Raw genomic sequence first — 57,671 nt, forward strand, 5'->3', positions numbered from 1 at the left:
AGCGCCTCAAGCGCTGTTGCGCCGAGGTCTGAAAAGCTGGTCCTTAATCCGAGATTAACGCTTGTTTTAAGGGCCTTGCCGTAAATCAGCAAAGGCACGTATTCTCTTGAATGGTCTGTGCTCGGTGTCGTCGGGTCGCATCCGTGGTCAGCGGTGATGAATAAAATATCCCTTTCCGTAAGCATTTCAAATATCTCAGGCAGTTTTCTGTCAAAGTCCTTTAGAGCCTTTGCATAACCCTGAGGGTCATTTCTGTGCCCGTAAATCGTGTCAAAGTCCACAAGCGTCACCCATACAAGCCCTTTCCCAAGATTATTAAAATATGTGATGGTTTTTGATAAGGCATCATCATTGCCTGACACCAACACTGATTTTGTAAAACCCTTGCCTGCAAAAATATCTTTAACCTTGCCTATGCTTACTACTTCAAGCCCGTTTTCAGAAATATATTCAAGCGCTGTTTTTTCATGCGGAGGCAGACTGAAGTCTTTTCTCCGCGGAGTTCTCTGGAATGAGCCTGCTTTGCCGATAAACGGTCTTGCAATAACCCGCCCCACATTATGAGGCGGCTTGAGGATGTTTCGTGCGATTTCACACATTTTACATAATTCTTCCACTGGAATTACTTCCTCATGCGCTGCTATCTGAAACACGCTGTCGGCAGAGGTATAAACAATTGGCTTGCCTGTCCTGATATGTTCTTCACCGAGTTCTTTGATAATCTCTGTGCCTGACGCAGTCTTGTTGCCGAGGGTTTTTCTGCCGATAGCATTTTCAAAGGCATTTATAACTTCAGGCGGAAAACCGTGAGGGAAGGTAGGGAAGGGCTTATCAACGACAACTCCCATCATTTCCCAATGCCCTGACGTGGTATCTTTTCCTTTTGACGCCTCAGCCATTTTTCCAAAGGAGCCTTTAAGCTGAGCAGGTTTGCCGATTCCCCTGAAATCTCCTAAATAACCAAGCCCGAGGGATTCCAGATTAGGCAGGGTCAGTCCGCCGAATGCATCTGCCGTATTTTTAAGAGTATTACTGCCCCTGTCGCCGTATTCACCGGCATCAGGCAGTTCGCCGATTCCAAGCCCGTCAAGGACGATTAATAAAATGCGTTTTATCATAGTTGCAATAATAGAATAGCATATCTGATTTTAACTATCTTAACCTAAATAATGCCCCGGCTTCTATAATTTCCAGTGTAATAAAGACAGGAATTCCTTAATTTTCCACCTGCCTGCGGTAGGTAGGTTTTGATTTTTGTTTTTTTAATTTTAAACATTCTCCGTGTGCTCTGTGGTGCATTGCATTATTCAGGAGTTAGGAATTACTTAGAAATTTTGCAACATGTTACATGTGTGTAATTTGACAAGAATGTAATATTTACATTTTAATAATATCTTCCAACTCCCTGCACACCTTACTTTATAGATATTCTTTTTTTGTCAAAAAATTTCTGTAAATTTACTTAACGTCAAATTTTTTGAAAACAAAAAATTGCTTTATTAAAAAATCTTTTTTTTCAATGAGTATGTTTTTCCGTTTAAATTTCTGTTTATTTTTATTACAATTGCATAGTTAGCTGACTGCTGCAAACATCTTTGATTAAACCAAAAATTTCTATTTTTTTATAAACCTCGCAAGGTTCTTGCTTGTTTATAGGTAAGAGCAGTTTTTTGGGCAATAGTATCTTTTTAAAACCCCCCCATAGAGGGAGACAAATCTATGCAGTACAGTGAGGATGCGAATCTTAACGACAGATGTGAACCCCATAAAGAATGCGAATCCCTGAAAAGGGCGCTGAAGAAGGAGTTTGGATTAACACAGATACTGGGAAGGAGCAAGGCTACAGAGGAACTCCGTGAAAAGATAAGCAGGATATCCTCCTGTGATGTCACTGTCTTGATATCAGGTGAGAGCGGGACAGGGAAAGAGCTGGCGGCCAGGGCTATCCACTATTTGAGCAGTAGGTCCAGAAAGCCCTTCACCCCTGTTAACTGCGGCGCTATTCCGGAAAGCCTCTTTGAGAATGAACTCTTTGGTCATGTGAAGGGAGCCTTTACAGATGCGCGTCTTGAGCAGTTTGGACTTGTAAAGGAGGCTGAGGGCGGCACCCTATTTCTGGATGAGATAGGCGCACTCAGCCCATATATTCAGGTAAAATTCCTACGTCTGTTACAGGAAAGAGAGTATAAACCTCTTGGAGACTCCAGACCCCATAAAGCAGATATTAGAATAATTTCTGCCACAAACAAAGACCTTGCAGTCCTCGTCAAAGAGGACACATTCAGGGAAGACCTCTACTATAGATTGAATATCGTCTCTCTTTATATTCCTTCTCTCCGGGATAGAAAAGAAGATATTCCGCTCCTGATTGAGCACTTTATAACTAAATACTGCAGGCAATACAACAAACCCATTAAAGAGGTATCACCAGATGCTATGGAAGTTTTTATCGCTTATTCCTGGCCAGGGAACATCAGAGAACTGGAGAATAAAATCCAGCAGCTTATTGTAATGTCTCTATTCCCTGTGATAAGCGCCGGCGACATCCAGCTTTCAACAAGCAAATCAACTACTGAAAAAGAACTTGGATATTTCATGGCCGCCAAAAAAAGCGCCATTGATATTTTTGAAAAGACTTATCTCACCCAACTCCTCACAGACCACATGGGCAATATGGTCTGCGCTGCCCAAAGATCTGGGAAGAGCCGCACAGCCCTCTGGAATCTCCTCAAAAAACACAATCTCTCCCCAAGGCAGTTCTCTGACTTTGCGTCATAAAAAAGTGACGCAAGAGTCATAAAAAGTTTATTCTCTCCATTAACCGCTCCAAAATTATCTTTATAAATCAACGCGCTGCAGAAGCGCGCAGTTTGGCATATTTGTTGCTAAAAGTGATAATGGTTACTGATGCATGTAAATCTAATCTCCGATGACGCTTGTTAATTTGTCATTCCGACTTGTTCGGAATCCTTACTTTAAAGAGAGATGGTCGAAGCGACCATGACAGAAAGAAGTCGGAAGGACTCCCGACAAGCGGGAGTGACAGATGAGGATAATACTTCGCTTGCGAGAATGACGAACTGTGCGGAGGACATTTTTTATGCAGGAAGCAATAGCCCAATGAAACAGGAAGATATCTCAAAAAAGATTGCGGACTATCTCCGAAGGAATCCTGATGCTGGAGATACCCTTGAGGGGGTTGCCAGGTGGTGGGTTCAATGCGAATGTATAGAGGAATCTGTGGAAAAGGTAGCGGCTGTTCTGGAGATTTTAGTCCAAAAAGGGGCGGTTAAAAAACAGGATGCCGGAGACGGCAGACCTCTTTATAAGTTCTGTAAAGGGGAATAGTGAGATTCAAAACCTTCTCACGTCATTGTTACTTTTTGGGGTGAACTCACATGGAACTAAATGGGGGTGATGCAATTATGTCTTAGTAAGTGTTATGCCTTGATGCTATCGGGGAGAAAAGGGGGGATATTCGAAGTATCATTCAACTCACCAATAAAAAATAATAATTAAGGGAGACTTTAAGATGAAGAGATTACGATTATTTGTTTTTCTAATGATAATGCTATTGTCTGTTTCTGCAAATGCTGCTCTTATTGACAATGGGAATGGCACAGTAACACAGATAAAGAGTGACGGCTCAATGCTCATGTGGCTTAAGGATGCTAACTATGCCGGGACTACAGGATATGTTTCCTATAATGACTATTATGATACCTATAGTACTGGTGGCAGCATGACTTGGGGCAATGCCATGTATTGGGCTGATACTTTGTCTTTTGCAGGGTATGACGACTGGCGGCTGCCAGCCTCCCCCCCGGGCGAGATGGAAGATTTGTATTATAACGAAGGGGTGACAGCTTCAACGCCGGGACCCTTTACTAACTTGTATGACCCAGACCCGACTCACGGCGTCAGCTACTGGTATAGTAGGGAGTCTGAGACCTGTCCCGGATGCGGCGCGTATTTTTTCATGTTCAACGGCGGCGTGGTGATGGAGGACTGGAAGTACCACGAGCGCAAAGCTTGGGCAGTGCGCACCGTAGTCCCTGAACCGATAAGTTCAATTCTCTTTGTTACTGGCGGAGCAACTTTTGGAATTAGAGGCTTTTTTAGAAAAAGGAAGCAAAGAACTTAAACTTTAAAACCATAAAGGAGGTAAAAAAATATGCGGACAGGAAAATGGTTCTTGGTCCTTTTTTTAACCGTCACCTTAGCTGTAATGGGAACTGCTGCCAACTTATTAGCTTATGACCTGTATGCGACTGATTCTGGTAGCGACGAATTTTATGGTATAAATTCAAGCAATGCCTCATCAACCTGGCTATTTCATTTGCCCGAAGGCTGTTGAATGCAGGGATTAGCATGGGTCGGTTCGACCCTATATGGTGGCAGCGGGTCAACGGGCAATTTATATGCAATTGATCCGGGTAGTAGTTTGAGTTATATTGGCAGCGGCAGCTACGGTATCGGGGCTTTAGCATATGACGGAAGCACTTTGTATGGAGGTGGAGGTGCATTCTTTACAGTAAATCCCAGTAACGGCTCTCAAACTCTTATTAAATCAGGGGTGTATATTGAAGCAATGGAGTATTATAATGGGACCCTTTACGGAGGAAACGGGTCAGGTCAATTTTTCACGATAGACACATCTACAGGCAATATAAGTAACATTGGTCCCGGCACATACGGAATTAACGGTCTGGCAGTGAGTAATGGTATAATGTATGGCGCTAACAGCACTGCGCTTTTTAGTATTGACTTGACTACCGGAACTCAAACTTATATTGGTGATACTGGAATTGGCTTTGTGGGTGCGTTGGCTGGTCCAATGGCACCCGAACCCATAAGCTCCATCCTTTTTCTCACCGGCAGTGCAGTACTGGCAGGCAGAGGCTATCTAAAAAAGAGGGGATTTAAGAAAGGTAAAGTTAAAGGTTAAACAGTGAAGGACGGCTGTTACCCTGATGATTCAGAGTGACAGGCGTTTTTGTTATGTTATAGTGTTTTGCCCGACATTTTCAGAACAACTATTAATTAAGTATACTTTTTCAGGAAGATTTTGCCCACTCACATCCGCGAAGACCGTAAATTTTCAACACAGTTAAAACTCGATTCCCCTTCGTGCCTTTATGCCGTTATTGTACGGGTGCTTAATCATGCGCATCTCGGTTACATAATCTGCAATTTTTATTAATCCCTCCGGCGCCTTTCTGCCTGTAAATACGAGTTCAAGTCCGGCAGGTTTTTCTTTAATAATTGCTCTGACATCATCCATATCTGCAAGCCTGCCGCTGAGGAGATTATTAAACTCATCCAGAATAATCATGTCATAAGCATTGCTTTTTATTTCTCTTATTGTCAGCGCTATTGCTTTTTTTACGGCTTTTTTAAGCTCAGCCGGTTTTATTTGAGGGCTGAATATCGGAGATACCTGACCTTTAAACCGTACAACTTTTATTTTTAATTTTTTTGCAGCAATGATTTCCCCTGAGTCAGTTCCCCTGCCTTTGAGGAATTGCAGTATCAGGACTTTTTTCCCGCGTCCAACCGCCCTGACTGCAAGACCCATAGCGGCAGTAGTCTTGCCCTTGCCTTCACCTGTGTAAACGTGTATTAAGCCTTTAGACATTTCAAAATAGTTGATAGTGAATAGTATTTAGTGAATAGTAAAACTCTGGATTCCTGCCTCCGCAGGAATGACCTCACTGTTCACTGACAACTGTTCACTGTTTTTAAAGAGCGGGCGACGGGATTTGAACCCGCGACCTTCAGCTTGGGAAGCTGACACTCTACCACTGAGTTACACCCGCGTTAAAGACAGTTATTAGTGAATAGTATTTAGTGAACAGTTGTTAGTAAAGAACTATTCACTGTTTACTGTCGTTATAATTGTATTATTCTTTGCAGTATTATTTCAAGCACTGCATTTCTGTTATAATAAAAACCATGTTTAATATTTTGACAAAAATAATGGGCACTAAGAACGAGCGTGAAATTAAGAGGCTCTCCTCTATCGCAGAGACCATAAATTCTTTTGAATCATCAATTTCCTCCCTTGACGACAGCGGGCTTAAGGCTAAGACAGATGAGTTCCGCAGGAGGCTGGAGTCAGGGGAAAGCCTTGATGATATTCTGCCTGAGGCGTTTGCAGTTGTAAGAGAGGTTTCGCACAGGATTTCGGGCATGCGGCATTTTGACGTCCAGCTTATCGGGGGCATAGTACTGCATGAAGGCAGGATAGCAGAGATGAAGACAGGAGAAGGAAAAACGCTGGTTGCAACGCTTTCTGTCTATCTTAATGCACTGGATGGTCACGGTGTTCATGTTGTCACTGTCAACGATTATCTTGCCAAGAGAGATGTGCAGTGGATGGGTTCTATTTATCACTTTCTCGGACTTTCAGTAGGCACAATCCAGCATGATGCGTCTTTTTTGTTTGACCCTTCCTATCATCAGCCTGACAGGAGGTTATCCGGTTTAAGGCCTGTGACAAGGAAAGAGGCATATCTGGCCGATATTACCTATGGCACAAATAATGAATTCGGATTTGATTATCTCAGGGACAACATGAGGTATGACATAAATGATTATGTCCAGAGAGAGCTGAACTATGCGATTGTTGACGAGGTTGACAGCATCCTTATTGACGAGGCCAGGACTCCGCTTATCATCTCAGGACCTTCTGAGGAGTCAACGGACAAATACTATAAAATTGATAAGATAATACCTAAACTCTCAAGAGAGACCGATTACATCATAGACGAAAAACTGAAAACAGTTACCCTGACAGAGGAAGGCAATATAAAGGTTGAGAGGCTTTTGGGCGCGGGCAATTTGTATGACCCTTCCAACATAGAGCTGGTCCATCATGTCAATCAGGCATTAAGGGCGCATACCCTTTTCAGGCTGGATGTGGATTATGTTATCAAGGACAATGAGGTGATAATAGTTGATGAATTTACAGGACGCCTTATGCCGGGCAGACGCTGGTCAGACGGGCTTCATCAGGCGATTGAGGCAAAGGAAGGCGTAAAGATAGCCAGTGAAAACCAGACTCTCGCAACCATTACATTTCAGAACTATTTCAGGATGTACAAAAAACTTGCCGGAATGACGGGCACTGCCGAGACTGAGGCTGAAGAGTTTGCAAAGATTTATAACCTTGACGTGCTGGTTGCGCCGACTAATAAACCGATGATAAGGGTTGATAATCCTGATTCCGTTTATAAATCCGAGCGCGGTAAATTTAATGCGGTCATTAATGAGATTGCCGACTGCCACAAGAGGGGACAGCCTGTGCTGGTAGGCACCATATCAATAGAAAAATCAGAGGTGCTCAGCGCGATGCTCAGAAAAAAAGGAGTACCGCATTCAGTCCTGAACGCAAAGTATCATGAGAGAGAGGCTGAGATTGTTGCGCAGGCTGGACGGAGCCGGTCTGTGACAATAGCAACCAACATGGCCGGAAGGGGCACGGATATTGTGCTCGGAGGCAATCCTGAAGGCCTTGCAAGAGACATCCTCGGTGATAAAAAAGATTTTACAAACGAGGAATATGAGGCGGCGCTGAATAAGGCAAAAGAACTCTGCATGAAGGATAGGGAAAAAGTTTTATCTCTGGGCGGGCTTCATATCCTCGGCACAGAGAGGCACGAATCAAGAAGGATTGACAATCAGCTCAGGGGGCGTTCAGGCCGGCAGGGGGACCCGGGCACGTCAAGGTTTTATCTTTCACTTGAAGATGACCTGATGAGAATCTTCGGCTCAGAAAGAATTGCGGGGCTTATGGGAAGGCTCGGGATGGATGAATCCCAGCCTATTGAGCACAGGATGATTTCAAAGGCCATAGAAAATGCGCAGAAAAAAGTTGAAGCGCATAATTTTGACATCAGAAAACACCTTATTGAATATGATGATGTGATGAATAAGCAGAGGACTGAAATTTATTCTTTCAGGCGCGACATACTCGCAGGCGAAGGCTTGAAGGATAAGATTATTGAAATGTCGGAAAATGTTTTAAATGAGTTTTTAAATGCCTATTGTCCTGATGATAAGCACCCTGAGGAGTGGGATATGAAGGGGCTTAAAGAAACCCTTTACGGATACTTTTCCATAACGACGAATGCAGAGGCGCAGACGTCTGATGAGCTTTATGAAAAACTCGTTCAGGGCATAAAACTTGCATATGAGAACAAAGAAAAAGAAATCAGCGCAGATATGTTCAGGCAGTTGGAAAGATACATACTCCTTCAGGTGGTTGACTCGCAGTGGAAAGACCATCTCCTGGGAATGGATCATTTAAAGGAGGGCATAGGTCTGAGGGGTTATGCCCAGAGAGACCCGCTTGTGGAGTACAAAAAAGAGGCGTTTGAAGTCTTTGCAGGAATGAGCGACAGGGTCGCATCTGAGGTTGTAAACAGGCTGTTTAAGGTTCAGATTGCAAGAGAAGAAAACGTGGAGAGAAAGATGGTCTTGAAACCGGCAAGGGTGCAATACGGCAGGGGAGAAGGCGGTGAAAAGCCCCAGACTGTTGTCAAGGACAGGAAAATCGGCAGGAATGACCCGTGCATCTGCGGCAGCGGTAAGAAGTACAAAAAATGCTGCGGGGTAAATGCGTAGTGGCAGGGTTAAAACAGTAAAGAAAGCTATTCAACAAGGCAGGTAGTTTTTCTGTCATTCCCGCCTGCGCAGGAATGACGTATAGTGGTAATTTATTAAATTTTTAGCGGACACTACTGTTTAAGAATATTTTTTCCCGGTAACGGCAGATTATTGACAAATAAAATAGTAGCATATATCATATATATGACAGGAGGTATTTATGAAAAGGACTACTATATTTGCGGATGCTGATTTGCTCAATGAAATCAAAGAGGTCTCAAAAGAAGAAAACAGGAGCGTGGCGGAGATTATAAGAGAGGCGATGCTGAGTTACATTAAACGAAAGAGATTTAAGAAGAAAAGGGTGTCTTTTGTTGGTATTGGAGACAGCGGCAGGAAAGACATAGCAGGACGGCATGAGGAATTGCTTTGGAAAAAAGCTATAAAATAGATACTGCTGTTTGCGATACAGGCATTATTTATGCGCTTGCAGATAAAAAAGATTCCTGGCATAAACAAACTGTTGATTTTGTAAGCTCTTATAAAGGCAGATTGATTATTCCTTCTACGGTAATACCCGAGGCCTGTTATCTCTTAAACACATATTTAGGCTCATTTGCTGAAATAGAATTTATTAATTCATTAATCAACAAGGAACTCAGTATTGAACATTTCAGCGTTGTTGATTTAAATTGCTGCATTGAGTTATTAAAAAAATACGAAGATTTTAATATTGGATTTGTGGATGCCTCTATAATAGCAATTTCCGAGAGGTTGAATGTCTGTAAAATAGTGACAACTGACAGAAAACACTTTTCTGTGATAAAGCCCAAGCATTGCGGCGCCTTTAGTTTGCTGCCGTGATTGAAATGCATTTAACAAATAAAACTTTTTATTGACTCCTAATTAAAGTTTTTGAAATTTCCAATTGACTCCTACAACTTCCCCAGCGTCCTAATAAGCGCCTCGGCTTTTTTGAGCGTTTCGTAATATTCCTTTTCCGGTTCGGAATCCGCCACAATACCGGCGCCTGCCTGCACATAGGCGATATTGTTTTTAATCACAAAGGTCCTGATGATAATGTTTAAATCCATGGTCCTGTTAAAACCGATGTATCCGAATGAACCTGTGTAAGGTCCTCTTGCAACCGGCTCAAGCTCGTCAATTATTTCCATGCACCTTACCTTTGGGACTCCGGTAATGGTCCCTCCGGGGAATGCAGCCCTTATTGCGTCAAAGCAGTCTCTGCCTTTTGCAAGCGTGCCGCTGACATTGGAAACTATATGAATCACATGCGAGTAGTCCTCTGTCGCCATGAATTCATCAACAAGGACCGAGCCGTAGTCGGAAATTCTGCCGAGGTCATTTCTCTCAAGGTCAATGAGCATCAGATGCTCTGCGCGTTCTTTTTCATTAAGCAGGAGTTCTGCCCGCATTTTTTTGTCGCCTCCGGCATCTGCCCCCCTTGGTCTTGTGCCTGCAATCGGTCTTGTTTCAACAGTATTCCCCTGAATCCGCAACAGTCTTTCAGGAGATGAACTTACTATGTGATAATCTCCCATGTTCAGATAACCTGCAAACGGGGATGGATTTATCTCTTTTAATTGCAGATAAATCTGCCATGGCGTTGTATTCCCTATGTCAGCCGAGACCCTCTGCGAGAGATTTGCCTGGAAGATGTCCCCTGCCTTGATGTATTCTTTTGCTTTTCTGACAATATTCATATATTTTTCTTTGCCCATTTCATGGTGAATCTCAATTTTTTTAAGGCGTTCAAATTGTTTAAATTGTTCAAGCTGTTCAAACGAATTTAAACTATTTGAACTAATTTTTTTATATAGCGCATTTATCTTTTCACACGCCCTGTCGTAATAACTGCCATAATCAGATTGGGGATTAGGCTTTGGGGATTGGATATTGGACTTTTGACTGTTTGCCCCCTTGAACGATTGAACGCTTGAACTGAGTATTTGCTCCGCTCCATGGCATGAGATGATAAAAACCTTTTTATCTTTATGGTCAAAGGCAATCACGGTATCAAAGAATAAAAAGTGTGCATCAGGGATTTTAAGGTCATCAATCACGGTCTTCGGCAGGCGCTCAAAGTACTGGACAAAATCATAACTCAGAAGACCCACTGCACCGCCGATAAAAGGAGGAAGATTTGGAGGAGAGTCAATCTTACAGCATGTGAGCAGTTCCTTTAATGTTTTAAGAGGTACGGTGGTGTTAAATATTCTTTGTCCCTTTGTCCCTTTGTCCCTTTGCCCCTTTGTTTCTATTTCCACAACCCCGTCTTTTACTTTAAAAATTAAAAACGGCTCAATTCCGGCAAATGAATACCGCGCAATTTTTTCAGGGCCCTTTGCGCTTTCAAGCAGGAAACTGTATGGGCTTTCCAGAGTATTGTAAATTTCGTGAGGCGGCGTAAAAGGCAGTTGAGCATAAACAGGATATATTATCCCTGTTTTAGCGGCTTCTATGAAATTATTTTTGTCAGGAAGGATATTAAGCATTAAAAATTTTTGCTCTTTCTAACAAACGATGTCATTCTCCAGTCGATGCGACTCCTTGCGGAGATCCGCTTTGGACTTGACCAGGGAATCCAGAAATTATCTCCTCATACAAATCTTTCCTTAATCTTGTAGCCCCGTTCAGTTACCTGCTTAACTGCTTCAGGATTTATTGCCATGATTTTAATATAAATAATAGTTATTTTAGCCTGCTATTGCAAGCACGAAATAAGAAAATTAAAAATACGCCGGAAATACATTTGAATTTGTAAAATTGTTCAGACAAATATCTTTTTGTTTATGATAAAATCTATCAATGGAGAATCAGTGGAAAAAATTATTCTGAAAACAGAAATGCCTGATGTGGGCGTTCCGCGGTGCGGAAAGGTGAGGGACCTTTACGACCTTGGCGAGCATCTGCTTCTTGTTGTAACCGACAGGGTTTCCGCCTTTGACGTTGTTCTGCCAAACGGCATACCCGGAAAGGGAAGGGTGCTTACGCAGATTTCCATTTACTGGTTCAGGCAGATGGAAGATATCATCAAAAACCATATAGTTGCAACTGATGTCAGGGATTTCCCTGAAAAACTCCGTAAATATCATGAGATGCTTGAAGGCAGGAGCATGCTTGTGAAAAAAGCAAACCCCATGCCTGTGGAATGTATTGTCAGGGGATATCTTTCGGGTTCCGGATGGAAGGAATATAAAGAAAAAGGCGTTGTATGCGGCATAAAACTTCCTGCCGGGCTTGTGGAATCATCCAAGCTCCCTGAACCGGTTTTTACTCCGAGCACTAAGGCGGATGAAGGGCATGACATTAATATATCTTTTAATGAAATGAAACGCATTGTCGGAGATGAGACTGCGGAAAGATTGAGGAGTGCGAGCATTAAGATTTATTCAAAGGCAAGGGATTTGGCTGAGAAAAAAGGCATAATAATTGCCGACACAAAATTTGAATTCGGCATTTACCCCGCTAAAAACTCATTGATTTCAAGCGGGGTGAACTGCGGTAAGTTAATCCTGATAGACGAACTTCTGACGCCGGATTCATCCCGCTTCTGGTCCTTAAGAGATTATGCGCCGGGCAAAGGGCAGGACAGCTTTGACAAGCAGATTGTCAGGGATTACCTCCTCACGCTTGACTGGGATAAGAGTTATCCCGGGCCTGAACTCCCTGAGGAAATTGTTTCAAAGACGGCACAGCGATATAAAGATATACTTAAGGTATTAGCCGCAACGGTTTAATTTTAAACATTTTTAAGCAATAAAATGGATAAATTTAAAAAAGCCGTTTTCCCGCTTACTGTAACGATTGCCTATTTGTTATTTATATTTTATTCCGGCTTTCTGAAGACAAAACCTGTTTTAATTCCATGGATTTCAATTTCAGGCATTATAATATTTACAGGCTTATACCGTTATCTGAGCTACATAAAAAAAGGTTTTCCTTTCTCAGGATGGAAAAGCCTTGAACTCCTTCTGCCGCTGCTTCTTCTCATTGAGACGCTTATCAGGTTTTTCAATAAGCCGTTATTGCACCTTGCCTATATTTCGGTCATCGTTATTATTTCAGGTTACTTCCCGTTTAAAATTATTATTTCGTGCATAGCGGCAATTTTTCTGCTGGGGATACCGTCTCAGTGGTGGAACAAGGGATATTTCTCAGAAGAAAGCGGGAGCTATTTTTTTATTCTGGTCACAGGCATAATTTCCTACTACATTTCGCATAAAAGACTTAAGATATCAAAAAAGGCGGTTGAAGACCTTGAAAAACTGAAGAACAGCGCCCTGAATCTTGATGCATCAACCGAAGGGTCGCTTTTTAACGAAGACAGGTTTTCCCACCTTGTTAAGTCGGTTCTTGACACAGAAAGGGATTTAAAGGAAATGCTTTTTCTTATCAAAAAAATAATTAACACTGATGCAGTCGCACTGTTTATGCTGGAGGGGGATAGTCTTGTATTAAAGGCGTCAACAGAGGATAAATATTCAAAATCCGCATATCACGGCGAAGGGTATTTGTTAAGTGTAATAAAAGGGAAAAAATCACTTATTCAGCCAAGATTTAAATACAGCCTTTTTGACATTGAAAATACAGCATCAAAGGATGCAGGGTCTTCGCTGTGCGTGCCTGTGTTTGACGGCAGTGTTTCTGTCGGAGTGCTTGAGATGGTCAGCAACGGGGAATCGGCATTCGGCGCGCATGAAGAAGATATTGCCGCCAGTTTTGCCGGTCAGATAGGACAGACCATCGGGAAGGCAAGGAGTTATGTTGAGGTGGAGCGTTTTGCAAAGGGATTTAAATCACTTCATGAGGCTAGCAGGTCTTTCGGCACTTCTTTAAGGGTTGAGGAGATAGCGGAAAAACTTGTGGAGCTTGTCTTTGGGATGGTGAATTCATCGGCAGTCGGTTTTTTCATTCCTGATAAGGGAGAACTCAAGGTTGTTGCAAAAGAAGGGTTTGAACCTGAGGATGAGAGCTTTTATTCAAAAGGAACTTATTTTGATTTGATTGTCAAAAACAAGCAACCTTTGCATTTTTCCCATCTGGAGGGGAAGCGGGGAGTGTATCCGTTCAGGATTCCTGATGCAAAGACTTTTTTGGGAATTCCCATAATGTCCTCCGGCAATGATGTGTTAGGCATACTTGCCGTTATTTCACGCGAGGCAGATGCAATAAGCTCTTTTCACGGGCACTTTCTGAGCATTATGGCTGACCAGGCTGCATTGTCCATGACCAATGCAAGGCTTCACCATGAAGTTGAAAAACTTGCCATGACAGATGGACTCACAAGGCTTTATAACCATAAACATTTTTATGAGAGGCTCGGAGAGGAATTTCAGAGATACGAAAGGTTCCCGCAGCCGATTTCTCTGCTGGTTATGGATATTGACTATTTCAAAAAAATAAACGATGTCCACGGGCATCCTGCCGGTGATGCGGTCCTTCTCGGCCTGGCGGCGATACTTAAAAAAACACTCAGGGGCATAGATATCATAGCAAGATACGGCGGTGAAGAATTTGCTGCGGTGCTGTTGAATACAGAGACCCCGCGCGCCAAAAAGATCGCAGAGAGGCTAAGGGTCAAAGTCATGAATACGCCTTTTGCTGTTGATGGAAACGATTTAACAATAGCCTTAAGCATTGGCGTCGCCACATATCCGCATGATGCGGAGAATAAGGAAGACCTTATCAATAAGGCGGACCGGGCGCTTTATTACGCAAAAGACAACGGTAGAAATCAGGTATGCCTGTGGAAGGATATCGGGAAATGATTATTAAGCGGGGGAAGGGGAAAATGCAGAAAAATAATCCGGATGTTTTAAAAATGATTGTTAAGCAGTTTTTTATTGTTGCTGTATTTATTTTTTTAGCCGTCAATGCGATATCTGCCGATATTGTTACATTTGAGAAAGAATACACATATCAGTCAAGTGAGATTGACAGCGAGGTTTCATGCAGGATAATTGCGCTGAAACAGGTGAAAAGACTTCTTATTGAGGAAATTAAAAATTATCTTGAAAGCAGAGGACTCACAAAGGATTTGCATCTGACAAAAGACCGGATTACCACCATAATTGCAGGGGCAGTCAGTGTTGAGATAATAGATGAAAAATGGGATGAGAAGAAATATTTTATTAAAGCCAAAATTTCAGCCAATCCGGACATTACAATCAGAATTATTGATTTCATCCGCAGCGGCGAACAAAGGATGAAAGAATTGGAGGCAGTGGACAAAAAATCAGCAGATTTTTTTATGGAACTTGAAAAATTGAGAAAAGAACTGCAGGCGGTTAAGACTGATAGCAACGAGCCCGGACTGAGAGATAAAAAGATAATTGCTCAATATAATGAAACTGCAAGGAAATTAGGTGCAACCTACTGGTTTGAACAAGGATATATTGCCGTAATAACAGCCAATCACAAAGAAATAATAGATGCCTTTACAAAAACCATTGAACTTGACCCCGGATATACAGAGGCTTATCGTCAACGCGGGACTGCTTATGTGATGTTGAGTAAATTTCAAGAAGCAGTCAGTGATCTTGACAAGGTTATTGAGCAGGACCCCCAAGATGAATGGGCTTATAATAACCGCGGGTTTGCTTTTAAGGAATTAGGCAGATACCGTGAAGCAATCAAAGATTTAACGCGGGCAGTAGAACTGAATCCCGAACTTCAAATTTATTATAACCGTGGAATTGCTTATATTAATACCGGCAAATATCAGGAGGCGCTTAAGGACTTTGACAAGGCGATTGAACAAAACCCAAAAAATGAAAAGAATTACTATAACCGGGGGATTGCTTACAGAGAATTAGGCAGATATCAGGAGGCAATTAAGGACTTTGACAAAGCCATTGAGATGTTTCCCGGATATGCGCTGGCTTATAACAGCAGGGGGCTTGCCTACGGCAAATCTGGAAAATATAAAGAGGCTATTAAGGATTTTAACAAGGCTATTGAACTAAATCCAAAAGATGCAGAGGCTTTTAATAACCATGGAGTTGCAAATTTCAGCCTTGGCAAAGAAAAAGAGGCTGTCAAGGATTTTAAAAAAGCGGCAAAATTAGGGCATAAAGGCGCACAGGAGTATCTGAAATCACGGGGCATCAAGTGGGAATGACCGCTACAAAATCTTTCCCTTCCTGCTGAAAAACTCGCTTAGCGCAAGCCTAATCACAGCGCCCTTGGACCATTTCTGACCTGTTTCTTTTGAATAATCCTTTGCAAGCTCTTTAAGCGCCTCAAGGACTTCTTCCTCAAGATAAGCAGAAACCTTCTTCAGTTTTTCATGGTCAGTGCTCATAAGAATATTATACATCTTCAGCATGTATATAGTTAGTGAGCAGGCATAAATACCCTCTAAATTCCAGGAAAACAGTAAAATTATTGAATGTCATGCTGCAAATTTTGTGGTTTTTGCTCAGGACTATTGAATAGAAGGCAGCATGACTTTAATGTACTGCCCTGAAATTCTTCAGACATCCATCCCTGCTTGTCTTACACGCAGGGATGAACGCTTGAAGCGGCAGGTATAGGTATCTGAAAAAGCTTTAGAGCAACACCGCTGAATGTCATGTTGCCTTTTTGGGATGTTGGTTTAAAGAGAAGACTTTAAAGTTTGCAACATGACTTGTTATTATTATTGTTGCGTTCTAAAGATTTTGAAGGTATCTATACCTGTCGCCAATAGCTATAATTATTTGTGTTTTTCAGAGTTCCATGGCGCGAATTTCACAAGAAGCAGTATCCCCGGAACTGCTATTAAAGTGCACACAATAAAAAAACCTTCCCATCCGGTGTTTTTTGCCAGAAAACCCGTAGGCGCTGAGGCAAGCACCCTCGGAACTCCCATGAGACTGCTTAAAAGCGCATATTGTGTTGCGGTAAACTTTTTATTCGTGATGCTTGCCATGAAAGCGACATATGCGGTTGTGCCCATGCCGCCTGTCAGGTTCTCAAAGCCGATTACTGCGGACAATGCAGGCAGGCTGTGCCCGATGCGCGCAAGTACGGCAAAGCCGGCGGTAGATACAGCCTGAAGAAAACCAAATATCCACAGCGAGCGGTTGATCCCGAGCCTGAGCATGATTATTCCGCCCGTGAGACTGCCTGCGATTGTAGCCCAGAAACCAAACAATTTGACTATGGCCCCGATTTCTGTTTTCGTAAAACCCAGGTCCAGATAAAAGGGCGTTGTCATTGCGCTTGCCATGGTGTCGCCGATTTTGTATAAGAGTATAAATGCCAGCATCCATAATGCACCCTGACGGCTGAAATATTCCCTGAGAGGATTTAAAACAGCATCTCTTAAACTCGCGGGCGGAGCAACTGCAACTTGGGGTTCTCTTACCGTCAATGTGGTTATGCCTCCGATTAGCATACAGCCTGCCATTATTATATAAACCATGCGAAATGACATGTAATCTGCCATTATCAATCCGCCGCCTGAAGCCAGAAGCATTCCCACGCGGTATCCGTTGACATATAATGAAGACCCAAGCCCCAATTCTTCATCAGCTAAGTCCTCCCTACGGTAGGCATCCACAACAATATCCTGAGAGGCGCTGAAGAAGGTCACAAGGAGCGCTGCAGAGGCTAACATCCATGGATTTTTTACGGGGTCAGTGAAAGCAAGCGCGACAACAGATAAAATTAAAAAAAACTGCGCCATAAGCATCCAACCTCTCCGTCTGCCCAGAAACGGCAGGGTAAAGCGGTCAAGCAAGGGAGCCCATAGGAATTTTATTGTATATGGCAGACCGACAAGCGCCATCAGCCCTATTAGCGTCAGATCTACCCCCTCTTCCTTCATCCAGGCCTGCAGTACTGTTATGGTTAAAAGCAGGGGCAGGCCGCAGGCAAAACCCATGACAAAGGCTGTCAGCATGCGGCTGCTGAAAATTGATTTCAGAATGGGTTTGCGTTTTTCAGATAGCATCGTATCTCAATAGTTTTGTCTTTGAGGACGCAGACATTGCTCAAAAATTTATTTAACCTGATGATGATATTGAAAGTATCTTTAAACGCTGATAATTAATATTTACCGTCAAACATTAGTTAAATGTGCGTTAAGGTATCAGAAAATAAATTTTTTCTCAACATCTGCATCCTCCGTATTCTATAGAAAATTTTGGTCTTAAAATAATCATTCCCGGTTTATTCCTTATGTACTCCCTGAAATTCTGCTCAACCACCTTTCCCTTTTCAGAGGAGGCGTGTCTTAAATTGACTGCATTGCCGTTTTTAATAATAATCCCGACATGCGAAACATCAAGCCCCTGCATATCCGAATATATCCCCGCATAATCGCCTGTCTTGATTTTATCCATCACAGCATCATCAATAACGCCTGAAGGAATATATTTAATCTCTCTCCGAACAGGCTTAATGCCGTTTATAAAAAATGTGCCGTCTGCTTTTTTATTCAGGATTTTAGCGATGATTTTTGTCTTTCTGCCGCCGGTTTTTGCCGTAACATCATCAATAAACTCCGAATTAAACTCTCTCCAGTCTGTAAAAAAGTGATTTCTGTTTTCAAACGCTATTTTCCCGTTTCTGTACCTTACATTTTTTAGATTTTCCATAAATTCAGAAAATGAGCCTGACAGCCGCATTGACTCTATGTAATCAAGATAGGTAAAGCAGTCAATGCCTGAAAGATTTACCGCAAGAACTTCCGGAATATCAGCACTGCCGGTTAGAGTGGATTCTTTATAATCAATATTAAGAAAATGCCGTGAAAGAAAATCTATGCGCGCGCCGGTGTCTTTAATTTTCGCGGATTGATGCAGTAAGCTGTCAAGTTTATTCTGAGTCCATTTGCCTAAAGTGATATGCACGAAGTTATTTTATTATATCCGCCGTGAAAGTATAAAGCTGCGAATTTTTCCACGCATCTTTCGGAAGCCCTGCCTTAAGCGAGACATTTTCAAGGAATGCGTTTACATCCCATTTATATTCCGTTGCGACCTGCGGAAGCAGTATGCCTGAATTTTCTCCGCTGACAATAAACAGCCCGTGAACGCCAATTTTTATATCTTTAATATTTTGTAAAGCTACAAGCGGCGAGAGCACGGTTACCTCCACTTCCATATCATTTAATTCCTCTGCTCTCACAGGCGAGAACCTGTAATCTTTTGATGCCGCCGATACCGCATTTCTGATTACAGACTGATACAGGGGCATGAAGGGCTGAATATTGCCTATACAGCCGCGGAGATTGCCCTGCCTGTTTATAGTGACAAAGGTGGCTCCGTTTGCCATCAGCCTCGGGTCTTTTGTTTCAGCCTGCAAGACTTCGTTGTGTTTGACATAATGGAGAATTGTATTTTTGGCAAGTGAAAGGATCTCTTTTTTTTGCGCCTCTGTAAGCGTGCTCATGTACAAACCCATTGCAGAATATCCTACGACCCGGTTTTTATCATTAGTCACATCTCCTGAGTTTGCGTATTTATAAACAACGCCGTTCGTGGCGCCTAATGCCCTTGCAACCGCCATGGTGAACATCACGGGAAATCCTCCGCACATCTCTCCCTGACCGCTTGCCATAAGCCTCTCAACCTCTTCTGTGGACAACCTGCTTATTGCGTCAATGGTTTTGCTATCCATATTGACAGCGGTTTCATAGTCATGGTAATGAGAAAGGTCAGTGCTTGCAATGATTATTGCCTTTTCATTTTTCCTGAGTATTTCTGTCAGCTTTTCCGTAAGGAATTGAAAAGACTCCCTTGTCGGCGAGCCGATAAGAATGGGGACGATGCTGAAATTTTTCAATGACTGCTGAAGAAATGGCATCTGCACCTCAAGCGAATGTTCTTTTTCAAAGGCAGCAGGGTAAAAGGCGACATTTGCCTTTTCGTTTATCAGGGATTTTGCGATTTTTTTATTAATCGCTATTTTCCCGAGAGGCGTCTTCATACTGCCTTTGGTATATACGGACGCGCCTGTAAAGGTACTGTAATGGCTTGGGCCTATGAGAATGACTGTATCAACATCACGTTCTTTTAAATGCCTGTAAGAGTAGGCGGCGACATGCCCTGAAAACTCATACCCTGCATGCGGGGATATGAGCGCGATTAGCCTGCCGTCAACTGGTTTGTATTCAGCCGCTGAAAGAAAGCCGTCAACCATTTCCTTCAGGGTCTTGGCATCAGCCGGATAAAAGGCCCCTGCAACAGATGGTTCTTTTACCTTTCCCTCACATCCGGAAACAATGAACAGCAAACAGCAGACAGTGAACAGTAAACAGTGAACGGTGAACAGTGAACTGTTTACTGTGAACTTACTAAGTCTCATCTGTATTCCTCCAGAACATAGCTTTCTTGGGTTCGGATTTTACAGCGGGTTTAATCTTTTTATAAAAAAGGCTGACGAGCCCGCCTAAAAGAAAGAAACCTAAAAAATCTCTCCTTGTCATGATATTAACCCCCAAACCTTTTCTGAAGCAGACATAAATTCCCTCAAAAATTTTAGAATGCAAAAATTTATTAAGTTTTCAATACCCAATTCCGAAAGTCTTCGGGACCGTGGGGTTTCCTTATACTTCCCTCCACCTTGACGGGGGAGGGCGAGGGTGGGGGTGATTAAGATGCTGTTTCCACCCTCCCCTTCATCCCCTCCCGTCAAGGGAGGGGAGACTTTAGGATACCCTGCGATATTCGCCATTTCTCTAAAATTATTGCTATCCCTCATCCCCATACCCCCGGAATGACAGCACCGCAGAATCTGCACCTGCCTCCGGAAATATTATTCCGCATAACTGCATAACCGATTCTCGCAATCAGAAGCTGTTTGCAGTGATGACAGTATGTGTTCTCAGCATCGCTCCGCATATTGCCGATATAAACGTATCTGAGCCCTGCATCCATTGCCGCTGAGTGCGCATCCCTCAGCGTCTCAACAGGTGTAGGGGGCAGATTGGTTAATTTATAATACGGGAAAAACCTTGAAAAGTGTATCGGGATGTCGGCGCCGAGGTTTTTAACAATCCACCTGCACATCTCCGTTATAGTTTTTACATCATCATTAAGAGTAGGGATAACGAGATTGGTAATCTCAAGCCATACACCTTCCCGTCTAAGCGTTACAAGAGTATCCAGCACGGGTTTCAGCATTCCCCCGCATATCCTGTTGTAAAAATCCTCTGTAAATGCCTTCAGGTCCACGTCTGCCGCATCCATATATTTTGAAAGCTCCCTCAGCGGTTTTTCATTAATATAACCGCATGTGTGCATAGTGTTTTTCACATTAAAATTCCGGGCGATTTTAGCAGTATCAAACATGTATTCATAAAATACAGTCGGCTCAGTGTAGGTGTAGGTTATGGTCCTGCAGTTGTTGAACATTGCCTGCCTTACGACTTCGTCAGGAGGCAGGTCAAGGTTATCGGCGTCTTCAGGCTTTGCCTGAGATATCTGCCAGTTCTGGCAGAACTTGCATCCGAGCACACAGCCTGCAGTTGCAATTGAAAATGCCGTTGTTGCGGGAAGGAAGTGATAAAACGGCTTTTTCTCAATGGGGTCAATGGCGACTGAACACGGCTTTCCGTACACAAGGCTGTAAAGGACGCCGCCTTTGTTAATCCTTGCCCTGCATCCGCCAACCTGATAATCCTCAAGCAGGCATTCCGTGGGGCAAAGCTCGCACAGCACCTTCTTGCTCATGCTTAATTATAACTTAAAAAGGCTATTAACCACAGAGGACACAGGAAAAATATTCATTGTAAATTTATCATTGCAAAGTTAGCATTTTAAAATTTGCAATTTGAAATGATAATTGATAATTTTGCAATAATATTGTGGCAAGGACCGGTCTATTCCTTCTCCCGCCAGTACATCCCCTTATGCAGGCTCAGCCCTTTTTGAGAAATCACATTCTCATAATAAACCTTTCGCTCAAGATAGCCTTCTATCCCTGGCATTAGATACTCCTGAAGAATGTTATAAGAGAGCGTCAGGGCTATGAGAATTGCCGAAAAATATGTTAAAAGCTTAAATTTCCTTTCGTTGTTCATGTGCGATTATTTTTTCGCAAACATATCATTAAAAGAAACAGTTTTTAATTTCCCGGCTTTATAGGCTTTCAGTCTTTTCTCTGCTTCCTCTGCCCAAATTTTTTCAATTTCAGGGTCTGGAACATCCAGGCTTTTCATTAAGGCTTCAATCACTATGGATTTTTCCGCTGGTTTAAGGTGCAATGCTTTTGATATTATTTCTTTTGTTGGCGACATAATTTTTACCTCCCAAATATCTTTTATGTTCTGATAAATTATAGCATAAATTTACAAACTTAATTATAAGAATCCTGCGAGTTGGGTTGTACGGGTTAGGTCTTGAAATATAAGGCTGTATCAGAAAGGATATTCGTTGAGAGATACAACGGATTATTTAGACGTTCATTGCTGCTGTTGTCAGTAAGATGATAATAAAAACAGAATAAAAATGATATTTCAAGATCTGACCCCAATCCCCGACCCCAATCCCCACGTTAAAAGAATTTACACAAAAGTCTTGACACTACCTAAAGCGGTTTCCACGCCCGACGATTAACTTTGCTTTACTTTATATGATATAAGTAAAGCAAGGGAAGGAGGTGTTTTTATGCAGACTGTGCGGCTTAGCTCAAAGAACCAAATAGTTATTCCCAAAGAGGCGCGTGAGGCAATGAAGCTTAAAGGACAGGATGAGCTTCTTGTTATTGTGAAAGGTGATGTTACTATAATTATGCCTAAGCCTAAAAGTTATAGAAAAGACCTCTCAGGCGCAGGCAAAGGGATATACGCAAAGGCATATCTTCACAAGGAACGGAAGTCTTGGTAAAACATTTTTACTTTACTTGTTCATACTAATTACTATCCACTGTTTACTATTCACTGCCTTTATAACACCTATTGCATCTGATGCACTCTGATATGTGCGGAGACGGTTTATTTCCCATCGGGCAGTCATGCCTGCTCGGGTAGCCGTCAGCCTTTCTTGAAAATAGCCCTGTAAATGCCGCAACAGGGCACAGATACCTGCACCAGAAGCGCTCTACTTTCAGATTTGCAATAAGCGACACGGCAACCAGCGTCCATGTAAAAACATTTCCGCTGAATGAAAACAGGGTTACATATGTTTCATAATTTCCGTAATCAATTCTTTTGCTGATAAAAACAATAGCTATAATCACCCCAAGCAGGACATATTTTAATCTGCGCCATTTATCATCAGTTTCTTTCGGGACCTCCCATTTTTTAAACGGAAGCCTGCCTGCAAATTCGCACAATGCGCCAAACGGGCACAGCCATCCGCAGTAGAATCTTCCCGCAATAATTATTGACAGTATTGTGCTTCCGGCTGTTACATACCAGATGATTGCAGAAGAGTGTCTGAGAAGCAGGAGGTTAAAAACATGCAGAATTGAAAAAGGACTTGAAAGATATAAACCAATAATGATTATTCCTGCAAGCAAAGTGATGTCGCGCGACTTTAAAAATTTCTTTGAGCGCCTTGCCGCAAAATAGAAAGTCAGCGACGCTAAAAACAATAACAAATACCATATCCAGTTAATGTCTGTCGTCATGACCGCTTCTTCTGCGCCGGCAGTTAATCCGTAGACGTTTAATGCGATTATTCTTGAGGAGTTTTTTATGGACTTTGCCAGCGCTGTAACGCTTACAGTGGCCCTGCTTATGCCGTCAATGTCTTTGTCAATTTCAAACGGGTCGCTGATGCTTTTGCCTATGAACCGGTTAAGATATTGCGGGCTTTCCATGTAATGAACGTAATTTTTTGTCTCGCTGTGTCCGATAATTTTTATCCCTGTAATTTTCCCTTCCCTATTTAATGAAATTAGAGTTTTTATCGGGCCTGCATATCCTCTGATAGAGGGCATAATGTCATAAGTATTAAATGCTGCAATGCCTTCATCTGAAAAATAATGAGGGGGAGCGCCGCCTTTTTCGGCAAATGTGATGTCAGGCGCAATATCTTTGAGAAATTTCCTTTCATCAATGAATTCCTCAGGATGCAGGAGGTATCCTAAAATGAGTGAGACGATTGCTGTGAGAAGCAGAATTATTCTAATTTTTTTCATGTTTGACTCTTTATGTTTTATACAACGGCATACATGTCCTTAAAACTTTAAGAATACAACAATGATTATTATCTGTCATGCTGCAAAAATTTTTAAGTATTTGCCCTGAGCTATGTGTAAAAAGGCAGCATGACACTAATGTGTTGCCTTAAAGTTTTGCAGACATATATACCGTTGTTGTCCATTCTGAACCTTGTATTTAAACACAATACTAAATCCCCTCTTTAATGGAAAAGAGCAATGCCAGCGATGATAGTTTTAATAATGCCACAAACAGGAGTGTATTTTGAATCCCCAGCAAGGGCACAAAAAATATTGCCGTAAGAAATGCTCCTAAGAATGACCCTGCAAGGTCCAGGGCATAAAGTTTTCCGGCAATATTTGATAATCCCCCAATCTCCCCTAAAAATTTATTTGCCGCCACAAATTCCGCGCCTGCAATCAGCCCGCCTGAAAAACTGAGCAGATAGAAAACAAATTCGTCTTTAAAAAAAAGCGGAGAAGTGATTAACAGCAAAATAGTCAAAACTTCGCATGTCTTCAGCCTGAATAAAGATTTTTTCATATGTTTTGTAATATATGCGCCTGCCGCAATTCCTGCCATAAAAGTCGCTGTGAGTATGCCTATCATTTCATATATGTATCCGAATGCCGACTGATAAGTCAGGATTATCACTATTGAAAAAGCCATAGCCGAGTATCCCGTAGTAAAAATGGAGTAGTGCGCTGACTGAACTTTTTTACGCAAAACAAATACAGCAGTGATGAGCATGATGATTGCCGCCGCTATAAGCCATTTTTCGTATTCAGGCACGGACATGAGCATATCAATCTTCTGCGCCTCTGCCCACAGCATCAGGTTATAAAGATAAGCGGCGGGACGCAGATCATTATTTACAGCCTTCGTCTTTCCGAGCCGTTCTTCCAGCGCCCTGACCTTTAACGGAGAGAAGGCATCTTTTATGATGTAAGGATGAAAATATTTTGTGCCGATTATTTTTTTGGAGAACCTGCTTTCAAGCATTTCCGGTCTCGTGTCCATAAAACTATCCGAGGCAAGCATGATACCGTATTCTTCAGAAGATACACTGACATTTTTAAAGACGCTTTTTAATGAATTAAAAACAGAGCCGTTTGCAATCTGCATCCTTTTCCCGACATAGCCCGATGATGTGGGAAGAGACAGGGAAAGCATACCGCCCTGTCGCAGGACCTTGTGAGCTTCTTTGAAAAACTCAACAGTATAAAACCTGTTAATACCGGCAGTGGAGGGTTCAGGCAGGTTGAGAACAACAAGGTCGTACCGGGTATTTTGAAGAGTCTTAATAAATTTTCTTGCGTCTGCTGTTATTATCCGGAGCCTTTTATCATTCAGTATATTTCTGTCCTCCGGACTGAGTATTCCAAAAGAAACATTTATCATCTCAGGGTCTATCTCAATGAAGTCAATCCTTGAAGCGCTGTATTTTAAAAATTCCCTTAATACTGAGGGAGAGCCGCCGATTACAATTACATCCTGAATATTTTGTGAAGGATGAGCTGACACCGTCAGGTGAGCTTTTATCTCTTCTGTCTGAGGGTCGGGGTATGAAAACTGAAATTTGCCTAAAGAATAGACATTAAACTGCTCTCTGATTTTTAAGACCGCAATCTCTCCGTATCGCGATTCCACTTTTTTAATGAGTTGGAGGCCTTTTAATTGGCTCAGCAGCGACAGATCTATTCTATTGATTCCGGCATACAGGGCAAGCGGGATTAACAGCAGTGCGATTAAAAAGCGTTTTTTTATGAGCAGCAGCGCGATTATACAGTTCAGGATGCTTATTGACAGGGAAAGCGTTAATGCATTTACTCTGCCTGACAGCAGTAATACAAATAATATCCCTCCTGTAAATGCTCCTGCTGCCTCAATGCCGTATACCTTTGCTGTTTTCCCCTGAGTGTGGGAAACCGCAAGCGGAAACTGCATGCCGACAGCCATGCAGAGAGGGAGGAGCGTTATGACTGTGGCAATCAAGGTGATGCCGAGGGGTATTGTTTCTCCGAATCCTATTGAGAAACAAGGTCGGATTAAACTTATAAACAGAACTGTTAACTGCACAAAAAGTGCAACTGCAAAAAATGAAAGGGCAAAACCCTGTATGGATTTAAGCCTGCGGCCCGCATAGCTTCCTATGCCTGTAATAATTAACCATACGGACAGCGTTATCCCGATATCAAGTTCATTGCCGGAGAACACAGAAAGTAGCTGTCTCAGTGCAGTTATCTGCATGAGTATTGAGGTTAAGCCTATTGTGAAAATGGCAACGGCCTGCATTTTTAAACAGCCTCCCCTTTGTCAATTATAATTCGCCATCAGAAAAATGGGAATAGCTGTTTTGGCAGAAGATTTTGTAGATGCCTGTACCTGGTGTCTATCCAGCAGGGACGAATACCTTCATAATTTCAGGAAAACAGTAAAGATTCTTTAATATCATGCTGCAAATTTTGTGGTTTTTTCTCAGGACTACTGAATAGAAGGCAGCATGACTCTGATGTACTGCCCTGAAATTTCTCAGGCATTATTCCTGCTGACTAATGCATTGGGATAACAGTTGGTTGAGAAGGTATCTGTACCGGCTATTTGTGGAGAGGGGGGTAGTTTGAGAGCCGGATTTATATTGCTTCAATCCGGCCCGTAAAGCTTATGTCATATTGACAGTTTTACGTGACGCCATGGTTCAGCATTCTGCTACCGGCTTCACGTGCTTCATGTAATTAACTACCCCTTCAGGGTCGCATGTTATACACATGTCAATACCCTGGATAATCTGCATGTCCTGGCATAGGATATATGCTTTTTTTAATTCAGTATCAGTGAGGTTTTTTATCACAAACGATTTGGGTCTCAGGTAGACCTTACCGCAATTCATGCAAATCCAGATAAAATTATACTTTGCGGCCTCAAGGCAGTTTTCGCATACATAAATCTTAACGCCGGGTGTAGCTTCAATATGGGTAGAGGTATATTCGTGCCTGCATATATTGCACCGTTCTAATTTATTGTTAATCTCAAGCATCTTAATCCTCCTTTTCCCTTTGGTTATTCTTTAGCTATCCACCTTTTTGCAGCTATCCACCTTTTTTGCCTTTTTTATACCCTACTTATCCATATGCAATTTATGTGCCATTTATAACCTTATTATATGACTTAATAAATTATACCCCGTAACACCTTAGTTTTAGAGGTAAAATTACCAAAAATCTGGAAAGTTATAAATATATTAGATTGTTTTTTGCCTTAGTTAGTGTGACAAAAAGCGACATGTTGCGTTATATTACACTATATGTTGAGAAATTTTACACACTTTATTCTTTTCTGTTTAGACTGTTATTATTAACTTAAAGTGCGTTAAAATAGCCCGCAAACTTTATGGATAAGAAACTAAAAATATTTTTCTCAGGAATCGCCGGCAGCGGTGTATCAGCAATAGCCGGTTTTATGGCTAAAAAGGGTAATATCATCGCAGGCTCAGACAGGGCGTTTGACCTGCATCCGGAGCACCCGCTTAAAAGCATATTTCTCTCCATGGGCATTGATATTGTGCCTCAGGACGGCAGCGGCATAGATAACACGTTTGATTTTGCAGTTTTCAGCACTGCTGTAGAATCTGACCGCCCGGATGCCATAAGGGCAAAGGCAAGCGGGATACCCGTAAAAATGCGCCCTGAGTATCTTGCAGAAATAACTGAGTCCTTCAATACAATTGCCGTCTCAGGAACGAGCGGAAAATCTACTGCCTCCGGACTGCTTGCATTTTTGATGAGCAGGCTCGGCATGGAGCCCAATTTTGCCGGCGGCGGCAGGGTCAAACAATTCAAGTCATTTTCAAACCCGGGGAATTTCCTTGCAGGTAATTCCGAGTATCTTGTTATTGAGGCCTGTGAATCAGATGGGACTATTATAAATTACAAGCCCCATCATTCAATTATTTTAAACATTGGCCTGGACCATCACCCGGTTATAAAGACCTCAGAGATGTTTGAGACGCTCATGAAAAACACGCTGGAAAAGATTGTGGTGAATGCAGATGATGGAAATCTGATGAGGATAACGGACAAGAATACAGTCACTTTTTCTATTGACAACCCTTCACATTACAGGACAGAGGCGGTTACATTTAAGCCGTTCAGTACGGATTTTTTGCTTAACGGCAGGGAGTTTAGGCTATCGCTTCCAGGCAAATATAATCTCTATAATGCCCTTTCGTGTATTGCAGTGCTTTCAGAGTTAGGAATTTCATTGGATGCAGTTGCAAGGCTTTTGCCTGAGTTTCAGGGGATTGACAGGCGGTTTGATGTGAAACTCAATAACGGAGATAGGCTTGTAATTGATGACTATGCCCACAATCCGCATAAGATAGCGTCTCTTATGGACACAGTTAAGCAATTGAGTGAAAGTATCTGTTATATTTTTCAGCCTCACGGGTTTGCGCCAACGAGGATGATGAAAAAAGAATATATAGATGTTTTTGCAAAGAATCTCCGCGGCTCCGACCGCCTCATTCTTCTTCCTATCTATTATGCCGGAGGCACTGCAAGTAAAGACATATCAAGCCAGGACCTTGCAGACGGCATAAGGAGACAGGGCAGGTCTGCGGAAGTTGCTGAAGACAGGAGGGATGTTTTAAAGGGACTTCAGCAATACCGTACATACGTTGTTTTCGGAGCGCGCGATGAGAGCCTGTCGGATTTTGCCGGCGAGATAGCGCATATAATATCTTCCTCTTGAAATTAATCACAAAAGACACTTAATATTAAAGACCGACAACACAGAAATAGTTTATGGAGGTTTAAAAAATGGGAATTATTCTTAATGACATTGAGCTTCGTATCCTCGGAAGCCTTATTGAAAAGGAGAGAACTACTCCTGATTATTATCCTATGACATTGAATGCGTTGATTAATGCCTGCAACCAAAAATCCAACCGGGACCCTATTGTTTCATTTGATGAGTCCACTGTGGCGCGGGTATTGGATGAACTGCAGAAAAAAAGACTGGCTGAAAAAATTTACAAGGCTGACAGCCGTGTTCCAAAATATGAGCATAATTTCAAAAAAGTTTTTGACGTGTCCGACTCCGAACTCGCCGTTATGTGCGAATTGCTGCTGCGCGGCGCTCAAACCATCGGGGAGATAAGGAACCGCGCCGAACGGATGCATAAATTTGAAGGGATACAGGAGGTTGATACAATTCTCAATGGGCTGATGGGGCGGCAGGAGCCTCTGGTGCTTAAACTACCCCGCCAGACCGGACACAAAGAATGCCGGTTTATGCACCTGCTTTCCGGCAAGCCTGTTATCCATGAAACTGGGCCGGGCATCTTATGCGAGACGCCGGCGCCTGATGAAAATGAAAGAATAACAAAACTTGAAAATGATTTATCCCTGCTTCGCAGGGAAATGGATGAACTTAGACAGGATTTTATCAGCCTGAAATCACAACTGGAATAAGCTTGGATGGAAATGAACAGAACATTTTTTTATTCAGAGCCTGTTGATTCGGTTTTAGAACTCATTGGAAATACGCCTATGGTCAGAATCAACGAACTTGTCAGCAGTGATTCGGCGGAGATTTATGCAAAGCTGGAATTTTTCAATCCCTGTAAATCCATTAAGGACAGAATATGCTGTTCAATGGTTGAATCCGCAGAGCATCAGGGTAAAATCAGACCCGGAGACACTCTTGTGGAGCCTACATCAGGCAATACCGGTATCGGCATGGCGTTTGTCTGCGCCGCAAAAGGGTACAAACTTGTTCTTACGATGCCTGAGACAATGAGCATTGAAAGGAAGACCATGTTAAAGGCATTCGGCGCTGAATTAATACTTACCGAAGGCGGCAGGGATATGGCAGGGGCGGTTGAAAAGGCAGGGGAGTTGTCAAACGGGAAAGGGTATTTTCAGCCGCATCAGTTTATCAATCCTTTAAACCCTGAGACACATAGAAAAACCACGGCGCTTGAAATTTTGGAACAGATGTCGGGCATTGATGCCTTTGTGGCAGGCGTTGGCACAGGAGGAACAATAACCGGAGTAGGTGAAGTCCTCAGAAAAGAGTTTGGAAAGAGTGTAAGGATTATTGCTGTTGAGCCGGCAAAGAGTCCTGTTATTTCAGGCGGCAAACCCGGCTTGCATGAAATTCAGGGAATCGGGGCCGGATTTATTCCCGAGGTTTTAAACAAGGATATTATTGACGAGATTATTCAGGTTTCTGATGAAGATGCATATGAGGCAACAAGGAACCTGATACGCAGGGAAGGCATCCTCTGCGGCATTTCATCAGGCGCTAATTTTTTTGCGGCATTGAAAATCTCAGAGAGGCTCGGCAGGGGGAAAAAGGTTGTGACTGTTTTCCCCGATACGGGAGAAAGGTATCTGAGCACAAGGCTTTTTGAGAGCGGTTTATAAAATGTCATATGGTCAGGGTATAATATTTTCGCTCATTCTCGTAATCTGATATTTAACTCTTTAGTTCTCAGTGTCTCTACTAAACCCTCCCCCTTGACGGGGGAGGGTAAGGGTGGGGGTGATAAGATGTTATTTTCACCCTCCCCTACATCCCCTCCCGTCAAGGGAGGGGAGATTTCGGGATGCCCCGCGGCTTGTTGCGGAGTGGTTTATTAAAATGTGACATGAAACAAAATAATATTATTAATACAGTCAGCCCTGACATCCTCGGCACAATAGGCAGGACGCCGCTCATATGCCTGAATAGAATCACTGCTGGATTAAACAGGAATGTGAAAATTTACGCAAAACTTGAAAGTTACAATCCCGGCGGCTCTGTTAAAGACCGTGCGGCGTATCAGATGATAAAAGATGCGGAAGATGCCGGCAGCCTGACAAGAGACAAAATTATTATTGATTCAACTTCAGGCAATACGGGAATAGCATATGCCATGATTGCCGCGGTAAAGGGATACAGGGCGAGGATTATTCTCCCTAAAAATGCAAGTGTTGAGCGGAAAAAAATAATAATGGGATTTGGGGCGGAGATTGTCTATTCAAGTCCTTTTGAAGGCTCTGACGGCGCTATCAGGCTTGCGAGGGAGATTTACAATCAGGAGACTGACAGATATTACATGCCTGACCAGTATAACAATCCCTCAAACTGGAAGGCGCATTACCTTACGACAGGCCCTGAAATTCTTGAGCAGACAAAGGGCAGGGTTACACATTTTATTGCAGGACTTGGAACAACAGGGACCATTATGGGGACAGGAAAGGCATTGAAGGAATCTAATCCTGATATTCAGGTTATTGCAGTTGAACCTGACGATGCAATGCACGGAATAGAAGGGCTTAAATATATGAAAAACTCCATAGTGCCCGGAATTTATGATTCCGGTTTTCCTGATGAGACGATTTATGTAAATACGGATGAGGCATATGATATAGTCAGGAAGATAATTACAATTGAGGGGCTGCCTGTCGGGCACTCCTCCGGCGCCGCTCTTGTCGGTGCGCTGCGCATTGCAAAAAAGATAGATAAGGGGATAATAGTTACCATATTCCCTGACGGCGGCGACAGATATTTGAGTCATGAGATATAAAATATTGTTCAAACTGTTTAACATTGTTTAAAAGGGGTTAAAACGATTTTAAACGGCGTTGAACGGTTTAAACTGCTTGAACTATTTGAATTATGTTAAACAAATCTATCATTGAACAAATTTTTAACCATGCCATTGAGACATACCCTAACGAGTGCTGCGGAATTGTGACAGGAGACAGGGACAATCAGACAGTCCACCTTTGCGAAAATATCCAGAACAGGCTTCATGCAGAAGACCCTGTGAGACATCCGAGGGATGCGCGCACCGCATATCTTATTGACAGAAAAGAGTTTGAACGAATTGTGTCCTCTGCAAAGGAACAGGGCAAAGAAGTTATTGCCTTTTATCATTCTCATCCTGAACATGAATCGTATTTTTCTGAAGACGATGCCGCTGCCCAGACTGTCTTTGGAGAGCCTGAATTCCCCGGCGCCCTGCATGTGGTAATCTCCGTGAAAAACAAAAAAATTCATGATATGAAGTGCTTTAAATGGGACGGACAGGGTTTTGCTGAAAAGGAACTCAATTAACCGCAGAGAATACAAATAATGATAATTTTTAGCCACAGATTACACAGATTAACACAGATTTTTTAAAAAGTTTATTCTTTAATCTCTATTTTCTGCGAACCCTGCGGAAGAATTTATCTTTCTCAGTGAACTCTGTGGTAAGCCGCATTAAAAAAAAGTGGATACTGCGGCTATCTGCCGCAGTATCCAAGAGGTAATGGGGGGTGTTGATATTATCTTATCGCTAAACGAGATAGATTCCTGTGATTCAGGTCACAAATTCGCCATTATTCTGCAGGATTTGATTGCATGTCTTTCATTTTTTTTCTGAACCATCTGAGGATATCGTCATAAGACGGAGGTGTTACAAGGAATATCTCTATATCAGCCGGAAACTGCAGTTTTACACGGTCTTCATCACGCATGATGAGCATTCCTGCCTCGCCGTCTGCAAGGTTGGTATTTATAACGCCCAAAATATGTGTCAGCCGTTTGTTTGAAAATTCCGTATAAAACTCAAAGATTTTTGAAAAAACCTCCTGAGTCCGCACTACATTCAGGCAATTTGCCCAGTCCAGAAACGGCCCGAAGACCTCTTTGCTCTCAACCGGAAAAAGCTCAGCGCCTTCATCAACCTTTTTCTTAATAAGTCTGGCGGTCTGTTCATTAATCTCAGATAATGTTTTAAGGGCGTCATCCCCCTGAACATGTACGCTTTCGCAAAATATCTTTTTAATTTTTCCTGCCGCCTCAAGTTTTTCAGCCTGCGCCGTTGCCTCATCCCAGTATTTATTTACAAGCTCTTTATAATCCTCCGGTGCGTCTTTAACTATATATATGTTCGGCACACAATACAGTTTTCGCTTTTCTTTAAAGTTTTCAACAGCCGGTTTTTCAACCTGTCCAAGTTCAGCCATAAAATTCATCCTCCTTTTTTGTATAATAATTCTAACATGAACGCCCTTGCTATTTTAACATCAGTGCCTTTTGAATCAAATATAATTCTCTCATGCCTGAAAAATATCCGTAAATTCAGGATGGCAGGAAAGGTTGTTTCTAAGGGCAGAATTGCAGGGCATGATATCTTACTTATGAACACAGGCATCGGGAAGGTTAATGCCGCACACGCTGTAACTGCCCTTATTGAGCATTATCCGCTGAAGTGCGTTATCAATTCAGGCGCGGGCGGAGCTTATCCGCACTCAGTGCTTGCGGTTGGAGATATTGCAGTTGCGTCAAAGGAAATTTACGGGGATGAAGGAGTAATGTCTCCAGGCGGCTGGAAGGATTTGAGAGCAATCGGGATTCCGGTTGCGCAAGTCGGGAAGAAAAAATATTTCAATGAATTTCCATTGGACAAAAAATTTCTTAAAATAACTATAAATATTTTACGCATTACGCATCACGCATCACGTCCCTCCCCACTGCCCCCTCTCCCGATGTGTCGGGAAGGGGGGTGGGGGAGGGTGAAGTTAGGCAATTTCCTCACGCTGTCGTCTGTGACAGGCACGCATAAAAGAGCCATTGAGCTTGAAAAACGGTTTAATGCTATTTGCGAAAACATGGAAGGCGCTGCCATTGCCCATGTCTGCGCAATGTACAAGATTCCCATGCTTGAAATCAGGGGGATAAGCAATATTGCCGGCGTGCATGATAAGAGAAAGTGGAACCTAAAACTCGCCTCTGAAAATTGTCAGGATACAGTGCTGGAGATAATTGCCGGGCTTTAGCAGAACAAAGGCATGTATCCTTGCATGGTTATACGCAGGGACGAATACCTTCAAAATTTCAGGAAAGCAGTAAAGATTTTTCAATGTCATGCTGCAAATTTTCAAAGTTTTTCCGCAAAGCCGTTTATAAAGGCAGCATGACTTTAATGTACTGCCCTGAAATTCTTCAGGCATCCATCCCTGCTGACCAATGCATAGAGCTGAACGCAGGTATAGGTGTCTGAAAAAGCTTTAGAGCAACACCGCAGAATGTCATGTTGCCTTTTGGAGATGTCGGTTTAAAGAGAAAACTCTAAAGTTTGCAACATGACTTGTAATTATTATCGTTGCGTTCTAAAGATTTTGAAGATATCTATACCTGCATGGTTATACGCAGGCATTATGCTAAATCATCCCCCGATTTTTGACATGGGTCTTAATGTTTTGATGTCTATACGGCTGCTGCAGGCAATATCATGCCCTTCGGGCTTTATTTCTATGGCAAGTTTTATGAGCCGTTCAATCTCAGAGTCCGGCGCGCCGCTTCTGAGCGGCGCCTTTAAATCAATCTCTGTCTCTGAAAAAAGGCAGGGTCTGAGCTTGCCGTCGGCAGTAAGGCGGAGACGGTTGCATTCGTCACAAAACTGATGGGAGATGGCATTTATAAAGCCTACGACGCCTGCTGCGCCCTCAAACCTGAAATATCTTGCAGGCCCGGATTTTCTTATTTTTACCGGAGTAAGCGCGCCTACCTTTTCCACAATGGATTTTATCTCATTTATCGGAATATATTTTTCCGGGCTCCATATTTCTCTGGCGCCGATAGGCATAAATTCTATAAAACGCACCTGATAGGATTTTTTCAGTGTTAACTTTGCAAAGGCTTCTATCTCGTCGTTATTAAAGCCTCTGATTGCCACCATGTTTATTTTTACAGGGGTAAGCCCGGCATTTTCAGCGCGCTCAATTCCCCTGAGCACGTTATTAATGTCCCCGCCCCTTGTTATTTCCCTGTATCTTTCAGGTTTAAGCGAATCAAGGCTGACATTTACCCGCCTGAGCCCGGCTCCTGCAATTTCATCCGCATATTTTTCAAGGAGCAGTCCATTGGTTGTAAGGCTGATGTCTTCAATGCCGTCAAGGGCATGAAGCGAGGAAATAAGATAAGTGATGTTTTTCCTTGCAAGCGGCTCGCCGCCTGTGATTCTCACTTTTTTGACGCCCAGCGATGACGCAATCCTGACTATTCTTATAATCTCTTCATATGCAAGGATGTTCTTATGCGCAATGGATTTTACTCCTTCTGCGGACATACAGTAGATGCACCTGAGATTGCATCTGTCGGTGACGGATATTCTCAGGTAGTCTATGGTTCTTCCAAACGGGTCGTTCAATTTTTCTTCTTTTTTATAGGCTGGGGTTCGTCAATTTTTTTCTGTGCAGTTTTTGCCTCTTTTGAGTCGGGGAATTTCTCAATGAGCTTCTCAAGCGTGGTCCTTCCAATTTTATCGTCATTAATGGCATAAAATGCAAGGCCCTCCTTAAGAAGCGCCTCCGGCACTTTATTGCTTTCAGGATTTTTTTCCAGAAGCTCTTCGTATGCAAGAATGGCATCCCGGTATTCCTTGCTTCTGTAATAACTTTCCGCAATCCAGAAACGGGCATTGTCTGAGTATTCGTTTTCAGGGTAATCTTTGAGCATCGCTGTGAATTTTTCCCGCGCCTCTTTTATCCTGCCCGAGGAATATATTTCGTAGGCATCTGCATATGCATCTTTAACGGGTATCTTTGCTGGTTTTTCGCTTTTTACAGGTTCGGCCGGTATCTCCTCCTGTTTTAAATTTTCTGATTTTCTGGCTTCCTCCTTCTGTTTTTTGAGGGCAATGTTTTCAGATTCCAATGCGGAGATTCTTTTTTTCAGGTCGCTCAGTGATAGTTCCAGTTCTTTTACCTGTATGAGAAGCGACTCTTTGCCGGTTGTCATATCTTTCGCAGTCTTTTCCGAAGAATATTTTGCCTCTTCAAAGCGGCCCATAAGCACCTGCACCTCGGTTGAAAGCGTCTGCATCTTCAGCATAAGGTCTGACAGCGCCTTGCCCGCAGCTTTTTGCTCATCTGCCAATTCCTGCACTTTGCCTAAAAGCTTTTCATCGCTTATAGGGATCTGGGTTTCTATTGCCTGGGATTTTTGTTTTATCTTTACAACTTCATTCCGGAGTTCATTAAGATTGTACTGGATCTTGTCCACATCCTGAGATGTGGCGCAGCCGGCGATAAAAATAAAAGCAAAAAGCAGTGAACAGTGAACAGTGAACAGTGAACAGTATTTTTTATTTCTCATTTACCTTTTCCTATTCTTAATCTTAATTTTTTGCCCATCACGCATTACGCATCACGGTCTTTCTCATTTCCCGACAGCAAAATTCGCCCTCCTGTTTTTCTGGAAGCAGTCTTCTGTTTGTTCTGCGCATATAGGCTTTTCTTCGCCATAGCTTATCGTCTTTATTTTTTCCGATGCAATTCCGCTTGCGGTAAGATAGTCCCTTGCTGCATTGGCCCTTTTTTCTCCAAGTGCAAGGTTGTATTCGTTGGTTCCCCTTTCGTCGCAGTGGCCTTCTATTATTATTTTGACCCCTTTATTATTCTTCAGCCATGTCGCGGCAGAGTCCAGCGCAGGTCTTGCGTCTTCTTTTATGTCATATTTGTCAAAGTCAAAAAGAATATCTTTGAAAACAAATTCTGTTTTTACCTGTGCGGCAGACTCTTTTGACTGTATGGCGGATTCCTTAGGCTTTTGCCCCTTTCCTGACAGTTCTTCTTCAGCAATTTCCCTTTGAATCTCTGCGGGTTTTTGCAAAATTTTTTCCTCTGAAACCTCTTTCAGTCTTTCTTTCTTTTCCTCTGAGGCCTTAACAGGCTCTTCAGTCGGTTGAACCTCATATTTTTTCGCACAGCCTATTACTGTAAGCATCAGCAGGAATACAAAAAAAATTTTAATGTTTTGTTCCCATTGCATATGCCGCTCCTTTCTGCTTTTAACTCGTATTAAATTTTCAATACCCCATCCCGAAAGCCTTCGGGACTGTGGGGTGTCCTTATACTTCCCTCCCCCTTGACGGGGGAGGGCGAGGGTGGGGGTGATTAAAATGCTGTTTCCACCCTCCCCTTCATCCCCTCCCGTCAAGGGAGGGGAGACTTTAGGATACCCCGCCGGCTCTGCGGCGGGGAGGTTCATTTAAGATACGGCGACCATTTGGGAGCCATTGCTTTAACTCCATTGGATGTAATTTTTCTTTCTCCAGTTTCGCCGGCACGCATTATCCACACCCCCTTTGTTCCATCCCTGTCCGAATCAAATGCTATGAACATGCCGTCAGGGGAAAATGACGGTGATTCATTATTTCCCTTCTCAGTAAGTTGACTGATTTCAAGGGTACTTAATTTTATCACAAAAATCTGATTATTCATATTCTTCCTTCCGACATAGGCAATTTCTTTTCCATCCGGAGACCATACAGGCGAGGTATTGTAATTGCCTTCAAACGTAAGCCTTCTTACGCTGCTGCCGTCTGCATTCATTATATAAATCTGGGGGCTGCCCCCCCTGTCGGATACAAAGGCAATCTTTGAGCCGTCCGGCGAGAAAACCGGCGATACATCAATGCCGAAGGACTCAGTGAGTTTTTTGGAGCCGCTTCCATCCATATTCATAACATATATCTCAGGGCTGCCGTCTTTTGATGAAGAAAATGCAATGATATTATCAGGTGAGAAGCCTCCGACGAGATTGAGCCCTTTGGATGAAAAAAGCACTGTCTCATTGTAATTGTTAAGGTTTATGATGTAAATGCTCCATTCCTTATCCCTTTCCGAAGAATACGCCAGATACTCACTGCTATGCGACCAGTTATGGCTGAATGTAAGCCCCTTTACAACTATTTTCTGGTCGCTGTAGCCGTCAAAGTCCATCAGGTGAAGCTCTTTTTTCCCTGAAGCGTCAGTGATGTATGCAATCCTGGTTCTGAAGACGCCATCCTGCCCGGTAATTACCTTATAGATGTTGTTGGAAATGCTGTGGGACAGCGTGCGGATAATATTTTCCCCTGCCTCATACTTTTTCCTGAGTATTTCCCTGTTTTCAATAAGGTCAAAGACTGACACATTAGCGGTGAGCACATTGTCTGCGACATTCACATCAATATTAACTGTAATCTCAGCGCCCTTAACTCCTGGCTCTAACGGGTTAAAGATTCCGGTGAAATCAAGGTCGTTTTTGACAATCTCTGTAAGTTTTTCCGCCTCTTTTGAACCGGAGAAAGCGAATGATACCGGAAGTTTTCTTAATGCCGGCGATGTTATATCAATGTAGATCTTGGCATCAGCAGAACACAGAACACAGAACACAGAACACAGAATACAGATAAAAGATAAAAATAACACTTTGTTAGCACGTCTGGATTCTGAGATCTGCAATCTGTGCTCTATTTTCATAGATAAAACCTTATCCCGATTTCCATTTCAACCGGAGGCGGTGGAAGGGGGCTTGCCTTTGAAACGGCATTAAGCGCCGAGCGGTCAAACAGGGCATTGCCTGATGACTTTTCTATCCTTTGTGAGATTATTTTCCCGTCTCCTGAAATTTTTATTGATACCATTGTTTCAAGTCCTGAAGTTTTGATATCAGGATAAATCCACTGCTGCCAGATTCTGCGTGTGATAATGCTGTAATAAGAATCCGCATCGCCCTCTGCCCCTTCGCTGTGCACAGACGGCAAAATCCTGCCGCTGCTTTTTTTCCCCACTACCTGTACCTTGCTGCTTTTTTCCTTTAACTTTTTAAGGGCGGATAATTTTTCTATTGCACGAAGCCGCTCAATCTCTTTGGAAAATTTTTTAGCGGATTCCAGTGAAGCGTCCGGCTTGTGCTTTATTTCCGCATTTTTCTGAATCTCTTCTGCGTTAGTTTCTCCACGGTATGCCGTTTCTTCCGCAGGCTCAATTTCAAGCGGTTCAACTATATTGACAATATAGCTGCGGAATTCTTTCTGCCTTGATGCAAGCGGAACGGCTATTAAGGCAGCGAAAAGCAAGTGCAGTAATGCAGAGGCAATGACAATTTTTGAGATGTCCGGTTCTTTCCGGATGATGTAACGGTGACGGCTTAAAGTGGAGCGTCTCATTTAAATAAGGTTTTTGGCTCAGTAACCATCCCGAGCCTTTCTATCCCTATCTCTTTCAGCTCTCCCATTACTTCCACTACGAGCCCGTAAGGCACATCCTTGTCGGCTTTTAAAAAGACGTCTCTGCCGGATTTGCCTGCAAGCATTGATTTAAGTCCTTCCATGTTTACTGCCGACCTGTCAACATAAATACTGCCGTCTTTTTTGATTGTTATGACAATCCGCTCCGAGGGTGTCATCTCTTTGCCGCTTGTCTTGGGGAGGTTAACGTCCATGCCCTGCTGAAGCAGGGGGGCGGTAACCATGAAGATTACGAGCAGCACAAGCATGACATCTACAAAAGGGGTGACGTTAATCTCAGAGAGTGCCTGTCTTTGTTTCTCCATGATTCCTTATAAAAGAGTCTATTAATTCCTGTGAAAAGTCTTCCATGGCTATTATATTTTTGCGCACCCTGCTGAGGTAATAATTATAGGCGACTACTGCGGGAATTGCGGCTGCAAGCCCTGCGGCTGTGGCTATGAGGGACTCAGCTATTCCCGGCGCAACAACTGCAAGCGAAGCTGAGCCGGCCCTGCCGATTCCCCTGAATGCATTCATTATTCCCCATACGGTGCCGAAGAGTCCGATAAATGGCGTAGTTGAGCCTGTTGTGGCAAGGAATGTGAGATACTTTTCAAGACGCGCCGCCTCTAAGGCCTCAATCCTTTTTAAATTTCTTTTTAAATCGTCACGGAGTGCAGGTGCGTTCTCCTCTTCTGAATAAGCGGCGCGGAAGAGATTAACCAGCGGACTCAGCGTCATTCTTTTTGTAGACTGGTATAAGGCAGTGCGGTCTTTGCTTTTTGCGAAGGCGCGCTGGAATTCCTCTGACTCGCTTTCGAGCTTTGAAAGAAATCTGAACTTATAAAAAATAATGGCCCATGAAAATATGGAAAAGAAAAGCAAAACTAAGAGGACAATTTTTACGACAAACCCTGCCTGAAGTATGAGGTTTAGTACTGTATCGCCGCCCATGACTATTAGAGTTTAGAAAAAAGCACTTAAAAAGTCAAAGAATTTGACACAAAGTTTTTCTTGACATAAAAATTCCCTTGTGCTAAAAATTGCACATATTTTGAAACCCAAACATATCTTAACATAACAAACTTGCTAACTCTCCCATTAAAGGCAATTTAAAAGTTTTTAACATAAAGAGCCATATGCTGACTGAAAATAAAAATAATTATGATATTCGCATGGGGTTAATAGCATCAATTTCCTATACAATAATCGGATTATTAATCTATTCTGATGTAATTCTAAACGGGGTATTTGTATTTGATGATTTTGATTATATTGTGTCTAATCCCCTTATCTGCGATATTTCTTCGTATGTCACAACTTTTGGTGACTTACGGTATGTTGTAGATTTATCGTTTGCATTTAATTATGCTGTCGGCGGTTATAACCCGTTTGGTTATCACCTCTTTAATGTTATTGTTCATATCTTAAACTCAATATTGGTTTTTTTTCTGATAGGACTGATAATTGAAACTGCCGGCGGCAAAAGCAGTCAGAGGACATGGCAGGCAACGGCATTTTTGACCGGATTTCTTTTTCTTGTGCATCCGGTACAAACGCAGGCTATTTCTTTTGTGACGCAAAGGTTCACTTCTCTTGCAGTATTCTTTTACCTTCTGAGTATTCTTCTGTACATCAAGAGCCGTGTAATGTTTGAAATGAATAGGATAGGGTTTGTTAAGTATGTAATTTGTATTCTATCAATTATAAGCACAGCGCTGGCTGTAAAGTCAAAGGAGACAGCAATTACTATTCCTTTTATTATGGCAGTTTTTGAACTGCTGTTATTTAAAGATTCAGTATATTTTAAAAAGAGATTTTTCTTTTTGATACCCCATGCTCTTTCTCTAATTCTGATTCCAATTTCATTGTTCGGACCTGACTGGGGACTGGTTGACAGCAGAGGCGTTACAGAGATGACGCGTCTGGCAAAATTACACGAAGCATCAGACCTATCGTCCTATGAATATCTGATCACACAATTCAGGGTAATAATCAATTATATTGGATTACTTTTTCTGCCAATAAAACAAAGGGTGTTATATGATTACACAGCTTCTCATTCAATCTTTGAGATAAAAGTAATACTCTCCCTCTGTTTGCTTCTTTTAATTAGTTGGAGTGCGATATACTTGTGGAAAAAGGCGAAGGCTGCAGACCCGCAGTATGCGCCTGCATATCGGCTTTTTTCCATTGGAATTGTGTGGTTTTTTCTTACACTTTCCGTAGAGTCTTCAATAATTTCAATAAGGGATTTGATTTTTGAGCACAGGGTATATCTGCCGAGCGTTGGTTTTTTTGCATCAGTTTCTGCCTTAATCTCCTGGTTGATAGGAAGAAAAACGGGCAATTCCAATAGATTTACGCTTGTGTTTTTTATTGTTCTTTTAGCCCTCGGCTTGCCGTTTTCTTTTACCGCATACCAGAGAAATAAGGTGTGGACTGATGAAGTGCGTTTCTGGACTGATGTCGTAGAAAAAGAACCGCGATTGTATGTTTTTTATTATGACCGGGGTTTGGCATATTTAAGGAAAAATGAATACATGCCGGCGTTGCAGGATGTATATAAAGTATTAAAACGTTATTCAGATGTAATAAATGAAAAGGTTCCGATGAGAGATACGGACTTTTCTTTAAAGAATCTGGCAAGAGCCTATGTGACAAAGGGGCAGATATTTTCCCGTCTCGGGGAAAACGATGAGGCAAATGTGGCATTTGAGCATTCATTAAAAATAATGTCAGGTTCTCTGGATATGAAGGATTTAATCAGGCCGGAAGACGCTATGGTATTATCATTGCCATAATCTCATTTTGGATTGAGGCTATTACTTGTGGAAATCCGTGCCCCAGCCTGCAAAATATGCCCTTCCGGGCAAAGGTGTAAAACTTGAAAATAGCATTTACGGCAAGGGGCGGATTTATGAAAATCCTGAAGTCTTCGCGGACCTATAAACTTTCTAAATATTTTTATAAAAATAGCCTTGTTGACAAACCTTTTCTACTATGTTACTTTTTCTACGTTTTTCCTCATTTATAATCTCTTGAAATTTTAAGGAGACGGGATGTTAGAAATTAACAAGTGGTTTTTTGTCCAGCTGATTAATTTTCTGCTTCTTATCGTGCTTTTAAATCAAATTCTCTTCAAACCCCTTCTGCGCATGTTCAAGGAACGGCAGGACCGGATGAAAAACGCCCTTGACAGCGCAAAGACAATGGGGCTGGAAAAAGATGATTTAATAAACAAGATAAACGCAAGGCTCCTTGAAGTGAGACATCAGGCAAGGACCATTCACGAGGAATATAAGACTGATGGTTTAAATGTACAGAAGGGGTTTGTTGACACAGCCGGAAAAGAGGCATCTGAGATGACTGCAAGGGCATTGAAGGAACTTGGCGCCGAGGTTGAAAATTCAAGAAAGGCGCTGAAGTCAGAGGTAAATAAATTTGCCGATGAGATTACAAGAAAGCTGATAACGGTATGAAGAGAAAAGTTAAAAGGTATAAGTTAATAATTAATAGTTTTTTACTGTTCACTGTTCACTGTTCACTGTTCACTGTTTCTTCGGTGTTTGCCTCTGAAGGGGCTGAGCATGCAGCTTCTTTTAAAGACATGCTCTGGCCTGTTCTAAATTTTGCGATTCTTGTTGCCATCCTTGTTAAATTTGGGCGTAAGCCTATCAGTGAATTCCTCAAAAAGCGCACTGAGCTTATTGAGAAATCCCTGAAAGAGGCTGAGGAGGCGAAGGAACTTGCAAAAAAGGCTTTTTCCGAAGTGCAGGCGAGGCTTTTAGGCATGGACAAAGAAATAAATAATATACTTGAGTCGGCAAAAAAGGCAGGGGAAAGGGAGAAAGAGGCGCTTATTGCGCAGGGGGAAAGCCTGAAGAACAAGATAATTGAACAGGCAAAGGCAAACATAGAATATGAACTTCAAAAGGCAAAAAAGGCGATAAAATCAGAGGCGGCTCTTATGGCGCTTGAACTTGCCGAAAAACAGATAAAAGAAAAACTTGATGCAAAGGGGCATGAAAGGCTTACAGAGGAATATATCCGGAAAATTGCCCATACTGCCGGAGAGGTTAAGAATTGAATAAATATCAGATTGCAAAAAAATACAGCAGGGCGCTGATTAATTCGGTTGATACCGCAAAGGTCGGCAAGGTAATTGAGGAAATTGAGGCTTTTGCATCTGTCATTAATGCAGACAAAAAACTTAAGCTGGTGTTTGCGAGCCGGTTGTTTACCGAAGAAGAAAGGGGCAAGGCTTTGAGTATAGTGCTGCCCCGTCTCAATGTGTCAGAAGATACCAGAAAGTTCCTCTCTTTTGTTGTGGCGGAGGGGCATCTGGGTGTGATTAAGGAAATCATCAAATTAGCGGTTCAGATACATAATGAAAGACTGAAAAAGGCGAGGGCCTTGGTAATATCACCCGCCCCTCTGAGCAGTAATTACATCGAACGGCTGAGAACGGCTTTAAAATCCATGACGCAAAGGGACATTGAAATAGAAAACCAGACGGATGAATCCCTAATCGGCGGCTTCATTGTTAAAGTGGGAAGCACTGTTTATGACAGCAGCCTCAAGGGACAGCTCAGAGTTTTAAGGACAACACTTATGAACTGAAAACAGTTAAGAGTTTAGAGTTAAGAGTTATCCCGAAGCGTCGGGATAACTTTTAATTTTCAATTTTTAACTTTAATTTTATCGGGGGTGATTTAATGGAAATTACAGATATTAAGGCTCAGGAGATCAGTGAGCTGATAAAAAAACAGATAACTGATTTTGAAAAGCGTGTTGATGTGAGTGAAGTCGGCACGGTTGTTAAGGTCGGAGACGGGATTGCAAAAGTCTACGGGCTTGACAAGGCAATGGCGTCTGAACTCCTTGAATTTCCAAATGGGGTTTTTGGCATGGCGCTTAACCTTGAGGAGGATTCTGTCGGCATAGTTCTTTTTGGCGAGGACACTCTTATTAAAGAAGGCGATATAGTCAAGCGTACGGGCAGGATTATGGAGGTGCCTGTTGGAGACGCCTTATTAGGCAGGGTGGTTAATGCAATAGGACAGCCGGTTGACGGAAAGGGTCCGGTAAATACAAAAGACAAAAGAATGGTTGATGTTGTTGCGCCCGGCATAATTGACAGACAGCCTGTCAGAGAGCCGCTTCAGACAGGGCTTAAGGCAATAGATGCAATGATTCCCATAGGAAGAGGGCAGAGGGAACTCATCATCGGCGACCGCCAGACGGGAAAAACAGCAATAGCTATTGACGCAATAATAAATCAGAAGGGCACAGGCGTTGTGTGCATATATGTTGCAATAGGACAGAAGCGGTCCAATGTCGTCCGTGTTGTTAAAAAACTTGAGGAAGAGGGAGCTATGGAGCATACGATTGTAGTCACCTCTGCTGCAAGCGAGCCGGCCCCGCTTCAGTACATTGCCCCTTACACAGGATGCGCAATCGGCGAATATTTCAGAGACAACGGCAGACATGCTTTGATAATTTATGATGATCTGAGTAAACAGGCAACCGCATACAGACAGCTTTCGCTTCTGCTCAGAAGGCCGCCGGGACGTGAGGCCTTTCCGGGCGATGTCTTTTATCTGCATTCAAGGCTTCTTGAAAGGGCGGCAAAGCTCTCGGATAAATTAGGCGGAGGTTCGCTGACAGCCCTTCCTATTATTGAAACGCAGGCAGGCGACGTGTCAGGCTATATTCCAACCAACGTTATTTCCATAACAGACGGACAGATATATCTTGAGCCCGAGCTTTTTTATGCGGGCATAAGGCCTGCGGTTAACGTAGGGCTTTCCGTGAGCCGTGTCGGAGGCGCCGCACAGACAAAGGCGATGAAGCAGGTTGCCGGAACACTCAGACTGGACCTTGCGCAGTTCAGGGAGCTTGCGGCTTTTGCCCAGTTCGGCTCAGACCTTGATAAGTCAACCCTTGCACAGATAGAGCGCGGCAAGAGAATGGTGGAACTTCTTAAGCAGGACCAGTTTGTGCCGCTTGCGCTGGAAGACCAGATAATTGGTTTATTTGCAGGCGCTAATGGTTATCTTGATGACATTCCGGTTGAATCCATTAAAAAGTTTGAAGATGAACTGCTCAAGTATATGGGCGATGCAAAAGAAGATATCCGTAAGGAGATAAGGGAAAAGAAGGCGATAGATGAAGCCCTGAAGGATAAACTCGCAAAATCAATAGATGAATTTAAGAAAGGATTCCAGGCATAACAACAGTGAACAGTGAACAATAAAAAAATAAATATAAACAACTTCCGGATTAAGGCATGGCTACTTTAAGAGACATAAAAAGAAGGATAAACGCCGTTAAAAATACAAAGCAGATTACCAAGGCTATGAAAATGGTGGCTGCTTCAAAGCTCAGAAAAGCCCAGACAAGGATGCTTGAGATGAGGGCTTATGCGGACAAGATGAATTCCGTGATTGCCGGTTTGTCGGGAGAAAGCGAAGGCCTGCACCCATTGCTTACCGTAAGGTCGAAAAAGACCGTTGAGGTAATTGTCATGACGAGCGACAGGGGGTTATGCGGTGCGTTTAATTCAAATATCTTAAAGACAGCGGCAAAGTTTATCGCAGAACTGAAACAAAAAGGATTTAACGTAAGCCTCAATGCGGTAGGTAAAAAGGCTTTTGATTATTTTAAAAGACGCAATGTTCCTATGCGCAAGACATGGACTGGATTGTCGGGAAAAGGGATTTATTCTGACGTGCAGAAGGTGGCTGTTGATGTTATTGATAACTATATTAATGAAACAATTGACGAAGTCTTTCTCATTTACAATGAATTTAAAACAGTTATGGCTCAAAAGGTCACAACGGCAAAGCTTCTGCCTGTTGCTCCTATAGAACTATCAAGAGAAAAGGCTGAAATGCCGGCATCTTTCATATACGAACCCTCGCGTGAGAATATCTTAAACCAGCTTCTTCCCAAGAACATAGAGGTGCAGGTTTACAGGTCCATCCTTGAATCACAGGCATCTGAAGAAGCTGCAAGGATGACGGCAATGGAAAATGCAACACAGAATGCGGATGAAATGATAGGCAAGCTCACGCTGCAGTACAACAAGGCAAGACAGGCAAATATCACAAAGGAACTTATGGATATAGTAGGCGGCGTGGAGGCGTTGAAATAATAAAAAACAGGGAATAGGGATTTGGGGTTTGGGATTGGTTTTATAATAATCCCTAATCCCCAATTACCAACCCCTGACATAATGGAGGGTATAAATCATGAATGAAGGCAAAGTTGCACAGGTCATAAGCGCTGTTGTTGATGTTGAATTTGAGAAAAAATTACCTGCAATTTTAAATGCGCTTGAAATTAAACAGCAGGGCGATATGCAGAAGGGCATACCCGACATCAATGTAACGCTTGAAGTTGCAAGCCATCTCGGTGAAAACATGGTAAGGACTATTGCTATGTCAACAACCGATGGGCTTGTAAGGGGGATGAAGGTGTTTGACACGGGCAAGCCTATTACGGTCCCGGTCGGCAATGAAACACTCGGAAGGATAATAAATGTCATAGGCGAGCCAGTGGATCAGCTCGGTCCGGTTAATGCCAAGGAAAGATGGCCTATTCACAAGGAGCCCCCTGAATTTGTGGAGCAGGAAACTACAACGCAGGTCTTTGAGACAGGGGTTAAGGTCTTTGATCTTCTTGTTCCGTTTGTCAGAGGCGGTAAGATGGGCATGTTCGGCGGAGCCGGAGTCGGCAAGACAGTTGTTATCATGGAGATGATTCACAATATTGCAATGGTTCACGGCGGTGTGTCTGTGTTTGCGGGCGTTGGTGAAAGGACCAGAGAAGGAAATGACCTGTATCTTGAAATGAAACATTCAGGCGTCCTTCCAAAGGCAGCTTTAATTTACGGACAGATGAATGAGCCGCCCGGCGCAAGGGCGCGGGTTGCATTATCAGCGCTGACAGTTGCAGAGAATTTCAGGGATCAGGGGCAGGACGTGCTTATTTTCATAGATAACATTTTCAGATATACACTTGCCGGCGCTGAGGTGTCAGCGCTTCTCGGAAGAATGCCGTCGGCAGTCGGTTACCAGCCCAACCTTGGAACGGACATGGGAATATTGCAGGAGAGAATTACCTCAACAAAAAAGGGCTCCATCACATCTATGCAGGCAATTTATGTCCCTGCCGATGACCTTACTGACCCTGCCGTTGCTACGGCATTTACGCATCTTGATGGAACAGTCGTTCTTTCAAGGCAGATTTCGGAGCTCGGTATTTATCCCGCCGTTGACCCCCTTGATTCAACATCAAGAATCCTGGACCCGAAGGTTGTCGGCGAGGACCACTATGCAGTAGCAAGGAAGGTTCAGGTAGTACTTCAGAGATATAAAGAACTGCAGGACATTATTGCCATTCTTGGAATGGAAGAACTGTCTGAGGACGATAAACTTACTGTTGCTCGCGCGAGGAAACTGCAGAGATTTTTAAGCCAGCCGTTCCATGTGGCAGAGACATTTACCGGAATGAAGGGTAAATATGTAAAACTTGCAGATACAATAAAAGGCTTTAAGGCTATTGCAAACGGAGAATACGATGATATCCCGGAACAGGCGTTTTATATGGCAGGCCCCATAGAAGAGGTTGAAGAAAAGGCTAAGAAATTAGGCTGGAGCAGAAAGGCTTAACAACAACAGTTAACTATTGACAGGTAACAGTAGACAGTGAAGAAAGACAATGGAAAACAAACTGAAGCTTGAAATTGTTACACCTTACGGCATGATTTTTAATGATTATGTTGAAGAGATTAATGCATCAGGAAGCGAAGGCGAATTCGGAGTTCTGCCCGGACATACGCCTTTTCTTGCAACCCTAAAAATCGGAATGCTGACTTACAAAAGAGGCAGTGAAACCGGACATTTTTTTGTCAATTGGGGATATGCCGAGGTGGGGCCTGACAAGGTAATAATCCTTGCGGACAGCGCTGAAAAATCTGAGGAAATAGAAGTTGAGAGGGCATTGTCGGCTAAAAAACGCGCTGAGGACAGACTTAAACAGGCAGAAAATGTGGACCATACAAGGGCTCTGGCATCGCTTGAAAGGGCCACGACAAGAATACAGATTTCCGAAAAAAGAAAGTGAGAAATGGGGAATAAAAAATAAAGTTTTTTATTCCCCATTTCTTAACTTCTCTTTCTAAGTTTTCCTTATTATCTATGATTAAACTCTTGATTTTTGACCTTGACGGCACGCTCGTAGACACATCACAGGATATTACAGACGCGGTTAACTATGCCTTGAAGCCTTTTAGTCAGAGAGCATATTCTGTTGAGGAGACTAAAGCTATGGTTGGCTCAGGCATATCAAAACTGATTGAATCCCTTGTACTTGCTGGAGATTTAATCCATCCTAACCCCCCTTTAGAAAAGGGGGGGCGGGGGGATTTTTCTGCTGTCAAAATAGCGCTCAACAGGTTTCTTGAATATTACACTGCGCATCTTTTGGATAATACAAAGCCGTATCCGGGTGTAAATGAAACGCTTTTAAAACTTGGAGATTATAAAAAGGCAGTTATCTCCAACAAGCGCGAGGCGCTGTCCAAAGGCGTTCTTGAAGGACTTGGTCTTTCAAAATTTTTTGAGGTTGTGCTTGGCAGCGACAGCGTTGCTGAAAACAAGCCTTCACCAGTGCCGGTGCTGGAGGTTTTAAAAAGATTGAGCGTGCCGAAGCAAGAGGCGGTTATGATAGGAGACAGCAATTACGATGTTGAATCAGCGCATTCCGCCGGGATAAAAATTATCGCTGTCACGTACGGATTCCGCAAAAGGGATATGCTGAAAGATGCGGATTTTATGATAGATAGTTTTGGGGAAGTGACAGGCGTGCTGGCTGAAATTAATAAATTCAGATAAAGGCACATATGTCTTTATTATCTATACGGATAGAATGAAACCCAAACCCGACGAGACATACGACAGCATTAAATATATAAAACTTTTCCAGGCAAAAACCGGCTACAGGTTCAGCGTTGATGCGCTTTTGCTTGAGGATTTTATTTACTGTAAAAGCCGTTGCAGAGGCATAGAGCTTGGCGCAGGCTCAGGGATTATATCAATGCTCCTTGCAAAAAGGAATAAGAATATAAAATTAACCGCAGTAGAATTGCAGGAGCCCCTTGCCGGGTGTGCGGAGAAAAATGTTAAACTGAACAGGCTAAGCAACAGGATTGAGGTCATGAATGAAGACATAAGAAATCTTAAAAAAATATTCCCTTCCGGAAAATTTGATTTTGCATTCTCCAATCCGCCCTTTAGAAAAACCAGATCAGGACGTTTAAGCACGGACGAAGAACGCGCAGTTGCAAGGCATGAGATAAAAATAACCCTGCCTGAATTAATTGACACTGCCGCTTATCTTATAAAAAATGCCGGCAGCTTTTTTATGATTTATCATCCATTCAGGCTTGTGGAAGTAATTGTTCTCCTACAAAAGGCGCGCCTTGAGCCTAAGAGACTGAGGTTCGTGCATTCACGGGCGGGCGAAGAGGCAAAGATGGTCTTGATTGAGGCAGTCAAAGGCTCAGGCGCGTGGCTTAAGATTGCTCCGCCGCTTTATATCTACGAAAAGGGCAGTGAATACACGGCTGAGATGAAAAAAATTTACGGCGAAGGTTGACACTGCTTTAAGATAGCTGTTATTATTTCAAACTCTACACTGTTAACTGTCAACTGTTCACTGTTTTTAAGGGGCTGTAGCTCAGTTGGGAGAGCGCTTGAATGGCATTCAAGAGGTCGACGGTTCGATCCCGTTCAGCTCCACCAAATATTTCCTGAAAGATTTTGTGGAGAGCGTCCCGACTTCTCGGGATTAGCTCTACTTTAATCTTTTTTACACCGCTATTTCTAACGCTATCTTGTCATACCTTATGATAGGTGCTGTCTTATTATTTTCTGCTTTCTTTTCAATCAGTCCGATACGCTCCAAGTACTTCACGTCATCAACCACATTCTTAACATCCCTTTTTGCCATCCGTGCAAGTTCATTGAGTGAAGAAGGTTTTTTTATCTTGATGATGTGCAGGAGTTCAAGCCTTTTAGGGGTCATAACCTTTCTAAACGCTGTAAACGTGGTGAAGTAAACACCTGTTTCCTTCTTTACTTTTTCTCCTCTTGCAATAGCCTCGCCGGTCTTTACAAAATCATCAAGTGCTGTTTTTATGTCCTTAATGCCTATCTTGATTTTTTTTACTCTCATAGTTCACCTCTCTTGTATTTTTCAACATCATTATAAAAGTCATATGCCAATTTTCTAAGGCTGACAAATTTATAAGCCCCAGTCCTTTCTTTTACATGCCTGTGGTCTCCTTTGCCTTCTGCATTGTCATAGCCTATCACCCTTACTTCATTTACAACATAAACCAGTGAATATTTATAGCCATGCGGTTTGTCCTCTGTGGGTTCTGGTAATTTCCACATCTTAATCTCAATAGTGTTTTCAAGCTCATCTATAATTTTTTCAGACCTTATTAAATCCGCTTTCATTAATGGTATATTATACCTATGAGATAATTATGTCAACCATAACAGTTAATTGTATAGTTTTTGTATGTTTGACAAGGGAAAAGAAGGGATAACACCGGATAAGATGTTATCCCCTAAGTTTGAAATTCTCAAGCAGTATCAAGCACTATCTGACATCAGATGAAATACAGGCTTGGCTTGGAAATAAATGGCATTCAACAGGTCGTCCCGATCCCTCGGGATCAGTTCCGCTTTTTACGTTACTTATAAAATTCTTCAGGCAGGTTAAATTCAGGATATTTCTGCATTATTCTAATCATTATAACCTTAGCTAAAATTTCTGAAAATTCTCCTGATAGTTTTCTGTATTCCCGCAGAACTTCCCTTAGAATTATTTCCGGATCTCCTGAAATAGAGGTGACATTTTCATTAATATCTACAAAGAGATTTTTTATATGGCGGATTTTATTTACAGCTAAATCCCCGAACAGCTTCTTTTTGCTTTTAATTATTTCAGTAAGTAATTCTATGTAGATTTCCTCAGTTGTCATTTGAGAGATTTTATCCCTATATTTCCGGCGGCAATGAATGCAATTGCCCCTGCTGTAATAAGTATTCCCATTATAATCATAAGCGAACCTTCACTTATTAATCCGAATCCTGCGGCAAGCTCAAACCCTGCATGAAGAAAAACTGAAAAGAAAATGCCTGTAACCATCATCTTAATCATACGGCCGATACTTCCGCCGATTATTGGGATGACCCTGCTTAACATGACCATTGCAATTAGACTGCTTATCATGGCAATAATACCCGGAATGATCTCAGCATTTGATATCATAGCTTCCTCCTTTTTTCTGGATTTCCCTTCTCACAGACTACCACATATTGTCTCTGCGGTCAATAAAGATGAAGTTTTTTGTGTAAAACAGGGGCGTGCTACAGCGTGTTCAATAACTCTTTATACTCTTTGGGCGGGTCAATGATTTCCAGCCCCATGCTGTTTGTTAATCCGTGGGGCGGGGTTTTAAAGGACCATTTAACTTTGCAGTGGAGGTTTACTTTTTGACCTGAAGAAAGCTGAAATTTTAAATCAAATATCGTCCCGGGCTGAAAATCAATCATAGGATTTGTAGGCGCACTTATCATGTATATGCCTTCCTCTGAAAGATTTTCTAAATATCCTATATTATTTCCCTGACTTTCAGTGACAATCTCCGCTTTCAGCTTAATAACAATTCGCTTAGCGCGCCTTCTGTCGTCCATATTAATAATTCTACCACTATTATTAAATTTTTCAAAGGGGAATTTTCTTCAATGAAATTGATTTTAAACAATACCCTGTGTGATAATGAATAATGTTCATGAATATCGCACACTTTCAAAAACCAAGCAGGTACGCTGGCAGTGAGGTCAATATTATCCGTAAGGGTCAGGAGGCGCGGGTGAAGGCGGCTCTATGCTTTCCGGACACTTATGAAATCGGGATGTCTCATCTGGGGCTTAAGGTTTTATATTCAATAATAAACAATATCCCATATGCCTCTGCGGAAAGGGTCTTTGCGCCGTGGATTGATTATGAAAAATATCTGAGGCAGAAGGGGGAACTGCTCTCATCGCTTGAAAGCAGGAGGCCTTTAAAGGATTTTGATATTGTCGGTTTCAGCCTTCAATATGAACTCTCATATACAAATGTGCTAAATATGCTGGACCTTGGCGGAATTCCTGTCAGGGCGGAAGCCAGAGGCGATGAATATCCGCTTATAATTGCAGGCGGTCCGTGTGCGGCGAACCCTATGCCTCTTGCGCCGTTCATAGATGCGTTTGTCATAGGAGACGGGGAAGAGGCTGTAAAGGAAATTATAGATGTTTATGAAAGGGTCAGGGGACAGAGACAAAGAAAGGAATTCAGAATTCAGAATTCAGAATTCAGAAGTAAGGATGAATTATTAAAGGCGCTTTCGGAATTGGAGGGTGTTTATGTTCCGGCAGTGCACAAACCGGACAGGCGGAGAATAAAGAGAAGGATTGTTGAAAATCTTGATGAGGCGCATTTCCCTGAGGCGACTGTAGTGCCTTTTAACTCTATTGTGCATGACAGGATTGCCATAGAAGTGGCAAGGGGCTGCGCTGAAGGCTGCCGTTTTTGCCAGGCGGGAATAATTTACAGACCTGTAAGAGAGAGGAGTCCGGAAAAAATCCTATCGCTGGCCCATAAATTAATCGCAAACACAGGGTATGAAGAGGTCTCTTTTACATCGCTGAGCACAGGGGATTACAGCTGTCTTTTGCCTTTGATAAAGACATTTAACAGGGTATTTTTAAATCAGCGCATTGCTATATCACTGCCGTCATTAAGGGTAGGCTCTGTCAGCAGGGATGTGCTTGATGAAATAAAAAGCGTCAGAAAAACAGGCTTTACAATAGCGCCTGAGGCAGGAACAAAAAGACTCAGAAATGTAATCAACAAAAATCTGGAAGATACGGATTATGATGCGGCTCTTGAGAGGCTTTTCAGCGCCGGATGGAAAAATATAAAGTTGTACTTCATGATAGGGCTTCCCACTGAGACAGAGCATGATATAGAAGGGATAATGAACATGGTAAGGCACGCTTCAAGGAAAGGCAGGGAGTTAACAAAGCGCAGTGTAAATATCAATGTCGGCATTTCCGCCTTTGTGCCTAAGCCGCATACTCCGTTTCAATGGCTTGGACAGATGCCTTTTAAAGAATTAAGAAAGAGGCAGGATTATCTCAGGAATACATTGCAGAGGGGCGGATTTAATTTCAAGGGACAGCATGTTGAAGTAAGCCTTCTTGAGGCGGCGCTGTCAAGGGGAGATTCGGATATGGCATTGCTTGTTGAGACCGCATGGAAGCTCGGCTGTACCTTTGACGGGTGGTCTGAGACATTTGATTTTCAGAAGTGGCTTAAGGCGGCTGAAATGACAGGCATTGATATAATGAGCCGGGCTGAAAGAGAGTATGAACTTGATGATAAGCTGCCGTGGGATATTATTGATACTGATGTTACAAAAGAATTTCTGATGAATGAATTTCAAAATGCGTTTAAGGAGCATACGACTGAAAACTGCAGGCAGGTCTGTCACAACTGCGGGCTGGGATGCGGAGAAAAGATTCAGGGGTTAGGAGTCAGGAGTCAGGAGTCAGAATATAACGTACGGCAGTCAGACATTATGCCTTCCTGCCGTACGGACACACATCACGCATTACCAATCCGGATAAGAATGGTTTTTTCAAAGACCGGAGCGCTGCGTTATCTCTCACACCTTGAAGTGGTCAGGGCGCTTCTCAGGGCAATGAAAAGGGCGGGAGTGCCGCTAACTTATACGAATGGTTTTCATCCGCTTCCAAAGGTATCATTCGGACCTGCGCTTTCTGTCGGCATTGAAGGGCTCAATGAATATTTTGACGCAGAGGTTTATGCCCCTGTGAATACGGGTGAAATTATTTCAAAGGTGAATGCTGTGCTTCCGGAAGGGCTTAGGATTGTACGCGCTTTGGCGCTTGGAGTCAGGGTAAAAATAAATGATGATTTTATTTTTAAATACGAATATGAAATAATATCTGACAAGACGCTTTTGAACAGGGACTTGCTCCTGAACTTTATGCAGAGCTCTCAGCATCTGATAACAAGAGAAGGAAGGACAATTGATATAAGGCAGATGGTTGAAGGGGCGGACATGGGTGATGGAATTTTAAGGCTTGCTATGAAGGATGCAGGCGGGACAAAAGTAAGGCTTTATGAAATACTTGAAGCTGTTTTCCGGTTGTCAAAAGACGAGTTGTATGGGCTTGAGATAAAAAGGACCGGTATTCATGCCGAAAGACAAAAACAATCAGATAAGCCTTCAATGACCGAAAGAGAGATGGAGAAAGCATGGCTAATGATATAGTGTTGAACGTAAACAGGGAAGAAACGAGGCTGGCGCTGCTTGAGTCAGGCCAGCTTGCCGAGCTGTACTTTGAAAAGAAAAAGGATATTAGTCCGGTAGGCAATATTTATAAAGGCAAGGTTGTGAAAATCCTGCCGGGCATGCAGTCTGCATTTGTTGACCTGGGAGTCGGAAAGGCCGCATTCCTGCATGTTGCCGATGTGTATTCAAATTTTGACTATTCCCTGTTTGGCGAGGATATAACAGATGTATTTCCGCCCCATCTGGTAAAGATTGAAGAGCTTTTGCAGGAAGGGCAGGACATTGTTGTGCAGGTTTCAAAAGATTCCATCGGCACAAAGGGCGCAAGGGTGACGTCGTATATAACCCTTCCGGGAAGGTATCTTGTGCTTATGCCCGGGGTTGAGCATATCGGAATTTCAAGAAGGATTCTTGATGAGAATGAGCGGACGAGGCTCAAGGAAATCGTCAACAGCATTAAGCGTCCGGGTTTCGGCCTTATTGTGAGGACGGCAAGCGAAGGATGCACTGAAGAAGAGCTTAAAAAAGATATAGAATTTCTGATGTTATTATGGGAGAATATTCAGCAGAAGAAGGACAAAGTCGGCGCACCGCATATCCTTTACAATGATTTTGACATTGTGCTCAGAGGTGTGAGGGACCTGCTCGGGCATTCTGTGAACAGGGTAATTATTGACTCAAAGGCTGAGTATAAAAGAGTCGTTGATTTTGTTAATACCTATTTCCCGAAGCTTATATCAAGGATAGAGATTTATGACAGCCCCGAACCTATTTTTGATTTCTTCGGCATTGAGCTTGAAATACCCAAGGCGCTCGGCAGGAAGGTGTGGCTCAAATCAGGCGGATATATCCTTATTGACCAGACAGAGGCGCTGATTGCAATAGATGTAAATACAGGGAAATACGTCGGCAAGGTGACGCTTGAAGATACAATACTTAAGACCAACCTTGAGGCTGTAAAAGAGATTGCGTATCAGATACGGCTCAGAAATCTGGGCGGCATAATAATCATAGACTTTATTGACATGGAAAAAGAGGAAAACAGAAAGAAGCTGTTTACCGCATTTCAGGAGGCCATGACTAAAGACCGCGCAAAAAGCACAATACTTCAGGTTTCTGAGTTAGGGCTTATTGAAATGACAAGGAAAAGGGTGAGGGAGAGCCTTGGAAGGTCTCTCTGCGAGCCTTGTTCTTATTGCGAGGGAAAGGGTTTTGTAAAATCCCCGGTAACCGTTTGTTATGAGATATTCAGGGAATTAAGGAAAATAGGTTCAGATGAGAAGAACGGCAAGATAATTGTAACCGTGCATCCTCAGGTAGCAGACCTTTTCTATGAAGAGGAAAGGGAAGGCGTTGACGAGATTGAAAAGACCTATTCACTGAAGCTGATAATCAAGGCTGATAAGAATTTCCATCAGGAATATTACGAGATAACAACGGCGTAATTAAAATTGTTCAAGATTGTTCAAAGTTGTTTAAATGGTTCAAGATTGAACTTTTGAACTTTTTGAACCATATTGAACAATTTTGAACTATTTCTTTCTGGCTATGAACGGCAAAATAGAAAAATTAATAGACATAATCAAACCGATGGACGGCGCTGTAATCGCTTTTTCAGGAGGCGCTGACAGCACGCTCGTCTTAAAGGCTGCTTCTATGGCAGGGCTTCAGCGCATTCTTGCCGTAACCGCAGTTTCAGAAAGCCTTCCGGGCGATGAACTTTTATTTGCAAAGCAAGTTGCGGTTTCTCTCAGCGTACCGCACAGGATAATTGAGACAAAAGAGCTTCAGGACGAAAATTTTGCAAGCAATCCTCCTGAGAGGTGCTACTACTGTAAAAAAGAGCTGTTCTGCAAGCTGCAGAAGATTGCAATTGAAGAAGGGTTTCCCAATATTCTTGACGGCACTAATGCAGATGACAGGTATGACCACAGGCCCGGCAGGCGCGCCGCGGCTGAGACCGGCGTCAGAAGCCCGCTGCTTGAGGCAGGGCTTACCAAAAAAGAAATAAGGGACATCTCTTTTGAACTCGGGCTTGCGACCTGGGATAAGCCTGCGGCCCCGTGCCTTGCATCGCGCTTTCCCTACGGTCATAAAATTACTGCTGAAAATCTGCAAATGGTTGCGAAAGCTGAAGAGTTTCTAAGGAAATTCGGTTTGAAAGAATTCAGGGTGAGACACCACGGCGATATAGTGAGGATTGAGGTTATTCCTGAAGATATGGCAGTCTTTGAAAATAATGAGACACGCATGCAGACTGTTGATTTTTTCAAGACGATTGGTTTTAAGTATGTTGCACTGGACCTTCAGGGCTTCAGAAGCGGAAGCCTGAATGAATGAACTCCAGTACAGCAAAGAACTTTTTAAATGCGTAAGGTGCGGCGCATGTAAAGCGCTGTGTCCCACATACCTGACGTTCCTTGATGAAGCAATGGGCGCCCGCGGCAGGGTGGCAATGTTAGGGGCGGTTAATGCTGACAGGCTTGAACCCACCGGAGGACTTTCCGAAAAAATTTTCAGCTGTATTCTCTGCGGCGCATGCAAGGACCAATGTCCGACCGGCATTGATATTTTAGAGACAATATATCACGGAAGGATTAAGCTTAAAGATTTTTACGGCAGGGGGCGTCTGCTCAGGAAGGCTGTGAAATTTTCCCTTCCCATGATGAATTCTGTTTTCTTTGTTTTACGCAGTCTGCAGAAAATTTTATATCATCCGCTTTACAGAACGGGCAGACTGCCGTATATTCCTGAAATAGCCCGCGTCCCTTTTAAAAACAGCGCACAGGTTTATAAAAATACAAAAAGGATAGGCCGGGTGGCAATCTTTGCAGGATGCAGCGTTAATTATTTTCACCCGCACCTTGGCGACAGCCTTCTGAACATCCTTCTTGCAAAGGGGTATGAGGTGATTGTGCTTAAAGGCGAGGTCTGCTGCGGCTCTCCCATGAGGGCCATGGGACTTGAAGAGAATGCAATAGCGCTTGCGAAAAAAAATACAGGGCTTTTCAATAAAATCAGGGCTGAGGCAATACTTTCCATGTGCCCGACTTGCACTATGGTGATAAGAAAGGAATATCCCCTGCTGATAGGCGGCAGCATTGAAAAAATTATGGATGTCAATGAATTCTTTATTAAGAACGGTATGCTTAAGGGGCTTAAGATTAGTCCCAGAGCCATTACATACCATGACCCGTGCCATCTTAATTACGGGCTGGGCATAAGGAACGAGCCGCGTGAAATTCTGAAAAATATTGAAGGCGCTGAATTCGTTGAAATGCAGGATGCAGGGGACTGCTGCGGTTTCGGCGGTTTTTTCAGCGTCAGCTTCAGGAGCCTCTCAGAAAAAATAGGGAGCAAAAAGATTGAAAGCATTTCCAATACGCGCGCAAAAACGCTTGTGACCTCCTGCCCCGGATGCATGATGCAGCTTGAGAATATTAAAAGAATGGGTA

The 57,671-nt window shown here is 42.8% G+C and carries 57 protein-coding genes and 2 tRNA genes (1 of these 59 running past the window's edge); 32 read left to right on the plus strand and 27 right to left on the minus strand.

Annotated elements, in window-relative coordinates; translation table 11 throughout:
- The coding region (locus HZA10_06990; GenBank protein ID MBI5196052.1) for a phosphopentomutase at window positions 1-1,118 on the minus strand (1,118 nt) is incomplete at its 3' end.
- Window positions 1,119-1,821: 703 nt separating this feature from the next.
- On the opposite strand from HZA10_06990, the gene HZA10_06995 reads away from it, so the two are divergent.
- The 4 genes from HZA10_06995 to HZA10_07010 all read left to right on the plus strand — a co-directional run bounded on the left by HZA10_06995 (window position 1,822) and on the right by HZA10_07010 (window position 4,948).
- A complete protein-coding gene (locus tag HZA10_06995) occupies window positions 1,822-2,778 on the plus strand; it encodes a sigma-54-dependent Fis family transcriptional regulator (protein ID MBI5196053.1) in 957 nt (318 codons plus the stop codon).
- 342 nt (window positions 2,779-3,120) lie between these two features.
- Complete coding sequence (locus tag HZA10_07000; GenBank protein MBI5196054.1) at window positions 3,121-3,348, plus strand: hypothetical protein; 228 nt, start codon at window positions 3,121-3,123, stop codon at window positions 3,346-3,348.
- Between the two features lie 184 nt (window positions 3,349-3,532).
- Window positions 3,533-4,144, plus strand: coding sequence for a DUF1566 domain-containing protein (locus HZA10_07005; GenBank protein ID MBI5196055.1), 612 nt, complete (start codon window positions 3,533-3,535; stop codon window positions 4,142-4,144).
- A gap of 213 nt (window positions 4,145-4,357) precedes the next feature.
- Window positions 4,358-4,948, plus strand: a complete 591-nt coding sequence (locus tag HZA10_07010; GenBank protein ID MBI5196056.1) for a PQQ-like beta-propeller repeat protein — start codon at window positions 4,358-4,360, stop codon at window positions 4,946-4,948.
- Window positions 4,949-5,110: 162 nt separating this feature from the next.
- Here HZA10_07010 and HZA10_07015 read toward each other — a convergent pair whose 3' ends face one another.
- Both HZA10_07015 and HZA10_07020 read right to left on the minus strand, forming a co-directional pair.
- Entirely contained in the window at window positions 5,111-5,638 is a 528-nt protein-coding gene (locus HZA10_07015; GenBank protein MBI5196057.1) for a cob(I)yrinic acid a,c-diamide adenosyltransferase, read from the minus strand.
- Between the two features lie 109 nt (window positions 5,639-5,747).
- Window positions 5,748-5,819 (minus strand) — tRNA-Gly (locus HZA10_07020).
- 136 nt (window positions 5,820-5,955) lie between these two features.
- Here HZA10_07020 and secA point away from each other — a divergent pair.
- The 3 genes from secA to HZA10_07035 all read left to right on the plus strand — a co-directional run bounded on the left by secA (window position 5,956) and on the right by HZA10_07035 (window position 9,474).
- Window positions 5,956-8,628, plus strand: a complete 2,673-nt coding sequence (secA, locus tag HZA10_07025) for a preprotein translocase subunit SecA (GenBank protein ID MBI5196058.1) — start codon at window positions 5,956-5,958, stop codon at window positions 8,626-8,628.
- Window positions 8,629-8,830: 202 nt separating this feature from the next.
- Window positions 8,831-9,061, plus strand: a complete 231-nt coding sequence (locus HZA10_07030; GenBank protein MBI5196059.1) for a ribbon-helix-helix protein, CopG family — start codon at window positions 8,831-8,833, stop codon at window positions 9,059-9,061.
- Window positions 9,040-9,474, plus strand: coding sequence for a PIN domain-containing protein (locus HZA10_07035; protein ID MBI5196060.1), 435 nt, complete (start codon window positions 9,040-9,042; stop codon window positions 9,472-9,474). The genes HZA10_07030 and HZA10_07035 overlap by 22 nt, the downstream gene beginning before the upstream one ends.
- 71 nt (window positions 9,475-9,545) lie before the next feature.
- Here HZA10_07035 and HZA10_07040 read toward each other — a convergent pair whose 3' ends face one another.
- Window positions 9,546-11,126 (minus strand): anthranilate synthase component I family protein, encoded by a 1,581-nt coding sequence (locus HZA10_07040; protein ID MBI5196061.1) that lies wholly within the window; start codon window positions 11,124-11,126, stop codon window positions 9,546-9,548.
- Window positions 11,127-11,450: 324 nt separating this feature from the next.
- Here HZA10_07040 and HZA10_07045 point away from each other — a divergent pair, with 324 nt between their 5' ends.
- From HZA10_07045 to HZA10_07055, 3 genes are read left to right on the plus strand one after another with little or no spacing between them, the layout of a single operon-like run.
- Window positions 11,451-12,371, plus strand: a complete 921-nt coding sequence (locus tag HZA10_07045; protein MBI5196062.1) for a phosphoribosylaminoimidazolesuccinocarboxamide synthase — start codon at window positions 11,451-11,453, stop codon at window positions 12,369-12,371.
- Window positions 12,372-12,395: 24 nt separating this feature from the next.
- Window positions 12,396-14,402 carry a diguanylate cyclase gene (locus HZA10_07050; GenBank protein MBI5196063.1) on the plus strand — a complete coding sequence of 669 codons (2,007 nt, stop codon included), beginning with the start codon at window positions 12,396-12,398 and terminating at the stop codon, window positions 14,400-14,402.
- Complete coding sequence (locus HZA10_07055; GenBank protein ID MBI5196064.1) at window positions 14,399-15,754, plus strand: tetratricopeptide repeat protein; 1,356 nt, start codon at window positions 14,399-14,401, stop codon at window positions 15,752-15,754. The genes HZA10_07050 and HZA10_07055 overlap by 4 nt, the downstream gene beginning before the upstream one ends.
- A gap of 3 nt (window positions 15,755-15,757) precedes the next feature.
- Here HZA10_07055 and HZA10_07060 read toward each other — a convergent pair whose 3' ends face one another.
- The 7 genes from HZA10_07060 to HZA10_07090 form a co-directional block, all read right to left on the minus strand.
- Entirely contained in the window at window positions 15,758-15,952 is a 195-nt protein-coding gene (locus tag HZA10_07060; GenBank protein MBI5196065.1) for a hypothetical protein, read from the minus strand.
- A 378-nt stretch (window positions 15,953-16,330) separates the two neighbouring features.
- On the minus strand, window positions 16,331-17,572 hold the full coding sequence (locus HZA10_07065; GenBank protein ID MBI5196066.1) for an AmpG family muropeptide MFS transporter: 1,242 nt from the start codon (window positions 17,570-17,572) through the stop codon (window positions 16,331-16,333).
- Window positions 17,573-17,729: 157 nt separating this feature from the next.
- Window positions 17,730-18,473: a DUF1460 domain-containing protein gene (locus tag HZA10_07070; GenBank protein ID MBI5196067.1), complete on the minus strand. Its 744-nt coding sequence runs from the start codon at window positions 18,471-18,473 to the stop codon at window positions 17,730-17,732.
- A 4-nt stretch (window positions 18,474-18,477) separates the two neighbouring features.
- A complete protein-coding gene (amrB, locus tag HZA10_07075) occupies window positions 18,478-19,929 on the minus strand; it encodes an AmmeMemoRadiSam system protein B (protein MBI5196068.1) in 1,452 nt (483 codons plus the stop codon).
- 117 nt (window positions 19,930-20,046) lie between these two features.
- A complete protein-coding gene (locus HZA10_07080) occupies window positions 20,047-20,325 on the minus strand; it encodes a hypothetical protein (GenBank protein MBI5196069.1) in 279 nt (92 codons plus the stop codon).
- On the minus strand, window positions 20,322-21,296 hold the full coding sequence (amrS, locus tag HZA10_07085) for an AmmeMemoRadiSam system radical SAM enzyme (protein MBI5196070.1): 975 nt from the start codon (window positions 21,294-21,296) through the stop codon (window positions 20,322-20,324). Before amrS ends, HZA10_07080 begins: the two co-directional genes overlap by 4 nt.
- Window positions 21,297-21,652: 356 nt before the next feature.
- The gene (locus HZA10_07090; GenBank protein ID MBI5196071.1) at window positions 21,653-21,862 is read right to left on the minus strand and encodes an addiction module protein; all 210 of its coding nucleotides are present in this window, start codon (window positions 21,860-21,862) and stop codon (window positions 21,653-21,655) included.
- 370 nt (window positions 21,863-22,232) lie between these two features.
- Here HZA10_07090 and HZA10_07095 point away from each other — a divergent pair, with 370 nt between their 5' ends.
- A complete protein-coding gene (locus HZA10_07095) occupies window positions 22,233-22,451 on the plus strand; it encodes an AbrB/MazE/SpoVT family DNA-binding domain-containing protein (GenBank protein MBI5196072.1) in 219 nt (72 codons plus the stop codon).
- 46 nt (window positions 22,452-22,497) lie between these two features.
- Here the strand turns inward: HZA10_07095 and HZA10_07100 are convergent, their stop codons facing one another.
- The 3 genes from HZA10_07100 to HZA10_07110 all read right to left on the minus strand — a co-directional run bounded on the left by HZA10_07100 (window position 22,498) and on the right by HZA10_07110 (window position 26,768).
- Window positions 22,498-23,709: a 4Fe-4S binding protein gene (locus HZA10_07100; protein ID MBI5196073.1), complete on the minus strand. Its 1,212-nt coding sequence runs from the start codon at window positions 23,707-23,709 to the stop codon at window positions 22,498-22,500.
- Between the two features lie 211 nt (window positions 23,710-23,920).
- The gene (locus HZA10_07105) at window positions 23,921-26,026 is read right to left on the minus strand and encodes a hypothetical protein (GenBank protein MBI5196074.1); all 2,106 of its coding nucleotides are present in this window, start codon (window positions 26,024-26,026) and stop codon (window positions 23,921-23,923) included.
- 403 nt (window positions 26,027-26,429) lie between these two features.
- Window positions 26,430-26,768 (minus strand): hypothetical protein, encoded by a 339-nt coding sequence (locus HZA10_07110; GenBank protein MBI5196075.1) that lies wholly within the window; start codon window positions 26,766-26,768, stop codon window positions 26,430-26,432.
- Between the two features lie 353 nt (window positions 26,769-27,121).
- Between HZA10_07110 and HZA10_07115 the strand changes: the two genes are divergently transcribed.
- The 5 genes from HZA10_07115 to HZA10_07135 all read left to right on the plus strand — a co-directional run bounded on the left by HZA10_07115 (window position 27,122) and on the right by HZA10_07135 (window position 31,837).
- Complete coding sequence (locus HZA10_07115; protein ID MBI5196076.1) at window positions 27,122-28,480, plus strand: hypothetical protein; 1,359 nt, start codon at window positions 27,122-27,124, stop codon at window positions 28,478-28,480.
- A 68-nt stretch (window positions 28,481-28,548) separates the two neighbouring features.
- Complete coding sequence (locus HZA10_07120; protein MBI5196077.1) at window positions 28,549-29,202, plus strand: YceH family protein; 654 nt, start codon at window positions 28,549-28,551, stop codon at window positions 29,200-29,202.
- Window positions 29,203-29,214: 12 nt separating this feature from the next.
- Window positions 29,215-30,159, plus strand: a complete 945-nt coding sequence (cysK, locus tag HZA10_07125) for a cysteine synthase A (GenBank protein ID MBI5196078.1) — start codon at window positions 29,215-29,217, stop codon at window positions 30,157-30,159.
- A gap of 224 nt (window positions 30,160-30,383) precedes the next feature.
- Window positions 30,384-31,304 carry a cysteine synthase family protein gene (locus HZA10_07130; protein MBI5196079.1) on the plus strand — a complete coding sequence of 307 codons (921 nt, stop codon included), beginning with the start codon at window positions 30,384-30,386 and terminating at the stop codon, window positions 31,302-31,304.
- A gap of 92 nt (window positions 31,305-31,396) precedes the next feature.
- Window positions 31,397-31,837, plus strand: a complete 441-nt coding sequence (locus tag HZA10_07135; GenBank protein ID MBI5196080.1) for a M67 family metallopeptidase — start codon at window positions 31,397-31,399, stop codon at window positions 31,835-31,837.
- Window positions 31,838-32,103: 266 nt separating this feature from the next.
- Here the strand turns inward: HZA10_07135 and HZA10_07140 are convergent, their stop codons facing one another.
- The gene (locus HZA10_07140; protein MBI5196081.1) at window positions 32,104-32,733 is read right to left on the minus strand and encodes a hypothetical protein; all 630 of its coding nucleotides are present in this window, start codon (window positions 32,731-32,733) and stop codon (window positions 32,104-32,106) included.
- A 36-nt stretch (window positions 32,734-32,769) separates the two neighbouring features.
- Between HZA10_07140 and mqnB the strand changes: the two genes are divergently transcribed.
- Window positions 32,770-33,546: a futalosine hydrolase gene (gene mqnB, locus HZA10_07145; GenBank protein ID MBI5196082.1), complete on the plus strand. Its 777-nt coding sequence runs from the start codon at window positions 32,770-32,772 to the stop codon at window positions 33,544-33,546.
- 389 nt (window positions 33,547-33,935) lie between these two features.
- On the opposite strand, the gene moaA is transcribed toward mqnB, so the two are convergent.
- The 7 genes from moaA to tolQ all read right to left on the minus strand — a co-directional run bounded on the left by moaA (window position 33,936) and on the right by tolQ (window position 39,722).
- On the minus strand, window positions 33,936-34,919 hold the full coding sequence (moaA, locus tag HZA10_07150) for a GTP 3',8-cyclase MoaA (protein ID MBI5196083.1): 984 nt from the start codon (window positions 34,917-34,919) through the stop codon (window positions 33,936-33,938).
- Window positions 34,916-35,866 carry a tol-pal system protein YbgF gene (gene ybgF / locus HZA10_07155; GenBank protein MBI5196084.1) on the minus strand — a complete coding sequence of 317 codons (951 nt, stop codon included), beginning with the start codon at window positions 35,864-35,866 and terminating at the stop codon, window positions 34,916-34,918. Before ybgF ends, moaA begins: the two co-directional genes overlap by 4 nt.
- A 63-nt stretch (window positions 35,867-35,929) precedes the next feature.
- Entirely contained in the window at window positions 35,930-36,496 is a 567-nt protein-coding gene (gene pal / locus HZA10_07160) for a peptidoglycan-associated lipoprotein Pal (protein ID MBI5196085.1), read from the minus strand.
- A 260-nt stretch (window positions 36,497-36,756) separates the two neighbouring features.
- Window positions 36,757-37,929 carry a Tol-Pal system beta propeller repeat protein TolB gene (gene tolB / locus HZA10_07165; protein MBI5196086.1) on the minus strand — a complete coding sequence of 391 codons (1,173 nt, stop codon included), beginning with the start codon at window positions 37,927-37,929 and terminating at the stop codon, window positions 36,757-36,759.
- An 83-nt stretch (window positions 37,930-38,012) separates the two neighbouring features.
- Window positions 38,013-38,705 (minus strand): cell envelope integrity protein TolA, encoded by a 693-nt coding sequence (gene tolA, locus HZA10_07170; protein ID MBI5196087.1) that lies wholly within the window; start codon window positions 38,703-38,705, stop codon window positions 38,013-38,015.
- On the minus strand, window positions 38,702-39,091 hold the full coding sequence (gene tolR / locus HZA10_07175) for a protein TolR (GenBank protein ID MBI5196088.1): 390 nt from the start codon (window positions 39,089-39,091) through the stop codon (window positions 38,702-38,704). Before tolR ends, tolA begins: the two co-directional genes overlap by 4 nt.
- A complete protein-coding gene (gene tolQ, locus HZA10_07180; GenBank protein MBI5196089.1) occupies window positions 39,063-39,722 on the minus strand; it encodes a protein TolQ in 660 nt (219 codons plus the stop codon). The genes tolR and tolQ overlap by 29 nt, the downstream gene beginning before the upstream one ends.
- Before the next feature lie 221 nt (window positions 39,723-39,943).
- Here tolQ and HZA10_07185 point away from each other — a divergent pair, with 221 nt between their 5' ends.
- From HZA10_07185 to HZA10_07235, 11 genes are all read left to right on the plus strand, one after another.
- Entirely contained in the window at window positions 39,944-41,572 is a 1,629-nt protein-coding gene (locus HZA10_07185) for a hypothetical protein (GenBank protein MBI5196090.1), read from the plus strand.
- A 258-nt stretch (window positions 41,573-41,830) separates the two neighbouring features.
- Entirely contained in the window at window positions 41,831-42,250 is a 420-nt protein-coding gene (locus HZA10_07190; protein MBI5196091.1) for an ATP synthase F0 subunit B, read from the plus strand.
- Window positions 42,247-42,858 carry a F0F1 ATP synthase subunit B gene (gene atpF, locus HZA10_07195; GenBank protein ID MBI5196092.1) on the plus strand — a complete coding sequence of 204 codons (612 nt, stop codon included), beginning with the start codon at window positions 42,247-42,249 and terminating at the stop codon, window positions 42,856-42,858. Before HZA10_07190 ends, atpF begins: the two co-directional genes overlap by 4 nt.
- Window positions 42,855-43,391 (plus strand): ATP synthase F1 subunit delta, encoded by a 537-nt coding sequence (atpH, locus tag HZA10_07200; protein ID MBI5196093.1) that lies wholly within the window; start codon window positions 42,855-42,857, stop codon window positions 43,389-43,391. Before atpF ends, atpH begins: the two co-directional genes overlap by 4 nt.
- A gap of 95 nt (window positions 43,392-43,486) precedes the next feature.
- Entirely contained in the window at window positions 43,487-45,004 is a 1,518-nt protein-coding gene (locus HZA10_07205) for a F0F1 ATP synthase subunit alpha (GenBank protein MBI5196094.1), read from the plus strand.
- A 56-nt stretch (window positions 45,005-45,060) separates the two neighbouring features.
- Window positions 45,061-45,927, plus strand: coding sequence for an ATP synthase F1 subunit gamma (gene atpG, locus HZA10_07210; GenBank protein ID MBI5196095.1), 867 nt, complete (start codon window positions 45,061-45,063; stop codon window positions 45,925-45,927).
- A 97-nt stretch (window positions 45,928-46,024) separates the two neighbouring features.
- Window positions 46,025-47,446 carry a F0F1 ATP synthase subunit beta gene (gene atpD / locus HZA10_07215; protein ID MBI5196096.1) on the plus strand — a complete coding sequence of 474 codons (1,422 nt, stop codon included), beginning with the start codon at window positions 46,025-46,027 and terminating at the stop codon, window positions 47,444-47,446.
- A 49-nt stretch (window positions 47,447-47,495) separates the two neighbouring features.
- A complete protein-coding gene (locus HZA10_07220; GenBank protein MBI5196097.1) occupies window positions 47,496-47,900 on the plus strand; it encodes a F0F1 ATP synthase subunit epsilon in 405 nt (134 codons plus the stop codon).
- Between the two features lie 74 nt (window positions 47,901-47,974).
- Window positions 47,975-48,670, plus strand: coding sequence for an HAD-IA family hydrolase (locus HZA10_07225; protein MBI5196098.1), 696 nt, complete (start codon window positions 47,975-47,977; stop codon window positions 48,668-48,670).
- 34 nt (window positions 48,671-48,704) lie between these two features.
- The gene (locus tag HZA10_07230; GenBank protein MBI5196099.1) at window positions 48,705-49,433 is read left to right on the plus strand and encodes a tRNA1(Val) (adenine(37)-N6)-methyltransferase; all 729 of its coding nucleotides are present in this window, start codon (window positions 48,705-48,707) and stop codon (window positions 49,431-49,433) included.
- Window positions 49,434-49,503: 70 nt separating this feature from the next.
- Window positions 49,504-49,579, plus strand: a tRNA-Ala gene (locus HZA10_07235).
- Between the two features lie 67 nt (window positions 49,580-49,646).
- On the opposite strand, the gene HZA10_07240 is transcribed toward HZA10_07235, so the two are convergent.
- From HZA10_07240 to HZA10_07260, 5 genes are all read right to left on the minus strand, one after another.
- A complete protein-coding gene (locus HZA10_07240) occupies window positions 49,647-50,012 on the minus strand; it encodes a hypothetical protein (GenBank protein MBI5196100.1) in 366 nt (121 codons plus the stop codon).
- Entirely contained in the window at window positions 50,009-50,299 is a 291-nt protein-coding gene (locus HZA10_07245) for a hypothetical protein (GenBank protein ID MBI5196101.1), read from the minus strand. Before HZA10_07245 ends, HZA10_07240 begins: the two co-directional genes overlap by 4 nt.
- A gap of 239 nt (window positions 50,300-50,538) precedes the next feature.
- The gene (locus tag HZA10_07250) at window positions 50,539-50,829 is read right to left on the minus strand and encodes a hypothetical protein (GenBank protein ID MBI5196102.1); all 291 of its coding nucleotides are present in this window, start codon (window positions 50,827-50,829) and stop codon (window positions 50,539-50,541) included.
- Window positions 50,826-51,119, minus strand: coding sequence for a hypothetical protein (locus HZA10_07255; protein MBI5196103.1), 294 nt, complete (start codon window positions 51,117-51,119; stop codon window positions 50,826-50,828). Before HZA10_07255 ends, HZA10_07250 begins: the two co-directional genes overlap by 4 nt.
- Window positions 51,120-51,217: 98 nt before the next feature.
- Window positions 51,218-51,544: a PilZ domain-containing protein gene (locus tag HZA10_07260; protein MBI5196104.1), complete on the minus strand. Its 327-nt coding sequence runs from the start codon at window positions 51,542-51,544 to the stop codon at window positions 51,218-51,220.
- Window positions 51,545-51,642: 98 nt separating this feature from the next.
- Here HZA10_07260 and HZA10_07265 point away from each other — a divergent pair, with 98 nt between their 5' ends.
- The 4 genes from HZA10_07265 to HZA10_07280 form a co-directional block, all read left to right on the plus strand.
- Complete coding sequence (locus HZA10_07265; GenBank protein MBI5196105.1) at window positions 51,643-54,195, plus strand: TIGR03960 family B12-binding radical SAM protein; 2,553 nt, start codon at window positions 51,643-51,645, stop codon at window positions 54,193-54,195.
- Complete coding sequence (locus HZA10_07270) at window positions 54,180-55,661, plus strand: Rne/Rng family ribonuclease (GenBank protein ID MBI5196106.1); 1,482 nt, start codon at window positions 54,180-54,182, stop codon at window positions 55,659-55,661. The genes HZA10_07265 and HZA10_07270 overlap by 16 nt, the downstream gene beginning before the upstream one ends.
- Before the next feature lie 103 nt (window positions 55,662-55,764).
- Window positions 55,765-56,556 carry an ATP-dependent sacrificial sulfur transferase LarE gene (gene larE, locus HZA10_07275; GenBank protein ID MBI5196107.1) on the plus strand — a complete coding sequence of 264 codons (792 nt, stop codon included), beginning with the start codon at window positions 55,765-55,767 and terminating at the stop codon, window positions 56,554-56,556.
- Window positions 56,549-57,671 carry the 5' portion of a (Fe-S)-binding protein gene (locus HZA10_07280; protein ID MBI5196108.1) on the plus strand. 59 nt of this gene lie beyond the right edge of the window, so the window shows 1,123 of its 1,182 coding nt (coding positions 1-1,123); it begins with the start codon at window positions 56,549-56,551; its stop codon lies off the right edge, out of view. Before larE ends, HZA10_07280 begins: the two co-directional genes overlap by 8 nt.

This window comes from Nitrospirota bacterium (genome assembly GCA_016212185.1).
GTDB lineage: Bacteria > Nitrospirota > Thermodesulfovibrionia > UBA6902 > DSMQ01 > JACRGX01.

Coding starts and splice junctions, on each gene's coding strand:
- HZA10_07000 (MBI5196054.1), top strand. CDS start 3,121: ATGAAACAGGAAGATATCTCAAAAAAGATTGCGGACTATCTCCGAAGG.
- HZA10_07005 (MBI5196055.1), top strand. CDS start 3,533: ATGAAGAGATTACGATTATTTGTTTTTCTAATGATAATGCTATTGTCT.
- HZA10_07010 (MBI5196056.1), top strand. CDS start 4,358: ATGCAGGGATTAGCATGGGTCGGTTCGACCCTATATGGTGGCAGCGGG.
- HZA10_07015 (MBI5196057.1), bottom strand. CDS start 5,638: ATGTCTAAAGGCTTAATACACGTTTACACAGGTGAAGGCAAGGGCAAG.
- secA (MBI5196058.1), top strand. CDS start 5,956: ATGTTTAATATTTTGACAAAAATAATGGGCACTAAGAACGAGCGTGAA.
- HZA10_07030 (MBI5196059.1), top strand. CDS start 8,831: ATGAAAAGGACTACTATATTTGCGGATGCTGATTTGCTCAATGAAATC.
- HZA10_07040 (MBI5196061.1), bottom strand. CDS start 11,126: ATGCTTAATATCCTTCCTGACAAAAATAATTTCATAGAAGCCGCTAAA.
- HZA10_07050 (MBI5196063.1), top strand. CDS start 12,396: ATGGATAAATTTAAAAAAGCCGTTTTCCCGCTTACTGTAACGATTGCC.
- HZA10_07055 (MBI5196064.1), top strand. CDS start 14,399: ATGATTATTAAGCGGGGGAAGGGGAAAATGCAGAAAAATAATCCGGAT.
- HZA10_07060 (MBI5196065.1), bottom strand. CDS start 15,952: ATGTATAATATTCTTATGAGCACTGACCATGAAAAACTGAAGAAGGTT.
- HZA10_07065 (MBI5196066.1), bottom strand. CDS start 17,572: ATGCTATCTGAAAAACGCAAACCCATTCTGAAATCAATTTTCAGCAGC.
- amrB (MBI5196068.1), bottom strand. CDS start 19,929: ATGAGACTTAGTAAGTTCACAGTAAACAGTTCACTGTTCACCGTTCAC.
- HZA10_07080 (MBI5196069.1), bottom strand. CDS start 20,325: ATGAGGGATAGCAATAATTTTAGAGAAATGGCGAATATCGCAGGGTAT.
- amrS (MBI5196070.1), bottom strand. CDS start 21,296: ATGAGCAAGAAGGTGCTGTGCGAGCTTTGCCCCACGGAATGCCTGCTT.
- HZA10_07090 (MBI5196071.1), bottom strand. CDS start 21,862: ATGTCGCCAACAAAAGAAATAATATCAAAAGCATTGCACCTTAAACCA.
- HZA10_07095 (MBI5196072.1), top strand. CDS start 22,233: ATGCAGACTGTGCGGCTTAGCTCAAAGAACCAAATAGTTATTCCCAAA.
- HZA10_07100 (MBI5196073.1), bottom strand. CDS start 23,709: ATGAAAAAAATTAGAATAATTCTGCTTCTCACAGCAATCGTCTCACTC.
- HZA10_07105 (MBI5196074.1), bottom strand. CDS start 26,026: ATGCAGGCCGTTGCCATTTTCACAATAGGCTTAACCTCAATACTCATG.
- HZA10_07110 (MBI5196075.1), bottom strand. CDS start 26,768: ATGCTTGAGATTAACAATAAATTAGAACGGTGCAATATATGCAGGCAC.
- HZA10_07115 (MBI5196076.1), top strand. CDS start 27,122: ATGGATAAGAAACTAAAAATATTTTTCTCAGGAATCGCCGGCAGCGGT.
- HZA10_07120 (MBI5196077.1), top strand. CDS start 28,549: ATGGGAATTATTCTTAATGACATTGAGCTTCGTATCCTCGGAAGCCTT.
- cysK (MBI5196078.1), top strand. CDS start 29,215: ATGAACAGAACATTTTTTTATTCAGAGCCTGTTGATTCGGTTTTAGAA.
- HZA10_07130 (MBI5196079.1), top strand. CDS start 30,384: ATGAAACAAAATAATATTATTAATACAGTCAGCCCTGACATCCTCGGC.
- HZA10_07135 (MBI5196080.1), top strand. CDS start 31,397: ATGTTAAACAAATCTATCATTGAACAAATTTTTAACCATGCCATTGAG.
- HZA10_07140 (MBI5196081.1), bottom strand. CDS start 32,733: ATGGCTGAACTTGGACAGGTTGAAAAACCGGCTGTTGAAAACTTTAAA.
- mqnB (MBI5196082.1), top strand. CDS start 32,770: ATGAACGCCCTTGCTATTTTAACATCAGTGCCTTTTGAATCAAATATA.
- ybgF (MBI5196084.1), bottom strand. CDS start 35,866: ATGAGAAATAAAAAATACTGTTCACTGTTCACTGTTCACTGTTCACTG.
- pal (MBI5196085.1), bottom strand. CDS start 36,496: ATGCTTACAGTAATAGGCTGTGCGAAAAAATATGAGGTTCAACCGACT.
- tolA (MBI5196087.1), bottom strand. CDS start 38,705: ATGAGACGCTCCACTTTAAGCCGTCACCGTTACATCATCCGGAAAGAA.
- tolR (MBI5196088.1), bottom strand. CDS start 39,091: ATGGAGAAACAAAGACAGGCACTCTCTGAGATTAACGTCACCCCTTTT.
- tolQ (MBI5196089.1), bottom strand. CDS start 39,722: ATGGGCGGCGATACAGTACTAAACCTCATACTTCAGGCAGGGTTTGTC.
- HZA10_07185 (MBI5196090.1), top strand. CDS start 39,944: ATGGGGTTAATAGCATCAATTTCCTATACAATAATCGGATTATTAATC.
- HZA10_07190 (MBI5196091.1), top strand. CDS start 41,831: ATGTTAGAAATTAACAAGTGGTTTTTTGTCCAGCTGATTAATTTTCTG.
- atpF (MBI5196092.1), top strand. CDS start 42,247: ATGAAGAGAAAAGTTAAAAGGTATAAGTTAATAATTAATAGTTTTTTA.
- HZA10_07205 (MBI5196094.1), top strand. CDS start 43,487: ATGGAAATTACAGATATTAAGGCTCAGGAGATCAGTGAGCTGATAAAA.
- atpG (MBI5196095.1), top strand. CDS start 45,061: ATGGCTACTTTAAGAGACATAAAAAGAAGGATAAACGCCGTTAAAAAT.
- atpD (MBI5196096.1), top strand. CDS start 46,025: ATGAATGAAGGCAAAGTTGCACAGGTCATAAGCGCTGTTGTTGATGTT.
- HZA10_07220 (MBI5196097.1), top strand. CDS start 47,496: ATGGAAAACAAACTGAAGCTTGAAATTGTTACACCTTACGGCATGATT.
- HZA10_07225 (MBI5196098.1), top strand. CDS start 47,975: ATGATTAAACTCTTGATTTTTGACCTTGACGGCACGCTCGTAGACACA.
- HZA10_07230 (MBI5196099.1), top strand. CDS start 48,705: ATGAAACCCAAACCCGACGAGACATACGACAGCATTAAATATATAAAA.
- HZA10_07240 (MBI5196100.1), bottom strand. CDS start 50,012: ATGAGAGTAAAAAAAATCAAGATAGGCATTAAGGACATAAAAACAGCA.
- HZA10_07245 (MBI5196101.1), bottom strand. CDS start 50,299: ATGAAAGCGGATTTAATAAGGTCTGAAAAAATTATAGATGAGCTTGAA.
- HZA10_07250 (MBI5196102.1), bottom strand. CDS start 50,829: ATGACAACTGAGGAAATCTACATAGAATTACTTACTGAAATAATTAAA.
- HZA10_07255 (MBI5196103.1), bottom strand. CDS start 51,119: ATGATATCAAATGCTGAGATCATTCCGGGTATTATTGCCATGATAAGC.
- HZA10_07260 (MBI5196104.1), bottom strand. CDS start 51,544: ATGGACGACAGAAGGCGCGCTAAGCGAATTGTTATTAAGCTGAAAGCG.
- HZA10_07265 (MBI5196105.1), top strand. CDS start 51,643: ATGAATATCGCACACTTTCAAAAACCAAGCAGGTACGCTGGCAGTGAG.
- HZA10_07270 (MBI5196106.1), top strand. CDS start 54,180: ATGGCTAATGATATAGTGTTGAACGTAAACAGGGAAGAAACGAGGCTG.
- larE (MBI5196107.1), top strand. CDS start 55,765: ATGAACGGCAAAATAGAAAAATTAATAGACATAATCAAACCGATGGAC.